The following is a 57,671-nucleotide window of genomic DNA, read 5'->3' as shown; positions in this document are numbered from 1 at the left end:
AACGAGCATCTGATCGTTTGGAAATAGCTGCTGAACACCAGCACTATAACTAGAAATACTGCCGCATTTTACATCGTTACAGGGGGTACAGCGGATATCGTAGCTGATGTTTTCAACAATTTCGTCATGCGCAGCCAAAGCAATGGTCGTCGCATGTAACGTTGACTCATCAACTTGAGCTAAAAAAACATAAGAGGCACCAAGTACTTCAGACAAGGAAAGGCATATTGCATTATAAAAGTTTTCACTTTTAAGATTAGATATACTTTCAACAATACGTTTTAAGTCGTATGTACCCACGCGATGCCACCCTACCGATTCAATGCACTAAGTGATTGACTTCACTTATACTTAGACCACAAATTGTATTATAAGATTGTTCTAAACACCATCGGACACTAGTCTAAAATGGTGACATTGCGAGCAAAAAAGCACACATTTTTCGGGGTTATTTAATAATTAAGCATAGTTCGAACTTGACCGCTTATAAATAGAACAAAAGTTGCTTTAATAGTGGCTGAATGGATACTTTATAACGAATTGCAAGCACTAGACAAAGTTCCCCGAAGGAATAGCTTTAGCCTTGATTGTTTTGTGTATGGTTAGGTATTGCTTGGTTAGGCACAAAAGTACCTTTTCGAACTGGATTGCTGAAGATAGCTTGCCCCACATGGCGCTCAAGTCCGCTAACTACTTTTCAGGCATAAAAAAACCCCAGCAAAACTGCTGGGGTCATAAAAGTGGTACCAGTAGGCGGACTTTTACTTACTCCAGTGCCACGCCCCGCGTGGCGCTCAAGTCCGATAAAGACTTTTTCAGGCATAAAAAAACCCTAACCAATTGGCTAGGGTTAAAAAGTGGTACCAGTAGGCGGACTTGAACCGCCACGCCCGAAGGCAACGGATTTTGAATCCGTCATGTCTACCAATTCCATCATACTGGCTTCATTTTTCTTTAACCTTCTAAACACGAGAAGATAAAGAAAAACCACTTTAGAGCAAAAACTTTTTAAACTGCTTTTGTCTCTATGCCAAGCATTATACAAAGAATGGGTAAGGCAGCAAGCCTTTTGTGCGCAGCGGCTACTCAACCGAACAATTATTAAACAAGTTGTTAACTTTAGAGTTTTGGCATCATTCTCGAAACAATCGCCTGACAATCAATATCACAACTAAGGCAACCATATTGACTAAACCCCACACCGGTTAAACGGCTTTTCACAAACGCATCTGCTATAAGCGGTTCGCCAAATTGCAATAGCGTCGCTGCTTGCCAAAGCTGTGCCAGCCTTTCAATTATGCGCCGAGCATGCATTTCGAAGTTTGCGGTATCTGTGAGCATTTCTTTAAGTTCATCGAGTTTTATCGCAAAATCAGGGTGCAAACTGCGTGCTTTTTCTAGCTCATTGATAAGCACCTCAAGTGATTCAGGTTCACGGCTAAACACGCGCAAAAGATCAAGGCACTGCACATTACCAGAGCCTTCCCAAATTGAGTTAACCGGTGCTTCTTTATAAAGTCGGCTGGTAATGTTGTCTTGAACATAACCCACACCACCAATACATTCCATAGCCTCATAAGTGTGCTGCACTGCCCGCTTACAAATCCAATATTTACCGATTGCCGTGGCACTGCGTATCAATGCCACTTCATTGCTATCATCTTGATTATCAAGGGCATGGGCAATACGCATTGAAATGGCAAGTGCAGCTTCTGCTTCAATAGCTAAATCAGCCAGCACATTGAGCATCAGTGGCTGTTGATGCAGATTTTTCCCAAATACACTGCGCCCAGATGTATGCCATATTGCTTCTTTTACTGCTTGTAACATCAATGAACTTGAGCCTAGCATGCAGTCGTAACGAGTTAGAGCAACCATTTGAATAATTGTAGCAATACCTCTTCCTGGTTCTCCGAGTAACCAGCCATGCGCACCTCTAAATTCAATTTCAGAACTCGCATTTGATTGATTACCTAACTTATTTTTTAAGCGCTGAATATACATGGCATTTTTCTCGCCAGTTTCGAGCCAGCGTGGCACTAAAAAGCAAGATAATTGCTTGTCATCGGTATTAGCGAGTACTAAAAATGCATCACTCATGGGCGCTGAGCAAAACCATTTGTGGCCGGTTAAAGCATATAATTGCCCTGCACCACTCTCATTGATGGCGTCGGCTTTGGTGGTGTTAGCTCTAACATCAGAGCCACCTTGTTTTTCGGTCATCGCCATACCTATGGTGACACCCTTTTTTTCGTACCAAGGTTTATTATCTGAATCGTAATGATTTGCCAGTATTTTAGGTAGCCACATAGCCGCTACATTTTTTTGACTGGCTATTGCAGGCACACTGGCAAAGGTCATGGTTAATGGGCAGCCGGAGCCCGGATCAGCATGGTTGTGGAGCACCGCCATCGCTGCTCTTACAACATGACTACCAGCCTTTTTTTGTTGCCAAGGCAATGCGCAGTGCCCTTGCTCTATGGCATGCTGCATCAGCTGATGGTAACTTGGATGATAATCAACTTGGTCTATGCGCTCACCAAAGCGGCTATGTGTATTTAGTTCTGGCAAGTGTTTATTTGCTAAGAACCCAGCACGCAATAATGTGCCGCCCACTTGCTCTCCAAACGCCGTTAAATGTGCAGCCCCCCATTGCCCTGCAAAACGGTTTTGCCAATACTGAAGCACGCTGTCAGCCTCATAGGCGTTGTAATTTTCAAGCGGTTTAGGTTGATTAAATACCTGATGGGTTTCACTTTGAGAAACAGCCATAGTTGTGTACTCATTTTTATTATTTTCTTTACTATAGCAGGTCAGACCTGTTTGTCGACGCGCTAAAGCTTCGCTAAGTATTTCTTGTTTGCTAAGTACTTTGCTAAACTACTGCGCAATTTAATTGGATGAGATAGTTTATGTCAGCTGAGTTTCCACGTGCCGGTTTCTGGCGCCGTTTTGCCTCTTTAATTTACGATACCTTAGTTGTAATTGCTTTTGCGATGCTGACAACTGTACTGTATTTATTAGCTGTTCAAGGGCTAATTTCATTAGACGTACTTAGCATTGGCAACGCTGAGGATGTATCTGCTTTCATTCAAAATTCGCCATTACTGTATGGGATTCGTAGTGCGTTATTGGTAGTGGTGAGTATTAGTTTCTTTAGCTATTTTTGGGCTAAAAGTGGCCAAACTATTGGTATGCGTGCATGGCGTTTGAAGGTGCAAACCCTCGATGGTCGCTTAATTAGTTGGCATCAAGGTGCAATCAGAGCGATTACTGCGCTATTAGGTTTAGGGAATCTAGTGGTGTTGGTTGATTTTAAAAATAAGCGCGCTTTGCAAGATTACATCGCAAAAACAGAAGTTATCACCTTAACCAAAGAAGAAAATAAACGTATTTATCGCTCACTTGATTAAGCAACAAATCAAGCACAAAAAAAGCGTGGCTCAAAACCACGCTTTTTTTGTGTCTTAAAACGAGCATTACACCCGTTTATTCAATAAGTAAGTAGCAAAGCCAATAAATAAAACACTTGGCAATACAGCCCCTACCACGGCTGGAATTTGATACACCATAACCACAGGACCAAAAATCTCATTGGTTAGGTGAAAAGTGATACCTGTGATCACGCCCATAATGATGCGTGCGCCCATTGTCACGGTACGAAGTGGTCCAAATATGAATGATAATGCCACTAATAACATCACGGCTATCGATATAGGCTGCATAATCTTACGCCACAATGCTAATTCATAGGTGCTCGTATCTTGCTCATTCTGTTTCAAATAGCTTAAGTAAGACCATAATCCAGTGAACGATAAAGCCTCAGGTTTTACAGATACAACCCCTAGCTTTTCGGCGGTAAGTTGGGAGCTGTAAAACTCTTCACCTTGTTGCTCGGTAGTGATCTGTTCAGGTGTAATCATTACCTTATTAACATCGCGAAGTAACCAGCCATCCTTGCGATTAAGTGCTTCTTCAGCTTTCGTAATTTGTGTTAATTGCAGTGACTTATCAAAATGATACATGTGTACACCGCGAAGTATGCCTTGTTGATCAACATCTTCGATATTTATAAAGTTGTTACCATCTTTTGCCCACACCCCTTGTTTGGCATTAAAAACATCCCCGCCATAAATCGCTTGGTTACGGATATCTTTTGCCTTGAGCTGTGCTTCTGGTGCACCCCACTCACCTAGTGCCATCATACAAATAGCCATAAACATAGCGGTTTTCATTACTGAAACAATAATTTGCAGCCGTGACATCCCCGCCGCTTGCATGACTACCAGCTCACTATTTGAGGCCAGCGCACCAAGTCCCGTTAAGCCACCAATTAACGCAGCCATAGGAAAGAAAATAACTAAATCGCCTGGCATACTATACAGTGTGTAAATGAGGGCTGTTGCAATATCATAGCTACCACGACCAACCGATTTTAACTGCTCAATAAACTTTATTAGGGTGCTAATACCCACCAATACCATTAAGGCAAAACCGGTTGTTTGAATTATGCTGCGACCTAAATACCAGTCGAGTGTTTTCATCATGCGCTTAACTCCCGCTTAGTCACTACTGCTTTTAACCACGCACCGAGCGGACGACCTTTAATAATCAAGAACCCACCAATAAACAAGGCTGATAAATGGATCCACCACAAGCCAATTGAAGGCGGAATTTTGCCATCTTCAACAGCAAACTTAGCGGCATTCAGTAATATGAAATACCCTAAATATAAGCTGATTGCAGGCACTAATTTAGCAAATTTACCTTGGCGCGGATTTACCACACTTAAAGGCACTGCTAATAAAGTTAATAATGGAATTGAAAGCGGAATAGCTAAACGCCATTGCCACTGCGCAATTGCTTCAGTGGTTTTCATTTTAAACAGATCAAATGTTGGTACAGCTTCTAATTTACGGCGCTGATGCTCAATTTCTTGATCTTGGATTTGCACACTATAGCCATCGAATTCGGTTAAGTTAAGGGCTGCTGTTTCGCCATCGGTTTCGTAACGTTTACCGTCGTTTAAAACAAGTTGTTGCTCACCATTTTCTTGTTCAATCACCACCCCACGCTCAGCATATACTAAACGGGCTAAGTCACCTTTCTCTCGGTCTGGCAACTGGGCAACAAATACTTTGTGAAGCTCTTTGCCGCCATTTTCAATATTGTGAATAAACACAACCGCTTTTTCGTTCCCGGTTTGCTGAAAACGTCCGGCACGTAAAGCCGACAAGCCAGCGTCAGCTTTAGCTTGCTCTTTTAATTGATATTCTTGCTCACTGGCCCATGGCGCGATATAGAGTGTAAGCGCCCCTGCTAATACGGCCATCGCAGTGCTTGAAATAAGCGTCACTCGAACCACGTACCACTCACTCACACCACACGCTCTGAAAACTGTCATTTCGCTGTCAGCATAAATGCGACTGTACGCCAAGATAATACCCAAGAAGATACTTAAAGGCAGAATAAGTGAAGCAAGTTGAGGTAGTTTTAGTGCAATCATCGAAAGCACAAGCTTAGCAGGAAGCCCCCCTTCAGAGGCGTCTCCTAAAATAACAACAAACTTTTGAGACACGAAAATAGTCATCAAAGTTAAAAATACGGCGACCTGCGACTTTAAGACTTCAGTGGTCAAATAACGAAAAATTAGCAATGCTCGCCCCTGTTAAACATCGAGTTTCACTGGAATAGTAAGGAATTTTGAGTAAACTAGTTATTTTACTCACTTTATTATATGCCATCAAAGTTAAATATCATACCTAGCAAGAACATATAATCTTGCTTAAATGGTACAGATGGCCTCTATTATGTGATATTGATATTCACATTAAGATAAAGTTCAAAAACACATAAATAGAGTCACAGTTTATGTACTAACATTAGTGCTTATAAACTAAAAAATGTAAGAAACAGCTCAAAATGAATTTCTTACCCTTATTTTACGAAGGTATTTAGACTCAACATCAGGAGTAACAATGGAATTTAGCGTAAAAAGTGGTAGTCCAGAAAAACAACGTAGCGCATGTATTGTAGTTGGCGTTTATGAGCCACGTCGTTTATCGCCCATTGGTGAACAGCTAGATAAAATAAGTGACGGTTATATCTCAAACTTACTTCGCCGCGGTGATCTTGAAGGAAAACCTGGTCAAGTATTGTTATTACACCACGTTCCCAATGTACTGAGCGAGCGCGTACTGTTAGTTGGTTGTGGTAAAGAGCGTGAGCTTGATGACAAACAATACAAACAAATCATCTCAAAAACGATTAACACGCTAAACGAAACTGGTTCGATGGAAGCTGTGTGCTTTTTAACTGAGCAACATGTTAAAAGTCGTGACACCTACTGGAAAGTCCGCCAAGCAGTCGAAACGACACAAGACTGTTTATACACATTTAATCAGCTTAAAAGCAAAAAGAGCGATCCACGTCGCCCGCTTCGTAAAATTGTTTTCAACGTACCAACACGTCGCGAGCTAACGATTGGCGAAAGTGCAATTGAGCATGGTTTAGCCATCGCTGCGGGTAGCAAGTTATGTAAAGATGTTGCCAATATGCCACCAAACATCTGTAACCCTGCTTACTTAGGTGAGCAAGCAAAGGAGCTTGCAGAAAACTTTGATAACGTAACTGTTGAAATTATTGGCGAAGAAAAAATGGCAGAGCTGGGCATGAATTCATACCTAGCGGTTGGCCGTGGTAGTGCTAATGAGTCAGTAATGTCTGTGATCAACTATCAAGGTGGCGACAAAGATCAAGCGCCAATCGTCTTGGTTGGTAAAGGTTTGACCTTTGACTCAGGCGGTATTTCAATCAAGCCAGGCGAAGCCATGGATGAAATGAAGTACGACATGGGTGGTGCTGCAGGTGTTATTGGTGCTATGCGCGCCTTGGTACAAATGCAGTTACCTATTAATGTGGTTGGTGTACTTGCCGGATGTGAAAATATGCCTGGCTCAAACGCTTATCGCCCGGGTGATATTTTAACAACCATGTCAGGTCAAACTGTTGAAGTGTTAAATACCGATGCAGAAGGCCGGTTAGTATTGTGTGATGCATTAACGTATGTTGAGCGTTTTGAACCAGATACTGTTGTCGACGTAGCGACACTAACTGGTGCGTGTATCATTGCGCTGGGCTCTCATGCTACGGGTTTACTATCAAACCATAACCCACTTGCTCATGATTTACTTAAAGCGTCTGAACAAAGTGGTGACCGCGCATGGCAATTGCCACTGTGGGATGACTACCAAGAGCAACTTGAAAGCCCGTTTGCTGATTTCACCAACTTAGGTGGCCGTGCAGCAGGTACGATTACTGCAGCGTGCTTCTTATCTAAATTTACCAAAAAATATAATTGGGCTCATTTAGATATTGCAGGCACAGCGTGGCGTAGTGGCGGTAAAAACAAAGGTGCTACAGGCCGTCCGGTCCCAATGCTGACACAATATTTACTTAACCGTGCAGGCGTAAACGAAGCCAATCACGACTAACAAGCTAAACATAGCTAAATAAGGCGCCAAATGGCGCCTTATTAATTGAAGCAATACTCGTTCTATGTCAAAATCCCTGTTTTGATCTGTGTATCTGTGGGGACACCCGTCACAATGAGTATGAACGCACAATTTTACGTTCTAAAACAAGATGATAATGCCCAGCAATCAACTGACGCACGTTTCGATCTCGCGGCAAAAATTGCTGCTGATCAGTATCGTCTTGGTCATCGCGTATTTATTTACGCCGATAACACTGACATGGCCCACACAATCGACGACATCATTTGGTCATTTGAACCAGATAGTTTTGTACCACACAACCTACAAGGTGAAGGCCCTAAAGGTGGCGCACCGGTTGAAATTGGTATGACTCCGCCCGTCGGCAACAGAAAAATATTAATCAACTTAGCTGAACACCTGCCGGATTTTATTCGCCGTTTTCAGCAAGTTTTTGACTTTGTACCCATTGAGCCAAACGCTAAGCAAGCCGCCCGTGAGCGGTTTAAAAAGCTTCGCCAACTGGGCGCCCATATTGCAACGCAAGAAATTGACATTTAAGCATTTATTTAAGGTTCTGTGTAATGGATAAAACCTATAATCCGCAAGATATTGAACAGTCTTTATACCAAGACTGGGAAGAAAATGGCTACTTTAAACCGTCTGGCCAAGGTGACGCATATTCAATTATGATCCCGCCACCAAACGTCACGGGTAGCTTACACATGGGCCACGCGTTCCAAGATACCATCATGGATACGCTAACGCGTTTAAAGCGTATGCAAGGCAATAATACATTATGGCAAGTAGGTACTGACCACGCGGGTATCGCAACACAAATGCTTGTTGAACGTAAGCTTGCTGCTGAAGAAGGTAAAACACGCCACGATCTAGGCCGTGATGCATTTATCGAAAAAATCTGGGAGTGGAAAAATCACTCTGGCGGCACTATCACTAAACAATTACGTCGTTTAGGTGCTTCTGTAGATTGGGATCGTGAGCGTTTCACTATGGACGAAGGTCTTTCTGAGGCGGTTAAAGAAGTATTCGTACGTCTTCACAAAGAAGATCTAATCTACCGTGGTAAGCGCCTGGTAAACTGGGACCCTAAACTACACACCGCTATTTCTGATCTTGAAGTTGAGAACAAAGACAAACAAGGTCACATGTGGAACTTACGTTACCCACTTGCTGATGGCGTAACAACACAAGATGGTAAAGACTATATCGTTGTTGCCACAACGCGTCCTGAAACAATGCTAGGTGATTCAGGTGTTGCGGTTAACCCTGACGATGAGCGTTACCAAGATCTGATCGGTAAAGAAATTTTACTACCTATCGTAAACCGTCGTATTCCAATTGTTGCCGATGAGCATGCAGACATGGAAAAAGGCACTGGTTGTGTAAAAATCACCCCTGCCCACGATTTTAACGATAACGAAGTGGGTAAACGTCACCAGCTTCCTATGATCAACATCTTCAATAAAGATGCTGCGATATTAAGCGAAGGCGAAAGCTACACATTCGACGGTAAAGAGCTTGAATTAGATGCGCCAATTCCTGAGCGCCTACATGGCCTTGACCGCTTTGATGCACGTAAAGCGATTGTGAGCGAATTTGAAGAGCTTGGCCTATTAGAAAAAATTGAAGATCACAGCTTAACAGTCCCTTACGGTGATCGTTCTGGCGTAGTGATTGAGCCACTTCTTACTGACCAGTGGTACGTGCGCGTAGCACCTCTTGCAGAGCCTGCAAAAGAAGCGGTTAAAAATGGCGACATTAAATTTGTACCTCAGCAATACGAGAACATGTACTTCTCGTGGATGAACGACGTACAAGATTGGTGTATTTCACGTCAGCTTTGGTGGGGTCACCGCATCCCTGCTTGGTACGACAACGAAGGTAACGTATATGTTGGTCGTGACGAAGCTGAAGTACGCCGCGATAACAACCTTGCTGATGATGTTGCACTTAAGCAAGACGAAGACGTTTTAGATACTTGGTTCTCATCTGCGCTTTGGACTTTCTCAACGCAAGGCTGGCCTGCAAACACTGATGATTTAAAAACTTTCCACCCGTCTGACGTATTGGTAACAGGTTTCGACATCATCTTCTTCTGGGTTGCTCGTATGATCATGATGACCATGCACTTCATCAAAGATGAAGACGGCAAGCCACAAGTACCATTTAAAACCGTTTACGTAACAGGCCTTATCCGTGATGAAAACGGCGATAAGATGTCTAAATCGAAAGGTAACGTTCTTGATCCTATCGACATGATTGACGGTATCGACCTTGAAAGCCTAGTTGAAAAGCGCACTGGCAACATGATGCAACCACAACTAGCGAAGAAGATTGAGAAAAATACTCGCAAAACATTCGAAAACGGTATCGAAGCACACGGTACAGACGCGCTACGTTTCACCCTTGCAGCAATGGCTTCAACGGGCCGTGATATCAACTGGGATATGAACCGCCTAGAAGGTTACCGTAACTTCTGTAACAAACTATGGAACGCGAGCCGTTACGTATTAATGAATACAGAAGAGCAAGATTGTGGCTTCGCTACAGATGCTGAAAAACAGTACTCACTTGCTGATCGTTGGATTTTAGGCCAATTTGAAGCAACCGTTAAAACCTATACTGAGCATCTAGAAAACTACCGTTTTGACTTAGCAGCAAACACCATTTATGAGTTCACTTGGAACCAATTCTGTGACTGGTACCTAGAACTGACTAAACCAGTATTGTTTAAAGGTAACGAAGCACAGCAACGTGGTACTTGTCATACTTTGATCACGGTATTAGAAAGCCTACTACGCTTAATGCACCCGTTAATGCCTTACATCACAGAAACGATTTGGCAACGCGTGGCACCACTTGCAGGCATTGAAACTGCGGGCACTAGCATCATGGTTCAAGGTTTCCCTGTTTACAATGAAGCTAATGTTGATAGCCAAGCAATGGCTGACCTTGAGTGGGTTAAACAATTCATTCTTGCTATTCGTAACATCCGTGGTGAAATGGATATCAGCCCAAGCAAACCATTATCGGTATTGCTTGCTAATGCGTCTGACGAAGACAAGCGCCGCTTAACGGATAACGAAGCATTCTTAGCGTCTCTTGCTAAGCTTGAAGAGTTCACGCTTCTTGATAACAAAGACGATGCACCTGCATGTGCAACATCATATGTTGGCAACCTTGAGATCATGATCCCAATGGCTGGCCTAATCGATGTTGAAGCTGAATTAGCCCGTATCGCGAAGCAGCTTGAAAAAGCAGAAAAAGGCTTAGCACAGGTTCAAAACAAGTTAGCTAACGAGAAGTTCGTAAATAATGCACCTGAAGCTGTGCTTGCTAAAGAGCATGCTAAACTGGCTGAATTTACAGATGCGAAAGACAAACTATTAGCGCAAAAAGCGAAAATCGAAAGTCTATAACAGCATATATAAAGCGCGATTTATTCGCGCTTACAAAAAAGCCGCGCTATAACATTGTTATAGCGCGGCTTTTTAATGCTCTGTAGCGCAACTTTACGTCGCGCCAGTATTAAAACGTGTAGTTATACTGAGCACCAACTAGTACTGCGTGACCTTTTGATTCATATTCCCATGAAACATTTTGGCCTAAAGAAGCTGCTAGGCTGTCTTTTTCAGAGAAGTTTTGTGTTTTACCACGAAGGATACTTACACCTAAGTCAACATTTGAGTTTTCGCTGAATGCGTAGTTACCACCAAACGAGAACCAGAAACGATCTGTATCAGGGATAGAGATTGATAAGTGTGATTTATCAGCTGGTGATTCGTCGTATGCAATACCTGCACGAAGTAATAATGCATCGCTGTACTGGTAGTCAGTACCGATAGAGTAACGCATTGAATCAGAGAAGTTCTCTTCTTTAGAGAATACAGGCGTTTCAAGGCTTGGTGTATATGCTTCTAATTTTTGGAAGCTGTCCCAACCTGTCCATAAAATGCTGTAGTGTACGCCTAGCTTCTTATCAACTTGATGTGAACCAGAAAACTCAGCAATTGCTGGTAGTGTTAGTTTTAACTCACCAGGTACTACAGTGCCCGCTAAACCGCCAACAGCAGCTGGAAGTTGGTTTGAGTACTCACCTTCAAAATCGATATCTGTTTCGCTGCGGTAGTTAAAACCTAAACGGCTATTCTCATCTAGTTGATACATTACACCAACGTTCCAACCAAAGCCGTAGTCGTCGCCTTCAAGGTGAGCGATTTGCGTGCTAGCTGGTAAACCAAATGGGTTAGTACCTGCATTACGAACAACTTTAGCATCAGCATAAACATAGTTTAAACCAAGACCTAGGCTGAACTGTTCGTTGATTTTATATGAAGCGCTTGCATTCATATTTACAGTAACGATTTCAGTTTCACCTGCAATAGAGCCCGCAGCGTAGTCATCGTTAAATTCAGTAGAAAGACCAAAGTTTGAGAAAGCACCAAAGCCTAGTGATACTTTGTCGTTTAATGGCATTGTGAAGTAGCCAGCAGGAATAAATGCAGATGGTGCGATGCTATCATCATCAATAACATTCTCATCTAAACCATATGCCGCACCTTCTCCATTTAGACTTACGTCAGGAATTACAGCAATGCCTGCAACTGAAATTTGCTTGTCTTTGAATAAAGACATAAGTGCAGGGTTGCGAGCAACAACAGAGGCATCATCAGCTACGGCTGCTTCACCAGCGTATGCACGACCTAAACCTGATACGTTTTGCTCTGCTAATTGGAAGGCTGCAGCAAAGCTGTCAGCAGAAACAACAGCAAGTGATGCTGCAATTAGTGTTTTAGTGAACTTCATAAATCTGTGTCCTCTTGCAAACTTGTGCGTTAGCTAATCCAACATCGAGGGCAACCCATTAGTTAAGCATAAAAGATTAGCACTGTATGTTGGTATTAGATGTTTTATTCTAATGATTACAAACTTTCGAACATTACCTTAATTAAGATCAAAAAACTGTAATTTTTCGTTAGAAATAGGTAAAAAACCCGCATTTTAACAACAAGATAACAACTTATTAAAACTCATCAGATCTCTGGTTACAAACCTTACAAACAACAATAGTTATCATTTGCATTGACATGTATTTGTTGTCCCTTTAGACTTAAATAAAGGTTTTTCAGTTAGGATCGGACCATGGAAATCGCACTTATTGTTGTTGCGCTGATGTTATGCGGTGTGAGTGTTCATTATTTTTGTAAAGCTAACTACTGTGCGTGTACTAAAGCAGGTGATTGCGATAACCCTGTGAATCACTTTTGGTTAAAAGCGATGTTTAGTGCGGTATTGTCACTCATGTTATGCTGCATCGCCTTGCATGTCGAAAAAGGGACGTTGTTGTGGTTGGTTTTAATGACTAGTTGTTTTAGTGGTGCATTTATATCAGCAAAACGCAGCGCTAGAAAACGCTGCGTTAAGTCTAAACAAGCAGATGCTCTTTTAACAAACGAGCCAAATTAAGCTGATAATCTAGCGGTTTTATACTTGCAACAATCTTAAGATCTTGCTCTTCATTCAAATTAACATCTTTCGCAGTAATGTGGTGCTTGTGTTTCGCGTTATAAAATATTTTAACTTTAGGCTTGATTGGATTTTGATGATTTCCTTCCATTACCAGCGCCAAACGCTCATTGTTTAACTTCACAATCGTGCCAACAGGATGTACACCTAAGCATTTAATAAAGCGTTGCACCAACTCTGAATCAAACATCTGTTTGTTAGCAAGTAAATAGCGCAGTGCCGAGATGGGTTCTTCACCCATTTGGTGAGGTCTGTCCGCCGTCATTGCATCATACACATCAACAATAGCCATAATGCGCGCTGGTCGGCTTAACTTTTCTCCGGTGATGCCCCGAGGATAACCGCTGCCATCTAAACGTTCATGATGATTAACTATCATCTCTAACATTAAGGGCGTAATGCCTTTTTCACCTTTCACTAAACCTAAACTTTGTGCCACATGTTTTTTTACTACCTGCATTTCATTATTATTTAATGCGCTTGGCTTAGAAAGAACCCCCTGTGGCATCTTGGCTTGCCCAATATCATGCAGCAATGCACCCATTGCTAATTCTTTAATGGTTTTTTCTTTATAGCCTAAGTACTTGGCAAACACACTAACCAAAATGGCGGTGTTGATCATATGTCGCCAATTATAAATATGTTTATCTCTGAGCCGTGTTAAGATAGTCAACGCATTGTGATTACGAAATACCGAGCTGACTATATCAACGGCGATATCATCAAGTACCGACACATTCATTTTTAAACCCGAGGTAATATCAGAGTAGAAGCCTTGCAGTTTTCGACTATGTTGTTCGTAATGCACACTGGCTTTTAGAAACTCTTGTTGAACGGTGATCCCTTGAGGTACTTCGTTAGCCGCAGGCTTTTGTTCTACTTTGGCTTTAGTAGTCTCAGGTTTTGGTTGATATTTTTTAGGAAGTGCAACATCACTTTGGGTGAAGTCGATAAGAAGCTCTTCAACACCTTCAGATATTAAGCGCTGAATAATGGTTTTATCGCGGACCAGGCCACGCGTCTTAATTTTTATGCTATTTACGTGCTCTTGCTGCTTACTGACACTGTCAACAAACATCCCTGGTACTAGTTCGGCAATGGGTAAAGTTATAAGCATAAACGCGCTTGGTGTATAAAAAGATTGAGTTTTTAATTATCACCAATTAATCAAAAATGTCTATATATTATTCTTAGAATACGAAATAGGTATGGGTTAGAAAGTTGAAAAGGGGAAAATTAAAAAAGGGAAAGTTAGAAAGTAGCAACTCGCTAACTTTACTCTTTCCCCTAGAAGCTCACAAACTATTAAGTTTCAATCTGAGAGCTGAAAGCTGATAGCTGTTTACTCCTGAAAGTAAGTGCCCCAGCCGTCGTATTCAACATCAGTTTGCTGAGCAAGCGCTTCTAGCTTGTCTACGTCTTCCATAATCGCTTCTACGTCAAGTTCACACTCAACAACCACATCAAAGCTCCACACTTTCTCGCCGTCTTCTAGCTCAAGTTCAGCAGGTTCTTCAACATCATAACCTAGTTTAAAAGCGGCTAAAGCTGCTTGCTCTAACTTTTCAAAATTTTCGCTAACAAAGTGGTGTTCCACTTCATAAAGTACTTCAGGATCTGAGCCATCTTCAAGTAATGAAGTTACGATGTCTTCAGTAATTTCGCGCCAATTTTCCATTATTTATTTCTCACTTGAGCATCTAATTCAGTTATTTTAGCAGCCATAACCTGATGAACATGGGATGCATGATCACGAGCAGATACGTCTTTATCAAGATAGATTGGCGCTAACATTTCGAGATAAATTGTACCATTATCCCAGCGATTTAGCTTAATAGTTTTATGTGTTGTACTCATACAAACAGGCACTACTGGCACATCGGCACTCATAGCAGTATGAAAAGCACCGGTTTTAAAAGGTAATAAACCTCGGCCATAGCTACGTGTACCCTCAGGGAACATCCATACCGATAACCCTTTACGCTTAATTTTTTCGGCTGATTTAGAAATTGTACCAGCTGCTTTTGAGCGATTAGCTCGGTCAATTAATATATTGCCTGATAGCCAATAAAGCTGGCCAAAAAATGGGATCCACTTAAGACTTTTTTTACCAAGGCTTACACAGTTCTCAGGCACCATCGCTGGCAAAGTAAATAAATCATAATTATTTTGATGGTTAGCTACATACACTGCAGGACCAATATTTTTAGGATCTTCGTGGTACTTAAGCTCAAGCTTTACACCCAATACTTTAGCAACTTTGCAAAACCACCCAGAGATAATGTGAACGTTATTGGCATGAAACGGCTTCACAATACATAAAAGCAAACCAACAAGGCAGCTAAAAACTATAAATAAAGCCATGAAAATAATGCGAAAAACAGCTAACAAACGAATTCTCCTCGTACTAATCAGCGCGCATTATACCGTGATTAATTGCATTTCCATAGTATTAAGCGAACACATGTAAGCTAAAAATTATTACAAAATCGCTTACCGGCATTACCATTACGGCTATCTGAAATAGCCAATTGCTAACCGTGTTCAGAGTTTTCTCTTGTTCATTTATGAAGCATCTTAAAAGGTGCTAGGCCTATGAATGATAGTATTTTCGATAGCTTTATTCCTACTTATGACGCAATTGGTTGAACGTTTATGAAAAACACATCTTTATCTCTAGCTGTACTGTGCGCATTAACGCTAAGTAACTACAGTGTGGCAAATAACACAGAAACTCACTACTTTAACCAAAATGCCCTTAATAGTGATACCGAAGGAAACTTTCCTGCAACCGTACTTTTTGCTCAAAATTCAATAACGCCTTCTATAAATAAGATCGAAGAGGATATTCAACCTCATTTAGTAGCGCAAAGAAAAACCATGTTGATGTTCAAGCCACATCAAGAATTAGCAAATGACTCTCAAATTATCTTAAGTGTGCTTGATAGCAACGATACCCTCGTGTATCAAACGTTTATGCGCTCACCTGATGCCTTTACTAAACCCTTTGGTTATGATGATAATTCTGTTAACTATTCTGATAACACTTTTTCGAGCATTCTGCCGGCATCAGTTATTCAGCCGAACATTCACTTTGCGTTTGAGCTAGGCGATAAGTCAAGTAAACTAAATAACGTCAAAGTTGGTGCAAGCACAAGTCTTATAATTAATACTATTGATGTAGGCTTGCTTACTCCTTATCGAGACAAGTTCACTTTTCAACACGATGCTGATTTACATCGCCAGTACTTTCAGCAAGTCCCTATTACTAAGCTATCTGTAAATAATTTTGAACCGCTGCATTTAACCGAAGTGATGATGCCTGACGGCCGCCTGTTGACTGACTCAGATCCAAGTAAAGGGGGAATTTACTCTGGCGATATGCGCCATTTAATTGCTAAAAACCTGCTGTCGCATGGTATCAATAATGCTAATTATGGTATCAATGCGTCTGGTATCGGTGGTCCGACAGCACACCCGTATAGTGCAGCACAAGTAACCGCCCATAATGCTATTGGTAAGTACGATAATGGTATCTTTGTTCACGGTTTATCAGGTGGTGCGGGCATGGTGACACTGTATAAATCTGTTGGTAATGAATTTAGTCACGAGTTAGGACATAACTTCGGTTTAGGCCATTATCCTGGCGGCGAAAATGGAGTATTAAATCGCCCCGCCGATGAACGTAATTCAACTTGGGTTGGGATGGCGACTTAGATAAATTTATACCAAACTTTTCACCTAAGTTATCGTATAAAGACCGCTGTTATAAACAGACCTGTATTGCTGCATTTAATGGTCATCAATATGGCACAGGCTCTATGTCTGGTGGTGGGCCAATGTACAGCGAGTACAACAAATACACGCTACATACTCCATACGAGTTGCAACATATACAACGCTTTTTAGAAAACAAAGCACATTTTGATAGCAGCAGCAAAACTGGGTTTAGTAAATGGGATCCGCTGACTCAATCAATGCAACCTTGGAACAATACAGTCTTAGATACCAATACACTGCGCTTGGTTAATCGCATTCCTTATAAGCAAGATGTTCCAATCACAACTATTATCGGTTTTTATGATCCTGAACAACAGCTACAAAGCTTTATTTACCCTGCTCTTCACGGTGCTTCAGGCGCCGTCTATAAAGACAGCTTCTCTTCATCAAGCTGTAAGTTAATTGTCAAAACCCAAAAAGCAGGGAATAAAACCTTCAACCTACCTGCAACACGATTAACAACAGGTAAAATGAATAAGCTCCACATTAATCTAGAGGCAGCTTCAGTACCAACTAGCGCTTCTGTGTACTGCGACTCAAACCTACTGGTATGGCAAGAGCTAGAACCTGCAAAACAAAACTTACCAGCCTCAGTTATCACTACTCAAGAGAAGCCAAAAGCCTGTATTGTAAACATAGAAACAAACGAAGAGTTTTGTCTACAGGATGGACAAAAAGCAAGCTCTCTTCCCGCTTTTGTAAGTCGAAAGCCTGTTTATGTGAGAGCACCACAAGGTTTACAGGTTATGTTATCTGACTATGGAAACTTATCTTATAACCGCATTGCGACTTTTAATGGCACCGTTGAAAATAACAAACTGAAAAATGTTTTAGCAAAAAATGGACAATATTTAGATTTCTCTAAGCCGCGCTCTATGCGCGTATTTAGCTCTGAGGAGCCTTTAGGTTGCATTGTAAGCTTGCTAGATCAAAGTGAATACTGCTTAAAAGCAAATGAACGCTCAAACTACAGGCTACCTGCTTATATCAATAAACATCCTGTATACGTTAAAGCAGCGCCAGGAGTAGCAGTGACTCTTTCTGATTGGCCGAATCTATCTTATCGCCATACAGCTACGTTTACTGAAAATACCAGCCATCAAGATTTGCAAAATGTAAAAGCCGATAACGGTCAATACCTTAACTTTTCTAGGCCGGCTTCAATGAGAGTCGTTGCAAACTAAAGCAACAAAAAGGCCTGCAATTGCAGGCCTTGTATTTTACTATATTACTTCACTTGACGACTCATCACTATCATCAGTCTGAGTCATCTCAACAACAGCTTCATCAACCCGCTGCAGACCGCGTGGTAATTTGTTACCTCGTCTACCCCGTTCACCATGATAATGCTCAAGATCAGACGGTTTCAGTGTAAGTTTTCGTTTACCTGCATGCAGGGTTACGCTACTGCCCTCTGGCACCACAGCAAGTACTTTTACAAACTCTTCACGAGCTTGTACTTTCGCACTTGGAATAGAAATAATCTTATTCCCTTTACCTTTACTTAACTTAGGCAAGTCACGCAGAGGGAATAACAGCATTCGGCCTTCGTTCGAAATTGCCATACAGTAGTCTGTCGCTACATCAGTCACTCTAATTGGCGCGAGTAATTCACCGCCTTTAGGAACACTAACCAGCGCTTTACCGTTTTTGTTCTTACTCACTAAATCTTTAAAGTCGCTAATAAAGCCATAACCTGCATCTGAAGCCATTAACAACACTTGGTTGTCTTCAGCCATCACCACATGCTCAAAGTTGGCACCAGAACTTAGGTTAAAGCGCCCTGTCATTGGTTCACCTTGACTACGAGCTGAAGGTAAACTGTGCGCATCGGTAGCAAAAGCGCGACCACTTGAGTCTAAGAACACTGCAGGCTGATTACTCTTACCTCGCGCCGAGGCTTTATAGCTGTCGCCAGACTTATAACTTAGCCCTTCAACATCTAAATCATGGCCTTTACCAACGCGTGCCCAGCCTTTTTCAGATAGCACAACTGTAACTGACTCAGAAGGAATAAGATCTTTTTCGCTTAGTGCTTTTGCTTCTACACGTTCAACGACTGGTGAGCGGCGATCATCACCGTACATTTCAGCGGCTTCTTGGATTTCTTTTTTCATCAACGTCGACATACGACGCTCAGAACCCAGAATTTGCTCTAACTTGTCACGTTCAAGCGCAAGCTCATCTTGCTCACCTTTAATCTTAAATTCTTCAAGTTTTGCTAAATGACGTAGCTTTAATTCTAAAATTGCTTCGGCTTGAATATCGGTAATACCAAAGCGCTCCATTAATACGGGCTTTGGTTTATCTTCAGTACGAATAATTTCGATGACTTCGTCGATATTTAAAAAGGCAGTTAATAAACCTTCTAAAATATGCAAGCGTGCTAACACTTTATCTAAGCGGTATTGTAAACGGCGACGAACTGTTTCACGGCGGAACGTTAACCACTCAGTTAAGATACTACGTAAGTCTTTAACTTGCGGACGACCATCAAGGCCAAGCATGTTTAAGTTTACGCGGTAGTTCTTTTCTAAATCGGTGGTTGCAAACAGGTGTGCCATTAGTGGCTCAGCCTTGATGCGGTTCGAACGCGGTACAATCACAATACGGGTTGGATTTTCGTGATCTGATTCGTCACGTAAATCGGCAACCATCGGTAACTTTTTAGCGTTCATTTGTGCAGCAATTTGCTCAAGTACTTTTGCACCTGAACACTGATGAGGTAGCGCTGTAATTACAATATCACCGTGCTCTTCAGTGTAAATTGCACGCATCTTGATAGAGCCACGTCCGGTTTGATAAATCTTACGAATATCATCTTTCGGAGTGATTATCTCAGCTTCTGTTGGATAGTCAGGGGCATGCACTAACTCAAGCAGCTCTTCGATTTCAGCTTTTGGTTTATCAAGCAGTAAACAACAGGCACTGGCAACTTCTCGCACGTTGTGTGGTGGAATATCCGTTGCCATACCTACCGCGATACCAGTCACACCATTGAGCAAAATGTGCGGTAAGCGCGCTGGCAATACCATTGGCTCATCGAGTGTGCCATCAAAGTTTGCGGTCCAATCAACAGTACCTTGGCCGAGCTCTTTTAATAAAACTTCAGAGAACTTAGATAAACGCGCTTCGGTATAACGCATCGCCGCAAATGACTTAGGATCGTCCGCGGCACCCCAGTTACCTTGGCCGTCCACCAGCGGGTAACGATAAGAAAACGGCTGAGCCATCAACACCATGGCTTCATAACAAGCACTATCACCATGGGGATGGTATTTACCAAGTACATCACCAACAGTACGCGCAGATTTTTTATACTTAGCTTGCGCCGATAACCCAAGCTCGCTCATTGCATAAATGATACGACGCTGTACAGGCTTTAGACCATCACCCACATGCGGTAAGGCGCGGTCCATAATGACGTACATTGAGTAGTTTAAGTAGGCGTCTTCAGTAAAACGCCCCATTGTTTGTTGTTCTATGCCCTGCATCAGCAAGGTATCAGTATCACTCATTAACGCTTACCTATTTTTTCTTTGCGCTAACACGATAAATCACGTTAGCAAAGTCGTCTGAGATCAATAAGCTGCCATCTGCAAGTTCTGCAAAGGCAACTGGGCGACCAAATGTTTCTTCATTTTGCATAAACCCTGTAACGAACGGAGTGTATTGAGTAATACGACCTTGTTCAACGTTCGCTAACATCACTCTGTAACCCGATTTTTTACTGCGGTTCCAAGAGCCATGCTCAGCAACAAATAGTTGCTCTTTGTATTTCGCAGGGAACTGTTTGCCGTTATAAAAATGAATACCAAGAGGTGCCACGTGCGCACCAAGTGCAAGCGCAGGTGACTTGTAATCAGCAATGCTCTTACCTTGACCAAACTCAGGATCTAAAATGGCGCCTGCATGTACATAAGGGAAACCATAATGTGCCCCTTCTTCACCTTCACCTACACGGTTGATTTCGCAAGGAGGCATATCATCGCCCATCATGTCACGGCCATTATCACTAAACCAAAATGCATTGGTAGTTGGGTGATAATCAAAACCAACTGAGTTACGAACGCCTTTGGCGATTGTTTTAATTTCTTTTGTATCTACATCTAACGAAAAGATACGACCATATTTGTCGTCTTCCGCACAAATGTTACATGGCACACCCACAGGCACAATTAGCTCACCGGTTGGCGCAAAGCTAATGAACTTCCAGCCATGATGACGATCGGTTGGGAATTTATCGTAAACGACTTCAAATTTAGGGTCTTTTAGGTTTTTATCGATATCTTTAAAACGGATGATACGCGACACTTCTGCCACATATAAATCACCATCTTTAACAGCTAATCCCGAAGGCATTTCAAGGCCTGTGGCGATAACCATTTTTCTATCGGCAACGCCATCACTATTATGGTCTATTAATGCATATACATTGCCCGCTTTTCGTGAACCAGCATACACAATGCCTCTTTTTGACACGGCAATCTGACGCGCATTTTCAACGTCATCAGCAAACAAGCTGATAGTAAATCCATCAGCTACAGTGAGTTTATCAAGAATATCTTTGGCCATTACCGGCGCTGACAACAAGCTCAGCGATAATAATGAGGTCAGTATTTTTTTCATTTTTCTTGCCCTTTCATTCGTTCAACTACCTTAACTAAACTTGTGCGCGGTTACCGTGATCTTCCAACCACTGGCGACGGTCTGATGAACGTTTCTTTGCAAGTAACATGTCCATCATCTCCATCGTTTGCTCCTCTTCGTCCAGCGTTAATTGCACTAGACGACGCGTATTTGGATCCATAGTGGTTTCACGTAATTGTAGTGGGTTCATTTCACCCAACCCTTTAAAGCGTTGAACATTGACCTTACCACGTTTCTTCTCGGCCTCAATGCGCGCTAAAATGCCGTTCTTTTCATCTTCATCAAGGGCATAGTACACCTCTTTACCAATGTCGATACGGAATAATGGCGGCATTGCTACATACACGTGACCTTCTTTAATAAGTGCAGGGAAATGACGCACGAACAAAGCACACAATAGAGTCGCAATGTGTAATCCATCCGAGTCAGCATCGGCCAAGATACAAATTTTGTTATAACGCAAACCAGATAAATCACTCGAATCTGGGTCTATACCTAGTGCCACAGAGATATCATGCACCTCTTGCGACGCTAAAATCTGACCCGACTCCACTTCCCAGGTATTTAAGATTTTACCGCGCAGCGGCATGATTGCTTGGAATTCACGGTCACGCGCTTGTTTTGCTGAACCACCCGCAGAGTCACCCTCTACTAAAAACAGTTCAGTGCGGTCATTATCTTGCGCGCTACAATCGGTTAATTTACCTGGTAATGCAGGGCCAGAAGTAATGCGCTTACGCACAACTTTTTTGGCGGCACGTAAACGGCGCTGTGCATTTGAGATACATAGCTCAGCTAATAATTCTGCCGTTTCTGTGTGCTCGTTTAGCCATAAGCTAAATGAATCTTTTACTACACCAGAAACAAATGCTGCACATGAACGTGAAGATAGCTTTTCTTTGGTTTGACCAGCGAACTGTGGGTCTTGCATTTTTACCGACAACACATAGCTACAGCGCTCCCAGATATCATCTGGCGTTAGCTTTACGCCACGCGGTAATAGGTTTCTGAATTCACAGAATTCACGCATTGCTTCAAGTAAGCCTTGGCGTAAGCCATTGACGTGTGTACCGCCTTGGGCTGTAGGGATTAAGTTTACATAACTTTCAGCGATTGACTCACCGCCTTCAGGTAACCAAACCACAGCCCAATCAGCGCCTTCTGTAGAGCTAGAAAATTCACCTATAAATGGGTCTTTTGGCAGTACTTCAAAACCTTTAACAGCTTCATTTAAGTAATCTTTTAAACCTGTTTCGTAATACCACTCTTGGCTTTCTTTGGTTTGCTTATTGGTAAACTTAATACGCAGGCCTGGGCATAATACTGCTTTGGCTTTTAGCAAATGATTAAGCTTAGTAATAGAGAAGTTAGCTGAGTCAAAATAGCTGGCATCAGGCCAAAAACGCACAGTTGTACCTGTATTACGCTTACCCACAGTACCAATGACGTTAAGGTCTTCAACCTTGTCACCGTTCTCAAAAGCCATACGAAATTGCTGTGCATCACGGCGCACGGTTACTTCAACACGAGTCGATAGCGCATTTACAACCGAAATACCTACCCCGTGTAAACCACCCGAAAACTGATAGTTTTTATTTGAGAACTTACCACCGGCATGTAGCTTGGTAAAAATAAGTTCCACACCCGGAATACCTTCTTCTGGGTGAATATCAATTGGCATACCACGACCATCATCAATAACTTCAAGTGAGTTATCTTCATGAAGAATAACATCAATTTTTGTTGCATGACCTGCCATTGCTTCGTCGACACTGTTATCGATAACCTCTTGACCTAAGTGGTTAGGACGAACCGTGTCGGTATACATACCTGGGCGGCGTTTTACGGGCTCTAACCCGTTTAAGACTTCAATTGCTTCGGCGTTATAATTTTGCTGACTCATAGTTTTTATATCTTTTATGCGCTTAGCTATGTTTTACGTGATTTTAAGAAAATCTACAATACTTGCAAAGGTTTGTTCGAAGCCGATAAAACTATGATCGCCTCCAAATTCAACGTGTTGCTTACACTGAGAATAATAGTTAACCGCCTGCTGAAAAGGCAGTACTTCATCGCCCGTTTGCTGTAGCAAATAAAGCAATGAAGGAGTGTCTAATTGCGGCAAATATAAACTGCGCAATGCATCCATGTGACGAGTACCAAGTTCGTAATGACTATCTTGATACGGGTTATAATTTGGCCCTAAATAGTTATCGAGTAACTCAAATGGGCGAACCGCAGGGTTAATCACCACCGCAGGTATCGAATAACGTTGCGACAGATAGGTCGCATAAAAACCGCCTAATGAACTACCTAGTAATACAGTATCATCATTTAGCAATTGTTCTAATTGTATAATTGCATGTAATGGCTCATGGGTTAATCGCGGCACCTGATAATCAACATCAAATTGCGCCATATGTTCACCAAAGCGCACGGCTTTGTAAGATTGCTCAGAACTATTAAAGCCATGAATATAAATTACCCGTTTAGCCATACTACATCCGTGCTTAACTGCAATTTTTGTTGTGCATCAACATTTAAGTTAATGACACGAAATGCGGGGCCTAAATCGTCTTGCTGCCATGCCATCGTGTGCTTGGTAAATTGTATCGAGCTGGCTGGTGTAGCAAACACGCTAAGATCACGGTAGGTTTGCGTGTATTCATGATGCACATGACCATGAAACACACCAATACACTGTTCACTGTTTACACACATGTTTAAAAACTGTGGACCATTTTCTAGCATATGTTTATCTAAATAAGCTTGAATTGGCAACGGATTATGATGACAAAACACCACGCTTGGAACTTGCCCTATTGCTTGGCTTAATTCATTCAAATGCGTGTGTGTTACCCAACCTGCTGGCGTCGGACCTTTTGAGTTTGCTAAAAGCAGTTGCCCACCTAAAAACGTAATGCGTTTACTGTTTAAAATTTGCGGGCTTGTAAGCTTTTCATATTCAGCGAGTTCATCATGATTGCCAGGCAACCAAAATACCGGGCAGCTGAGCGCTGAATCTGTAATTAATTTAGCAAAAAGTTGATAAGACTCGCTGCTGTGATCTTGTGTTAAGTCGCCACCAAACACCACACAATCAGCATCTAGCTCAGCAATGGCATGTAAACAGCGCGCAAAATACGCAGCCGTATTCACGTTAAAGTATTCACCCGTTGTGTCTTTTGATAAGTGGCAATCAGTGATATGGGCAACTTTCAGTGCTTTTTTATCAAAATGATAGCGGTCACTAAACCAAGCCATTATTTACATCCCAATTTAAAACTGCTCGGCCATTTTCAACACAGGCAACCAACCAGTCATACAAAAAGGCATTAAGCTGATACTTTTCATCTTTTTGGTGCATACTCGGATTCGGGTACGCGTATGAGGGCTTGATACGTTGATGAAAATCATGATGGATGATTTCAGCCACTTTCGCATCATGATACATACGGACCGTTAGATATAGAGGCTGTAATGAGCTCAATTGTCCAGTTTCTTGATTAATAGAGATATCGGTGGTGTATTTAGCCGTATCGTCCACTTTTATCACAAAAGTGCTCTGACCTAACTGAACTTTTCGCTCCTGCCCTACCAAACGCTCACGTGGCAATAATTTTAGTGCACGCGCATAGTTGTGTTCACACAATGTTAAGTACTTGGGTAAACTTTGAATATAGCGCTGTTCGGCAGTGACGTAGGCCAAAATAATCCCCTATTTATTGTTCCAATCAGACAGTATACGTTGCTTATTAAGTGCTAACCACTGTAATGAGATCACAGTTGCAGCGTTATCAATTTCGCCTTGCTCTAAACGTAGCATGGCCTCTTGATATGACATTACATGGGTTTTGATATCTTCATCTTCATTATCTAGACCAAAAAGGCCACCTTGATACCCAGATAAGTCAGTGCGCGCCAAATATAAGTACAAACGCTCAGTCGTACCACCAGGGCTTGAAAGATACGACATCATAAATTCGAGCTCATTAAGTTCAATGCCCGCTTCTTCAAACGCTTCTCGCTTGGCAACTTCTTCGTAGTCAGTACTACCATCAGCCATGCCAGCGATACACTCAAGTAACCAAGGGGACTGCTTTGATGCCATTGCACCAATCCTGATTTGCTCAATAAGCAACACTTGATCAGTAACAGGGTCATAAGGAAGTACAGCTACAGCATGGCCACGCTCTAAAATTTCACGCTTAATCTCCACCGATTTACCACCAGCAAACAGCGCATGATGAAAGCGATACACATTAATTTTAAAAAAACCATCATAAACTCGCTCAATTGGCTTTAACTCTATGTCGTCATGGCTAAATTGTGAGATTGCTGATATTTTCATTCACTATTTCCTGTAAGTATTACGTAAAATTTATCGTCAATTATATTCTGTTACACTTGGACATGTAGATTTACGTAATTTTTTTTTGGTTATTCATTAAAAAAGAGTACCATGTTGGCAGTACGAAATTGTCTAAGGACTGAACAAAAAATGAAAAAAACATTACTCGCTGCGCTGATTGGTTTTTCTAGCGCATTGACTGCAACAGCAAGTAACGCTGAAGACCTACTTCAAGTTTACGAGATCGCAACCGCGAACGATCCTACCGTACTTAAAGCAAAAGCCCAAGCAGATGCGCAAGCCTATGAGAGCGATCGCGCGTTAAGTGCACTATTACCACAAATTGGCTTAAGCCTTGGCTATGAAAAAACCAAGTCGGACCTATACGATGGTAATGATGCTACAGGCTATGCTGGTTATGATTATGACCCTGACGTTTTCAGTCGTGGCCTTAGCTTAAGTCAAACATTGTTCGATTTAGGTGCATGGAACTCACTTGGTATTGCAGAAAAACAAGCATTACAAGCAACTGCACAGTATGACTTTGCACGCCAAGACCTAATCGTTCGTGTTGCTGAAGGTTATTTCAATGTTTTAAGCGCCATTGATAACCTTGAGTTCGTACAAGCAGAAAAACGTGCTATCGAACGTCAGTTACAACAAACTAAAGAGCGTTATGCGGTAGGTTTAACTGCGATCACTGACGTTCATGAAGCACAAGCTCAGTTCGATAACTCAGTAGCACAAGAAATTGTGGCTAAAAATAGTGTTGAAACAGCACGTGAGCAACTTCGTGAAATCACAGGTAAATACCACGCTAAGTTAGATGTATTAAATACAGAAACCTTTTCGACGGTTGCACCTAATAAACAATCAACTGACTTTATAAAAATTGCCGAAGACAACAACTTAAATCTGCAAGTGTCTAAAGTAACGGTTGATATTGCAAAAGACCAAATCGATTTAGCAAAAGCAGGTCACTATCCTAAGCTAACTTTGAACGCGTCTTATGGTGACAGCCTGACAGATTTAAACAGTAATTCACATCAACCACGTGAAGACAGTGCAAAAGTGGGTGTTAACTTCAGCTTACCTATTTATTCAGGTGGAGCAACGACAGCAGCAACAGATCAAGCTCGCGCTTACTATGTTGCAGCAAGCGAAGACTTAGAAGCAAGCCTACGTGCAGTAACACGCTCAGTGATCACGTCATATAATCAAGTGGTCTCTGACATCGCAACTTACAAAGCACTTCAACAAGCTGTTGTTTCTGCAGAAAGTGCGCTTAAAGCAACTGAAGCAGGCTTTGAAGTTGGTACACGTACTATCGTTGACGTATTGATCAGCACACAAAACCTGTATAACGCAAAAAGTAACTTAGCGAATGTTCGTTACCGTTATGTTGTTTCTACACTACGCTTGAAACAAGCTGCCGGTACCCTAACTAGCGAAGACCTTATTGCAATTAATCAGGGTTTAAAAGAAATCTAATCATTTCTTCTAATTGAGTCCTTAAATAAAAGCCAGCCTAGCGCTGGCTTTTTGTATTTTTAAAGACATACAGTTAAACTAGCTTTTTTATTTTTAGAGATTTTTTTGTGGTTAGTTCATCTCCGTTTAAAGCGTCTTTTTTAGGCCCACGTTACTGGTTAACTTGGATTGGCGTGTTCTTTTTATATCTTATCTCTTGGTTACCACACAAATTACAACTTGCACTAGGTAAACTACTTGGCCGTTTAGTGCATCGCTTTATGAAACGCCGTCGCCATATCGCTGAGGTCAACATTCGTTTATGTTTTCCTGATATGCCAGAACATGAACAGCGCGAATTAGTTCGTAAAAATATGGAAAACACCGGTATTGCCATGATGGAAACTGGCATGGCTTGGTGGTGGCCCGAGTGGCGTGTAAAAAAAGTATATGGCTCCATTAAGGGCCTAGAATACTTTGAGCAAATCCAGCAATCAGGAAAAGGGGTATTGTTACTTGTACCGCATATTCTTCATTTAGAAATGGCAAGCCGTGTCATGGGTTTAAAACACCAAGGCATTGGTTTTTATCGCCCTCATAATAATCCTTTGATGGAATACTTTACGACTAATGGGCGCTTACGCTCAAACGAATACTTAATTGGCAAGCGAGATGTAAAGGGTTTACTAAAAGCACTTAAAAATAAAAAAGTGTGCTATTACCTTCCTGATCAAGATTATGGCCGTAATCGCTGTGAGTTTGCGCCTTTTTATGCAGTAAAAGAGACAGCAACAACAACAGGGACTTTGCTTTTCGCTAATAGCAAAAACTGCGAAACTGTCAGCCTAACCAGCCGACGTGATGAACAAGGTCGCTACCATTTAGAAGTACTGCCTATTTTGCACGATTTCCCAAGTGGCGATGATCTAAAAGATGTAACACGTGTCAATCAACGAATGGAACAAGCCATAGATAATGCCCCAGAGCAATACATGTGGTTACATCGACGTTTTAAAACGCGCCCTGATAAGAACGCACCTTCTTATTACAAGTAGAGTGACAATTTTTAATTAGTATGTTTTTATTAAGGTAATAAACAACAAGAGTATTAGAAATGTGGTTCTGGGTTAAGCATTTATCATTAGCTTTTATTTTAATTGCTGCTGCAATCTACTTTTTATTCGGTAGCGGTCCGGTATTTGATATGAAAGAAACAAAAAATGCCGCTGCTCAGGGGTTGTCTCGCTTTTATTCTGCGTTACGTAACCAAGTAAACAGCAAAGATAATGAACGTGATAAATACGTTCTCAAGTTACCAACACCTGAAACAAGTTTAGATGTTGCACTATTTGAGCGCGAAAAAGTGGTTGAACCATCGTCACCAAACTGGACCGGCGATATTCAACCGCGCCGCTTTGAAAATGGTAATACTTTAAAAGACGTGCTCTCTGATTATGCCCGTAATGAAGACATTGTACTTTATTGGTATTTAAGTAAAGACTATGTCGTTAAAGATCATTTTCGTGTTGATAGTAATTTTGTTTCAACACTGTATCAGGTTGGCCGTGCAATCAATGACGACTTCGAAAATGAGGTTTATACCTTCTTTTGTTTTAAGCAAAGAGCAGCTGTTATCACTGAGCTCCCCTCTGCTTATGTGCGCGAGAACTGCCGCCGCTTAAAAAGCTAACGGCACTTCTAATACCATTTCGTTTAAGTATTATTGCTGTTTGCTATAAATACTTGCTGCCACGCGTTACTAACCAATGCTATGTGCTGAGTTAGCTCAGCACGTGGCGCACAACGACCTTGCTGATCTAAACTCATTACATGATAGCGTGAGCGATAGGTAATATATGCAGCCACTAACTCTTGCTGCATTTGCTCTGTGATACAACCTAAACGTGCAGCATCAGCTAAAATGCGCACGTTATCAGACCAAGTGGTTAGCTCTGGATGCTGCATCGCATTATTCAGCACCAGATATTGAGTGATAAACTCAATATCTGTGATACCACCTCTATCTTGTTTTAAATCAAACAGTTCATCATTCCCTTTCGCTAGGTGAGTGCGCATTTTTTCGCGCATCTCGATGACCTCTTTTTTCAGCTTTTCTGTATTACGTGCTTGGCACAACACATCTTTACGGATCGCAGTAAAGCGCTCGTGTAATGAAACTTGCCCATAAATCATGCGTGAACGGACTAAAGCTTGGTGTTCCCACGTCCATGCTTGAGTTTGCTGATAGTGATAATAACTTTCTAAATTAATAGCCAGTAAGCCCGATGCCCCTTCGGGACGTAAACGGGTATCAAGTTCATACAAAATGCCAGACGCAGTTCGCGTGTTGAATAAGTGCATTAGTCGCTGCGCGAGCTTTAAATAAAACTGACGTGAATCAATTGATTTATCACCGTCGGTATAACTACTGCCATCGTGATTATGCACAAATACCAGATCAAGATCTGAATCGTAGCCAACTTCAAAGCCGCCCGTTTTACCATATGCAATAACTGCAAAGCCCTTTTCTTGATCAGAAGTATTGGCTGGCCGACCAAAGCGCTCAACACAAGCATGCCAGGCAATATTGACCGCTTGCTCTACAATAGCCTCAGCAAGCGCAGTAAGGTGATCGCTAACCTTCATCACACTAAGCACACCGGTTGCATCAGCGGCAGCAATGCGTAACTGATGCGTTTGTTTAAACTGACGAAGTGCTTCCATTTGCAGCTCTAAATCGCCATGTTCTATACGCAAGAAATACTGCCTAATTTCATCTTTATAAGCAGATAAAGGCGTCGGTTTATAGAGCACCTGAGGATCAATCAGCTCATCAAGTAAGATTGGGTAACGCGAAATATGTTCACCAATCCATTTACTATGACAGCAAAGTGCAACCAGTTGATTTAATGCACCTGGATTTTCATATAACAGCTCAAGGTAAGCGGTTCGAGAAATAATTTTATTCAGCACTTGGCTTATCATGTTAAATGCTTCGCCACTTGCCTTGGCAACAGTAAGCTGTTTAAGCAACAGTGGCATTAATTTGTCGAGAATATCTCTGCCGCGCGTGCCTATTTTCGCCTTCGTTAAACGCGCTTTAAAGTCTTCAAGCGCCCCTTGCCAGTCAAGGTTAGGCTCGCACATCAAACTAACATCTGTCATCTCCCACGCGCTAATATACTCACTTTCACAGGGATCTGCGCTCTCACTTTCAAAGCCAATGACTTGCTCAAACTCATTATGTACTTCAGCCATCACCTGCTCGATTGCAGCTAGGCAATGGCTAAAATCAGCCTTATTAAGTAAATAACAAAGGCGCTGCTGATTAAGCTCATCATCAGGTAGTGTCTGAGTTTGTTTATCAGCAAAAATTTGTAAATACTGCTCTACACGGCGTAATTCTAGGTAATTCTGTTTTAACAATTGCGCTTCCGTGGATGTCATAACTTGATTATTAACCAGCTCTTTTAGAGCCAACAGTAATGACTGCGTTTGCAAGTTTGCTTCTCGACCACCACGCACCATTTGCAGAGCTTGCACTACAAACTCCACTTCACGAATACCACCTGCACCGAGTTTTATGTTATTGGTTAAACGTTTACGACGTACTTCTTGAGCAATCATATGCTTCATTTTTCTAAGTGACTCAATCACTGAAAAATCAATATAACGCCTGTAAACAAACGGCCTTAACAGTTCGTAAAACTCACTCCAATAGCGATTCTCAGTACCAATTAAACGCCCTTTGAGCATGGCATAGCGTTCCCACTCTCGACCTTGTTCTTGATAATAATCTTCCATAGCATGGAAACTCATCACCAATGGACCACTTTCGCCAAAAGGCCGCAAACGCATATCTACTCGAAAAACCTGGCCGTTCACTGTTGTCTGGTTAAGCGCCATAATTAACTTTTGCGCTACCTTGGTATAAAAAACTTGAGCTTCAACTGAACGACGACCACCTTGTGTTGCAACATCTCGAGGATAAGAAAAAATAAGATCGATATCCGATGAGTAGTTAAGCTCTCTTCCTCCTAACTTTCCCATACCAAGAACCAACATAGGGATGGCATTTCCGTCAGCATCGACTGGAGTGCCGCTTACTTTAGCAACTTGCGCAAAAGCCCATTGATTTGCGCTGTCAATAAGCTGGTTTGCCAGCTCAGAGATATAAGCAATGCTGTCAGCAATTGGGTTTGCACAACACAAATCTAGATACGCAACTTTCAACCAATATTTTTCACGATATAAACGCAATTTTGCCATTGCTGCTGAATCGTCAAGTTCACTTAGGTCACTGTTACTTAATGGCGACTCTACCACGCGGTTAGCACATTCTGTTTCATCAAGTAACCATGTTCTCAAAGCCGGCTGTGATTGTAAGCAGTGCCAAGCAAAATCACTTAATGATAATAACTTAGCGATATTTTCGTCGACATCTTGATCAGGGTATAAGCTAGTAAAGCGGGTTTGGCCTAACTGTTGAACTGACGTTGGAAGCGGATACGAATTACTCATTAAATACTCTCTTTTAACTTGCCAATAACCGTACTAGAATGATTATCAAAGATTTATTTAGCAGGGATCTGCATGTCATATTTATCATTATCTAACACTAGTTTAGTCGCGATTGCTATTAGTTTTGCGGTTATTTGTATCACCATAGTACTGCTGCGTATCCTAACGCAAATAAAGGCAAAACAAGCCCTTAAAGAAGAACTGGCGCAACATGATAATTTTGCTATGGGAATTAGCTTTGCCAGTGAGATCTTAGTTGTCATTGCTACCATTGCTTACATCTTTGATGAAATAAGTCTAAGCGCGGCTCAATCAAACCCTTTGAAAGTATTGATACTCATTTTTTTATTATTTTCTTTCATTAAGATTGGTCATTTAATACACCGAAAATGGATTTTATATCGCTTTAACGAAGAAGCGGCTATTTTAAAACAGAATGTCTGCGCAGCACTGGTTGATTCAGGTATGCTGATAGCTAACTGTATCATTTGTCTTGGTTTATACAATTGGTCGCATACACAAGGCTTTAGTAGTTTACTTATTGCTACCGTTAGCTTTTTTGTCATACAAGGCATGTTTGCTCTTGATACTAAGATCCGCGAGTACCGCTTTGCAAAAGCCAACCAAGGGGCATCGCTGCAAAGTAATTTCAATTTAGAAAACACATCTATCGGCATACGTTATGCCGGGAAATCGATCGGTCTAGCACTTTCTGGTTACGCTGGTCTTTCCAGTGCATCCTTTATTAGTGGTAAGATGGTAGAAAATTTATTCACTTTAGTATCACATTGTGGTGCTATGTGGGTGTTATTGTATGTTTTGAGCTACATTATTAAATATATTTCCTTACCCAATATTGATACATCTCTGGAAGTTGATCACCAAGATAATATTGGAATTGCGTGTATCGAATTTGCCGTTTTTGGTGCTATAGGCTATTTACTAATTAGTATGTTTTCAATTTGATCAGAAGTGTTTGAATCGTGGGGCTTTATGCCAAATAAAATTAATAATTTTTTATTAGTCGATATCGACAATGAGTTTAGTCGAGCATTCGCTGAGCATTATTTTGCTAAAGCTGAAAGCTCTACACTTGTTGTGGCTGGTGCTAATAGCCGACAAATGGTCAAGCTGATGTTCGATGAACTAATTAAAGATTATTGCTACTGCGATTTTAGCAATGAAATAAGCGTTTCTGAGCTAGCCAGCTATTTGCACGAGCATCACACTATACAGGGAGTACTCATTAATCTTACTGATTACCAACTGGCTGATGATGCACAAAAGTTTATTTATAATTCATTACACAAGATAAGGTACTTAGTTCAACAAGACGAGCAAGGTTTTAGCTTTACCCCCTGCCCTGATGCTGCTCATATTAACCACCTTTCTTGCCAATCTGAGATTGCCGAAACCACCGCTCACGTATTAAGTGCAAAAGACGACCTTAAATAACAAATAAATAATTGCACCTAAACCGCTGTATACTTACCATATTGCTAAAATTATTGATAAGTGACAGCCATGCGAGTACCTCATATTTACCAACCTTCAGCGATTTCTTTAAACACTCCTGTAGCACTTGATGATGATGCAGCAGGTCATGTTGGCCGAGTGTTACGTATGCAAGTCGGAGATAAAGTATCTATTTTTAATGGCGAAGGTGGTGAATACCTCAGCGAAATCATCGAGGTTAGTAAAAAAACAGTTGTTGTTGAGCCGCAAGAGTTTATCGATCACGACGTTGAATCACCACTTAAAATTCACTTGGGCCAAGGCATCTCTCGTGGCGATAAAATGGATTTCACCATTCAAAAATCGGTGGAATTAGGTATCACTGAAATCACCCCTATTTTTAGTCAACGCTGTGGTGTAAAACTGAGTGGCGACAGACTGCAGAAAAAACACCAACAATGGCAAAAAATTGCAATTGCTGCAGCTGAGCAATCTGGCCGTAACTTCGTGCCTGTTGTGCATCCACCTATCGATATAAAAGAGTGGTTAGAACAAGCTAGCGACGCAATTAAACTTACCCTACACCCTCGCGCTGAGCATAGTATTAAAACCATTCAAGTGCCCAGCGAAGGTGTGCGCTTTTTAGTTGGCCCTGAAGGCGGTTTTACTGATGAAGAAATTAACATTGCAAAGCAACAAGCCTTCGTTGATATTCGCTTAGGCCCACGCGTACTTCGAACAGAAACAGCCGCACTGACTGTTTTAAGCGCATTGCAATTACAGTTTGGCGACTTAGCCAATTGAAAATGGTAAAAATACCCATATATCAAAGTTACTAAATACAGTATGGCACTTCGATTCTAAGGCAAAAATATGGCAATTAAGTTAGGCATAATCTCTGATCCAATTAGTGGCTTTAACATTAAAAAAGACACTGGCTTCGCAATGATGATGGAAGCACAAAAACGTGGCTACGAACTTTATTACATGGAAATGGACGACCTGTCACTGCGTCAAGGTCAAGGCTATGCAACAGCTGCCAAAGCCCGTGTATTTGACGATGTAAATCATTGGTACGAATTAGAAGAAAAAGTCACCGTTGCCCTTGCTGATTTAGACGTGATCTTAATGCGTAAAGATCCACCTTTTGATACTGAATATATTTACGCAACCTATATTTTAGAGCGCGCAGAACAAGCTGGCACATTAGTTATTAACAAACCGCAAAGTTTGCGTGATGCAAATGAAAAACTGTTCACCGCTTGGTTCAGTGAACATACGCCAGATACATTAGTAACGCGAAGCCAAGCAGATATTCGCGCATTTTTAGCTGAGCATAAAGACATCATACTAAAACCACTTGATGGTATGGGTGGTGCCTCTATCTTCCGTGTTAAAGAAGATGATGCCAATATTGGTGTAATTTGCGAAACATTAACCGAGCACGGTAGCCGTTTTGCAATGGCACAAAACTATATTCCTGAAATCAAACAAGGCGATAAACGTGTCCTTGTCGTTGACGGTGAAGTTATGCCTTACTGCCTAGCTCGAATTCCACAAAATGGCGAAACGCGCGGTAATCTAGCAGCAGGTGGCCGTGGTGAAGCTCGCCCTATTAGCGAATCAGATCGCAAAATCGCCGAAGCAGTCGCACCAACGTTAAAAGAAAAAGGCCTTATTTTTGTGGGCTTAGACATCATTGGTGACCGCTTAACTGAAATCAACGTCACTGCGCCGACTTGTGTAAAAGAAATTGAAGCCGCGTACGACATTTCTATCACTGGTAAGTTATTTGATGCCATTGAGAGCAAACTGAGCCATACTTAATCTAAACAACAAAAGGGGCGACCTATGCAGTCATTAGAGAATCATTTCTTAATCGCGATGCCAAGCATGCAAGACCCTTTTTTTAAACGTGCTGTCACTTATATTTGTGAGCACAATCAAGAGGGTGCTATGGGGCTGGTTATTAATCAGCCTATTAATATCACTGTGGGTGAATTACTCGATAAAATCGAGATTGATAACGACAAAAATAAGCAAGCCGCAGGCCTTGCTGTTTATGCTGGCGGCCCCGTAAAAACAGACCGCGGCTTTGTGTTACATTCTCCTAAGCATGGCTATTCATCAAGCCAAAAGCTTAGCAGTGATATTATGATCACCACTTCAAAAGATGTGCTGGCAAGCTTAACCACTAATGAAGCACCTGAACAATTTATTATTACTTTAGGTTATGCAGGTTGGGAGCAGGGTCAACTTGAGCAAGAGCTGCTAGAAAATTCATGGCTTATCATAAAAGCAGATCCAGATATCATCTTCAACACCCCTGTTGAAAAGCGCTGGGAAAAAGCGGTATCCATGTTGGGGTTTGATGTAAGTCAGCTAAGCTCTGAAGCCGGCCATGCCTAACATAAATGAATTATTGAAACTATGACAAAAAGAACATTTAAGCCCGTAGGTGAGCGCACCGTTATGGGCTTTGATTTTGGCACCAAAAGTATTGGTATCGCCATAGGCCAAGAGCTAACCGGCACAGCCTCAAGCCTTCAAGCAGTGAAAGCCAAAGACGGTATTCCTGATTGGCAGCAAATAAAAAAGCAAGTAGATGACTGGCAACCAGATCTAATGGTAGTTGGTTTACCGCTTAATATGGATGGCAGCAATCAAGAAGTCACTTTTAAAGCCAAGAAGTTTGCAAACCGTTTGCATAATCACTTTGCTATCCCGGTTGAAACTCAAGACGAACGACTAACAACCGCAGATGCCAAAGCGCGTTTATTCGAACAAGGTGGTTACCGTAACCTTGGTAAAGGTAACGTTGATAATATGTCTGCGGTGATCATCTTAGAAAGTTTTTTTGAGCAATCTTATGGCGACTAACGCGCTTTGTTAATCACGGTATAGTCGTTTAAATCTGGAATAAAGCCTGCCTCTCGGTAGGCTTTTTCAATAGCGCTGCTATTACGAAGCTGCTGTAAGCCTTTTTGAATTGCTGCAAAGGCGGCTTTTCCGTCTGGATGCTTTTTCGAAATAATAAAGTGACGGCTATCATTTAATTGCAATACCACGTTAGGTACTGCAACCAGTTCAATATTTTCCAAACTGTAACGATTATTGAGACTTGGCATTAAAGGCATCATCATAAAATCAACCCACTGCATCGATACCGTGCGGACTTGCCCAAGCCACTCATCTTCTCTGAGCAGCTCTTTGAGCGGTAGAGCCGATAACGTTTGCCAGTCAGTTTGCCAACGAGGTGTTGAAACCGCAGTTAATTGCTTAAAGTCAGCAAACTGCTTTAATTGCAGTGCTTTTTTATTGTTTGGGGACGTGAATATACCAGCAAAATATTCACCATTACGGATCACGGGATCTGAAATATACACAGACTCAGCAAGCTGCTTTGCATCTACTGACCACACACTATCAAAGCTAAGTAATAACTGGCCATCTTCTAACAGCTTGGTGTTACGGTAATTAGCATTACCTTTGTGATAGCGAAATGATTTATTGAAACCACCTAAGCTCAACGCTTGTTGAGCAATGATCATATCAACTACATCACGGCGGATGTAAGCTCCACTAAAGTCTTTTACTTCAATAGGTTTACGACCATTTAAGAAGCGACTGTAATCGTCATAAACATCATCGCGGATAAAAATAACAACATCTTCAACAACATTACTAGACGCCTCAAAGGCAGTTACCAGCAGTATAAAGGCAGCTATAATTATCCGCGAAAACATTATATATCGCTCTTCTCGTCAAGGCCGTCGATGGTAACACCTTGTAAGAAACCAGCACCTTTTTGCTCATTATTTTGCAACTTGATCATCAAGCGTAAGTCGTTTGGTGAGTCGGCATGATGAAGCGCATCAGCGTAATTAATTCGACGCTGTTTATAAAGCTCAAATAACGCTTGGTCAAAGGTTTGCATGCCCATTTCTTTCGATTTCGCCATGGTTTCTTTGATAGAGCCAATATCACCACGTTTGATAAGCTCTGCCACCATCGGTGAGTTAAGCAGAATTTCGATAGCTGCAACACGGCCTTCACCATCGGCTGTAGGTATCAACTGCTGGGCAACAATGGCACGTAAGTTTAGTGCTAAGTCGTACTTTAATTTATCGTGCTTCTCTTTTGGTACTAAGTGCATGATACGGTCAATGGCTTGGTTGGCGTTGTTGGCGTGCAGTGTTGCTACACACAAATGACCGGTTTCGGCAAAGCTTAGGGCATATTCCATGGTTTCTTGGGAGCGTATCTCACCAATCAAGATAACATCGGGTGCTTGACGCAGTGAACTTTTCAAAGCGGATTCAAAGCTTTCTGTATCTAAACCAACTTCACGTTGGGTGATAATACTTTTACGATGTTCATGAACAAATTCAATCGGGTCTTCAATCGTTAAAATATGACCTCGCTGATTGCGGTTACGATAACCCAGAAGCGCTGCTAATGATGTTGATTTACCGGTACCTGTACCACCCACAAACAATACTAAACCACGCTTTGCCATGATCACATCGGTCAGTGTTGACGGCAGACCAAGCTCATTAACGTCCGGTATTTTCGTCACGATACGACGAATAACCATACCGGCACGATCTCGCTGCCAAAAAGCAGAAACACGGAAACGCCCTTCATCTGTCGCTATAGCAAAATTACACTCTTTAGTGTCATGAAATTCTTGGCGCTGCTTATCGCTCATCGCAGACTCAACTAAAGCCAGAGAGCTTTCATCTGTGAGCTTCTCATCAGTAAGATGCACAAGCTCACCATTGATTTTTGCACTCACTGGTAATTGGCTCGAAACAAATAAGTCAGACGCTTTTTTATCGATCATAACTTGTAAAAAGTGATTTAAAGGTAAAGACATCTTAAGTAACTCCGTTAGCCACCAAATTGAGTTTTATCTTGCGCTTTCGCACGTGCATCATTGGTTGTAATGATACCGAAGTTAACTAAGCTTGCTAAACATTGATCCATCGTTTGCATACCATGCGAAGCACCTGTCTGAATCGATGAGTACATTTGCGCAATCTTGTCTTCACGGATCAAGTTACGAATTGCAGGAATACCGATCATAATCTCATGAGCAGCAACTCGACCACCACCGACTTTTTTAAGTAATGTTTGCGAGATTACGGCACGTAATGATTCAGATAGCATTGATCGCACCATGTCTTTTTCTTCACCTGGGAATACGTCGATGATACGGTCGATAGTTTTTGGTGCAGAGGTAGTATGCAAAGTACCAAACACTAAGTGACCGGTTTCTGCTGCAGTCATCGCGAGGCGAATTGTTTCAAGGTCACGCAGCTCACCAACTAAGATAACATCAGGGTCTTCGCGCAACGCACTTCTAAGCGCATTCGAAAAGCTATGCGTATCACGATGAACTTCACGCTGGTTAATCAAGCTCAATTTATTCTCATGTACGAATTCGATTGGATCTTCAATCGTCAAAATATGATGGTGCTTGTTCTGATTGATGTAATCGACCATTGCTGCCAGTGTCGTTGATTTACCGGAGCCGGTAGGCCCTGTCACCAACACGAGACCACGAGGGTTATCTGCAATGGTTTTAAAAATATCCGGTGCACCTAAATCATCTAAAGTCAGTACATCACTAGGGATAGTACGAAACACCGCAGCCGGGCCACGGTTTGAGTTGAATGCATTAACACGAAAACGCGCAAGATTAGGTACTTCGAAAGAAAAATCCACTTCGAGATTTTGTTCGTAGTCCTTACGCTGATTATCGTTCATAATATCGTATACCAGACTATTTACATCTTTTTGTTCTAATGCTGGAATATTAATACGACGTACATCGCCATCAACGCGTATCATAGGTGATACGCCTGATGATAAGTGTAAATCCGAGGCTTTGTGTTGCACACTAAAGGCCAATAATTCGGTAATATCCATTTATGACTCCACAACCAACTGATAATTATATGGTTACAATAGCAGAACGACTTACATCCGCCTATGCCAGAATTGCGCAAGCTGCAAAAAATAATCAACGTAATGAGCAATCAATAAACCTATTGGCTGTCTCAAAAACCAAACCAACCGACGATATCATTGCTGCTTATGAACAAGGCCAACGATTGTTTGGCGAATCTTACGTGCAAGAAGCAGTAACAAAAGTGGCTGCCCTTGCTGAATACAAAGATATTGTTTGGCATTTTATTGGCCCTATTCAATCAAATAAAAGTGCACTTGTTGCCAGCCATTTCGACTGGGTGCAAAGTGTTGACCGTATAAAAATAGCCAAACGTCTGAACGAACAACGTCCCTCGGATAAATCACCGCTGAATGTATTAATTCAAGTAAATATTAGTTTAGAAGAGGCTAAGTCAGGCTGCCACCCCGACGAGGTAATGACATTGGCAGAATTTATCAGTCAATGTGATAATTTATGTCTCAGAGGTGTAATGGCTATTCCCGCCAAAACGGACGATACGGCGCAACAATTACAATATTTTGAGCAATTAAGCGCTTGCTTTGATAAACTAAAGGCCCAATATCCCCAAGTAGACACCTTGTCGATGGGTATGAGTAATGATGTTGAAGCGGCAATTGCAGCGGGTTCAACCATGGTACGCATTGGCACGGATATATTTGGCCAACGAAATTAAAAGGTGATAACAGACATATGTCAGACAAAAAAATCGCATTTATAGGCACGGGTAACATGAGCTACGCCATTATCGGTGGCATGGTAAAGAACGGTTTTGCAGCTAAAAATATTATTGCAACCAATCGCAACCAAGAAAAATTAGCTAAGGTTGCTGCTGATTTCGGGGTGCAAACTACCGCGGATAACAACGCGGCACTTCGCGATGCAGATGTGATTGTCTTGTCTGTTAAACCACAAATGATGGGTGATCTTTGCCAATCATTCCAAGACTCTGGTGTTGATTTTAGCGACAAGCTATTTATTTCAGTGGCAGCAGGTCTTACCGTAAAACGTTTACGTGAAATGCTAGGTCAAGATGTGAAAATGGTGCGTTGTATGCCAAATACACCATCATTGCTTGGTCGTGGCGTATCTGGATTATTCGGCGCAGATGAAACCGCTGAAGAACATGAGTTTGTTCAACAGGTATTCGAGTGTACAGGTATTGTTAAATGGGTAGAACACGAGTCTCAAATTAACGATATTATCGCTGTGACAGGTTCATCACCTGCTTACTTTTTCTTATTTATGGAAGCCATTGAAGAAAAAGCAAAAGCCCTTGGTTTTAGTGATGAAGATGCACGCCGCTTAGTACAGCAAACGGCGCTTGGCGCAGCTGAAATGGCACTTTCACAACCAGATATCAGCATTACTCAGTTACGAGCAAATGTTACATCGAAAGGCGGTACAACTCATGAAGCGGTAGAGCACCTTAAATCACAAGGTTTAGTCGCTACAGTTGCTGATGCAATGGACGCCTGTATCGCTCGCGCTCAGGCAATGGAAAAAGAACTTTAAGCTTACTTTTTGAAGGTAAAACTATGCAAGCCATGCAATTTTTAGTTGGGATTGTTTTCGATCTCTTTTTAATGGTGGTCCTTTTACGCTTTTGGTTACAAACGGCAAAAGCGGACTTTTATAATCCAATTAGCCAATTTGTAGTAAAGGCAACATCATTTGCAGTAAATCCTCTTCGTAAAATTATTCCGGGATTGGGTGGCTTTGATATGGCATCGTTAGTCCTTGCATATCTTGTAGCCGTAGCCAAAATTAGTGTGATTTTACTGATGTTTTACGGTACCTGGTCTCCAGCACCTGTATTTGTATCTGCTTTAATGACTGTAATAAAAGAAGGCTTAAATCTGTTATTTTGGGTCTTAATAATTCGTGCATTATTGAGCTGGGTAAGCCAAGGTTACAATCCTATTGAGGCCGTTTTTCATCAGCTGACTGAACCTATGCTTCGCCCTATTCGTAAAATCATTCCACCACTTGGCGGTCTTGATTTATCGATTTTAGTACTGATCATTGGTCTACAGTTTTTACAAATCTTATTGATGGATTTTATAGGCTAAGTAATAACAACTACATCAAGAGGCCGAAAGGCCTCTTTTGTTAAGTGAGATATAGCATGAAGCAAGTTATTTATTTTTCTTTGATTTTATTGAGTTTATTTACAACTCTTGCCCAGGCAGATGAACAAGCAGGCGCTCAGTATAAGGTACTTGGCCCTTGGGAAGTTCACTACATTGCATTTCCATCGACCTTTATTCAGCCTAGCATCGCCAAAAACTACGATTTAGACCGCAGCCCTAACAAAGGGATAATCAATATTTCGGTATTAAAAAACAGCGATAAATCAGCGCAGACTGCAACTTTAACAGGCACAGCGCGCAACCTGCTTGGCAATAAAAAGCAGCTTGAATTTAAAGAGGTGGTTGAAGGCGATGCAATTTATTACCTCGCGCAAATCGATTACAGCAACGAAGAAATTTACCGTTTTGATATCGAAATTAATCAAAATGGCAAAGTACAAACGCTGAAGTTTCAGCAAAAATTTTACGTAGATTAATAGACCCTATGAACAACACCTTGGTTTTAGCCACGGGTAATCCTGGCAAAGTAAAAGAGCTGGCAAGTATGCTCAGCCCACTTAATATTAACGTGGTTCCACAAAGTGATTTTCAAGTACCTGACGTACCAGAGACAGGCACCACATTTGTTGAAAACGCCATTATTAAAGCGCGTCATGCGGCAAAGATCACGGGCATGCCTGCGATTGCCGATGACTCAGGTCTGGAAGTAGACGGCCTAAATGGTGCGCCGGGTGTGTACTCTGCACGCTTTGCCGGAGCGGGTGCGAGTGATCAAGATAATATCGACAAGCTATTAAAAGAGCTTGCTGATAACCCTGTTCGTAGTGCGCGTTTTTGGTGTGTTTTAGTATTAATGCGCCACGCCGACGACCCGACACCACTTATTTGTAGTGCCAGTTGGGAAGGCGAAATCACCCATAGCCAAGATGGTCAAGGTGGGTTTGGTTATGATCCGGTGTTTTATGTACCGTCTGAACAATGCACTAGCGCTCAGCTTACTAAAGAGCAAAAAAATGCTCTTAGTCATCGCGGCCAAGCTTTAAAACAACTACTTGCGCAATTGCAGCAAAAAGGCGGCCTGTGAGTTTACCGCCTTTAAGTTTATATGTGCACGTACCTTGGTGCGTGCAAAAGTGCCCATACTGTGACTTTAATAGCCATGGCCAAAAAGGCACAATCCCCGAGAAAGAATACGTTCAGCATCTTATTGATGATCTTAAGGCCGATTTGCACCTAGTACAAGGGCGTAAAATCCACAGTATTTTTATTGGTGGCGGGACTCCAAGCTTATTAACCGGTGACGCTTATACTCGCCTGCTTGGTGAAGTTGACAGGTTAATTGGCCTAAGCGATGACTGTGAAATTACCCTAGAGGCTAACCCAGGTACTGTTGAAACCGGTCGCTTTAAAGAGTATGTTGCCGCTGGCATTAATCGTATTTCGATTGGTGTGCAAAGCATGCAAAACGACAAGCTAAAAGCTCTTGGCCGTATTCATGGTGCTGATGAAGCAAGCTATGCGGCTAAACAGGCGCACCAAGCGGGGCTAAACAGCTTTAACCTCGATTTAATGCATGGCTTACCCGGACAATCTGTTGAAGATGCCTTGGGCGACCTTGAAAAAATCATCGCCCTTAATCCTCCCCATATTTCTTGGTATCAGCTAACCATTGAGCCAAACACTCAGTTTGCGTCAAAGCCACCGACCTTGCCTCATGATGACATCCTTTGGGATATTCAAGAGCAAGGACAAGCCTTACTAGCAGCAGCAGGTTATGAGCAATATGAGATCTCAGGTTACGCAAAGCCCGGTTACCAATGCCGTCATAACCTGAATTATTGGCGATTTGGCGATTATCTCGGTATCGGCTGTGGCGCTCATGGTAAAATTACTGATGAAAATAAAGTCATCACCCGTACGGTAAAAGTTAAACACCCGCGCGGTTATATGGATCTAGCTAAACCGTATTTATATGAGCAATGGCAAGTAACCAAAGACGACTTAGCCTTTGAATTCTTTATGAATCGTTTTCGCTTAGTTGAACCGTGTCCGAAAGCTGATTTACCTTTGCTTACAAGTTTGTCACTGCAAAGTCAGGAACAAGCCTTGACTGAAGCGATTGCAAAAGGCCTACTAATTGATGATAAAGATAACTGGCAGGTAAGCCCTAAAGGCCAACGTTTTTTGAATGACCTGCTAGAATTATTCGTTTAAGAATTATAATTAAATTTCTAACAACTACAAAGGAACGATAATGCGTAAACTGACCTTCATCGCTGCGGCGGTAAGTGTTGCATTACTTGGCGGCTGCCAACAAATGCAAGAGCAACCAACGCCTGCACCAAGTGTACAAAGCCAACCTGTACAAAGTGAAATCGATAAAGCTAATGCCTTCTTCGAAGATACTTTTAACCGTGACGTAATGAAAAGCCCTATTTATCAAACATACATGGGCATCAAAAAAGATTACGACAAATGGGACGATGGCAGTGAAGAGCGCGTTTTAGAAGACTTTGAACAAACTAAAGCTGACCTAGTTGCGCTTAACGCAATTAACCGCGACCTATTAGATGACGCAACAAAAGTAAGTTACGACCTTAAAAAGCAAGATCTTGAAAACGAAATTGCTGATTTCAAATGGCGTCATTACAACTACCCGGTGAACCAAATGTTTGGTGTTCACTCAATGATCCCTGCGTTTTTAATCAACCAACATCAAATTGCCGATGTCTCTGATGCAAAAGCGTATATCTCACGTTTAAATGGTGTTACAACGGTTATTGATCAACTAATCAAAGACCTTGAAGTACGTGCAGATAAAGGCATTATCGCGCCTAAGTTTGTTTTCCCACACGTGATTGATTCAAGCCAAAATATCTTACGCGGCGCACCATTCCACGACGGTGAAGACTCAACATTACTTGCTGACTTTAAACGTAAAGTTAACGCATTAGAGATTGCCGATAGCGAAAAATCAGCACTTATCAGCGATGCTGAAAAAGCCTTAAAAGCAGCAGTAAAACCTTCTTATACTAAGTTAATTAATTTCTTAGCTCAGTTAGAAAAACGCGCTGATGACCGTGATGGTGCTTGGAAATTCCCTGACGGCGAAGCGTTCTACAATAATGCCTTAGCACGTACCACAACCACTGATTTAACTGCGAAAGAAATTCACACAATCGGTCTAGCTGAAGTCGCGCGTATTCACGACGAAATGCGTGCAATCAAAGACAAAGTAGGCTTTGAAGGTGACCTTAAAGCATTCATGCAATTCATGAAAACTGATAAGCAGTTCTACTACCCTAACACAGCAGAAGGTAAACAACGTTACCTTGATGAAGCAACGGCGCTTATCGATAACATGAAATCTCGTTTAGACGAGCTATTCATTGTTAAGCCAAAAGCTGACCTTAAAGTTAAAGCTGTAGAAGCATTCCGTGAAAAAGCAGCAGGTAAAGCGTTCTACCAACAACCTGCGCCAGATGGTTCACGCCCAGGTATTTATTACGCAAACCTTTACGACATGGAAGCAATGCCAACATACCAAATGGAAGCACTTGCATACCACGAAGGTATTCCAGGCCACCACATGCAAATTGCTATCGCGCAAGAGCTTGAAGATGTGCCTAAGTTCCGTAAGTTTGGCGGCTACACAGCGTATGTTGAAGGTTGGGGTTTATACTCTGAGCTAGTACCAAAGGAAATGGGCTTATATGAAGACCCATATTCAGATTTTGGTCGTCTTGCTATGGAACTATGGCGTGCATGTCGACTAGTAGTAGATACAGGTATCCATGCTATGAAGTGGACACGTCAAGAAGGTATCGACTACTACGTAAATAACACACCAAATGCGACCTCTGATGGCGTTAAAATGGTTGAACGTCACATTGTAATGCCTTCACAAGCAACGGCATACAAAGTGGGCATGCTGAAAATTTTAGAGCTTCGTGAAGGGGCTAAAGAAAAACTTGGCGATAAATTCGATATTCGTGAATTCCACGATGTAGTACTTAAAAATGGTGCAGTACCATTAAATGTACTAGAGAAGTTTGTTGACCAATGGGTTGCTAAGAAACAAGCAGCTTAAGCAATAAAAACTTGAAAAAGGCCGCTCAGCGGCCTTTTTTATTTATTTAAACAAGTAGTTGAGCTATAAATGTATAAATAATAAAAAACGGGTAATTCCATGCAAAGCGCGATAGAGCAACTGAACAGCCGACTTCAACATCATCAGTTAAAAGAACTTATTGCCGATTATCAAAGCTTGTCGGGGGTTTTACAAGCGGCACAGTTACAGCACATCTATCAATTAGCTTGCAGTAGTGAAGTTAAATACCTGTTTTTACAAAATGTTGCTGCGCATTTACTTGAAGCAAGCCCACTGCCAAGCGAAGCTGTTGCCTTGATTGATGATATTGATAAACTGAGCTTTTTCACACCTGGCCTTAAGTTTCAAAATGCCTTTTGTGTTACAGACAACCAAGGTAACACCCTACTACATCATTTATTTACGCTGTGTCAGGCAGATAAACTCCCCTTTAACTATTTACGCTCGTTAATGTTATTTGAAAGCAACGAAAGCTTAGGCGTTGCTTTAAAAACATTGAATAAACAGCAGCTCACTCCTATTGGTTGCTTTATAGCGCAAAACAGTACGACTCAAATGCCAGCAAAACATGAGTTCTCCGCATTATTAGCCATGATGGAAGTCGACCAAAGCCACAGCCCTAGCGCAGTCAGTGCCTTAATAAACACCCTTAAACAATTTTATGGTGCCAATCAACCAACGAGTGCCGACAGTAAAGTTTTACTGTGTGCGGCCTATTTGCAAGTGCCAACGGCGCAGTTATTAAACGCCCTTAATCAATAACTTCATGAATAAGGATGTTGTTAAAGCGTTTTTATCGCTCAGCAGTTTTACCGCCCTTAACCATGGTAGCCGTATTGTTCTTACCTTGTGCCTTGCAAGGTTATTAAGTAATGATGAGTTTGGCACTTTCGCCGCGTTACTCGCACTGTGTGAAATTCTTTTGTTACCAGCGAGCATGGGCTTTGCATCGTCGTTAATGCGTATTAGCTATCCGCTCTACAAAGCTCAACAACATGATTTACTGCGTGGCTTAAAGCATGTTTATTTAGCTGCATCTTGTTTATTCGGGGTGATTTTTGTTGCAGCTGTGGTGATCAGCTTTCAGGCCATTTCACCGCATCAAAGCGCCAAAGAACATGTAATTTATTTACTTTTACTAGTGCCGATTGGCGCCATTATGCAAAGCCAATCCGCTTTTTTAGTGGCTTTGAATAAACCTAAAATTGGCCTAATAACACAGCAGTGTATTTTTGAATTGCTAACCGCGGGGTTTTGTTTTTTCGTGTACTTGATACGTGGCGACTTATCTTTAGTCGAGATTTGTATCTTGTTGTTTTGTAGCATGTTGTGCGTAGTCAGTTATCAATATTGGTTAATCAAAAAAATGATCGTCGCAAGTACTGCCCGCTACCAAACCAAGCAATGGTGTAAAGACTCATTGATCATGCTCGCCAGTGGTGCAGGCACTGTATTAGTCGCAAAACTCGATGTATTACTGGTGCATCACTGGTTTGGTGCACAAGGCGTAAGTATCTTCTTTCCTGCGGTGGTGATTGCCGGCTTACTGACAATTTTAGGCAATGCCGCCAACCAATATTTAAAACCCATTTTAATGGCCGATGAGACAACCGTTCAGCAACTTAGTGAGTTAATGAAAGTGCTGTGGCGCTTTAACTTTGCCGCTATCTTGCTACTTGCCCTGCTCGCAAAACCGCTACTTAATTTATATGGTGAAAGCCAATTAGAAGAAGGGTTTTGGATTTTAATGCTGCTGTTACTCGGGCAATTGTTACTACCAGCAAGAATTTTAGCCAGTAGTATGATCAAGTTAAAAGGGAATCCGCTGATCAACTTGTATGTATTACTGGGTGCAACCAGTGTCACGGTTTTGATGGCGATGCTGTTAAAAGATCAGTTTGGCTTATTGGGGGTGGCTGTGGCGTTTAGTGGTGGTTTTATGCTTGGTGCGCTTTGCCGCATGGTGATTGTATGTACACGCATGCGGCTGCCTTTATCAGTGGTATTGGGTTTAGTCAGATAAATAATATTCTACACTGGTAACAACACGCACTTTTTTCAGCTGAGGCGTGTTTGAATCTCTATCAGAAATTGAAAACTGGCCTTGGTGGGCGGTTTTAATTTTACCCAACTTAGACTGAGAATCTTTGGCAAATTTCATTGCCACTTCACGGGCTTTTTCGGTTGCCTCTTGAATCATATTAGGCTTGATTTCATTTAAGCCATTAAATAAATATTGAATACGCGTTTCGTAATTGTCTTGTACTATCGCAATGCCTTGCTTAGCTAATTGGCTTACTTCGCCTAGCGCATGCTGTACTTTTTCAATATCATTTGAATAAACAATAACATTATTACGGGCAATATAACGAAACTGCTGATTTTCGCCACCATATTCACGAGCTTGTTTATCAATAATTGATTGGCTACCGAGGCTTATTTCTTCATCGCTAAAACCATGTAGCTTTAAAAAAGCCACAACCGCATCGCTTTTCTCTTCAACCCGACCAACTAGTTTTTCGAGGTTGTTATCGGCATCAGAAAACTGCAATGGCCAAATAACGGTGTCGGCTGGCACTTCCATTTCCGCTAAACCTTTAACGTGGACGGTGCGCTCCATGCCTTTTACATCAAGGGCTGCACTTTTCAATATAAAACCAAATCCAAGCAAACCAACCGCCAATGCGCACGCTGCAATAACGATATTAAATGGTTGCGTCTTATTCATGCTTTTCTCCTTGATGTAGGTCACTGTTTTTGACTCGAAAAGTAGTTATAAACAGGTTATCTTATGAGTATAACTATTAATACTTTAGAAGCGTGTCGGTTCTAGTTTGGGTGTATTAAACTTAACAGACCCTGAAGTTTTAACAAACAGCGCAAGCAAAGGAAACAGCATGAGCGTTAAACGTATTAGCCAATTTTTTAACCCTAAATCGGTCGCTGTAATTGGCGCCTCTAACTCTCCAAATCGTGCTGGCTTTGTGGTGATGCGCAATCTGCTGCAAGGGGGTTTTAAAGGCCCTATCATGCCTGTTAGTTTAAATCACAGCGCTGTACATGGTGTATTAGCTTATCCAAGTATAGCAGCGTTACCAAAAGTACCCGACCTTGCGGTTATTTGTACTAACAAGAATACCTTAATTAACATCATTAATGAGCTTGGTGAGCTTGGCTGCAAACATGCAGTGGTAATTGCTGCGGGATTAAACGTAGAACAAAAACAAGCACTGAAAGAAGCTGCCCTTGCAGCTAATGTATCTTTGCTTGGGCCAAATTGTTTGGGCTTACTCATTCCTCATATTGGCTTAAATGCCAGTTTTTCACATACAGTTGCAAGCCCTGGAAAGCTCGCCTTTGTATCACAATCAGCAGCTGTTTGCTCAACCATTCTTGATTGGGCGAAAAACAAAGAGATAGGCTTTTCATATTTTGTGTCTGTGGGTGATTGCCTAGATATCGACTTTGATGAGTTACTCGACTTTTTAGGCCGAGATGCTAAAACCAAGGCCATCTTGTTGTATATCGATAATATTGAAGATATTCGCAGCTTTATTTCTGCAGCGCGAGCCGCTGCGTTTAGTAAACCCGTAATTGCTATTAAAACCGGTAAAACCAGTGCTGGAGCGCTTGCAGCAGAGATCCATACCGGTGGCAAACAAAGCTCAGATGCGGTCTATGATGCGCTATTCCAACGAGCGGGTATGTTAAGAGTAAACGACCTACGAGAGCTTTTTGCTGCTACACAAACGCTAGCAATGCACCCCAAATTACTTAAAGTCGAACAACTGACTATTTTAACCAATGGCGGCGGCCCAGGTGTCATGGCCGTTGATACGCTATTACAAAGCTCAGGTAAGCTGGCTGAGCTCAGCGACGAGACCAGAGCTGCTCTTAATAAGGTTATCCCGCAATCGGAGATGACCTCAAATCCGGTGGATATTTTTGGCGACTCAGCGCCAAGACGCTATCAACAAGCGTTAGAAATCTTATTGCAAGCTAAAGAAGTTAAAAACCTGCTGATCATTCATACCCCATCAGCGCTTGCACCGAGTGAAGATTATGCTGAGATCATTGTCGAAACCTTAGAGAAAATCCCGAAGATGGCTCGCCCTTATGTTATGACTAATTTTATGGGTGAAGATGCCGCGTATGCTGCGCGAAAGGTCTGCGCTAATAATGCCATTCCGACCTACCGTACACCTGAAGGTGCAGTTGGTGCCTTTATGCACTTAGTAAGTTATCGTCGTAACCAAAAGCATTTAACGCAAACGCCAGAGTCAAACACAGATGATGCAAAAATAAATAAAGACGCAGCTAGGTCTGTAGTGAATGAGTTTTTAGCCGAAGAGCAAAGCTATTTATCAACCCATGAAGCAAGCCAAATTCTCACTCATTATGGTATTGATTGTATTCAAACTGAGGTTGCTTACACGCCAACAGAAGCCAAAGAACAAGCCATAGAGCTAGGTTTTCCGGTAGCGTTGAAACTTATTAGCCCAAGTATTCCTTCTAAATCAGAAGTCGGTGGTGTGGTACTTAATTTAAATGATGCGCAAGAAGTTGAGCAAACAGCCTTTGCCATGCTGCTACGAATCAAAAACACCTACCCTGATGCGCATATTGAAGGCTTTTCATTACAAAAAATGGCGCCGCGAGCAGGTGCTAATGAGCTACGAATCGCTATTAAAACAGAGCCGAACTTTGGCCCGGTGATCTTACTGGGTGAAGCAGGCACCGGACTTGAGTTCGCTCAAGCCGCAGTGGCATTACCACCACTAAATATGAACTTGGCAAAATACCTGATTGCTGCGGCGCACGATAAAGGGGTTCTTAAAGACCGCGTGCTACCAGAAAAAGTCGATAAATACCGTTTATGCGCCCTACTTACTCGTATCTCACAGCTTGTTATCGACCAACCTGATATTACCAGTGTTGAGCTAAATCCTATTTTAGCCAGCAACGGGCAGTTTTTGGTACTTGATGCGACCATTGGCCTTAGCCGTTATAAAGCAAAAGCGAACCGTAAACGCTTGTGCATTCGCCCCTACCCGATTGAATTAGTTAAAGAAGTTACGCTAAAAAACAATACCCAAGCACAGCTAAGGCCTATTAAACCGGAAGATGAGCAAGCACACTTAGAGTTTGATCAATCATTAAGTAAAGAAGACAGATATAAGCGTTTCTTCGGTGAATTACCGCAATTTAATCATGATCAACTCGCAAAAATGACGCAAATCGATTACGACCGAGAAATGGCGTTTATTGTTAGCCAAGAACAAAATGGTTCAGCCTGCACGCTAGGTGTATCTCGTGTATTGATGGATCCTGACAAGCTCGATGCTGAGTTTGCAATTGTGGTGCGCTCTGATTGCCAAGGTTTAGGGCTTGGTACAATATTAATGAATGCGGCGATTGAGCATTGTAAAAACCAAGGCGTTAAACAAATTGCAGGCATCACTTTGCCGGAAAACACCGGCATGATTGAACTGGCACGAAAGCTCGGGTTTAAGATCACCCGCGACTTTGAAGAAGGCAGCATTAATATGGTGCTAAAACTAAACTAAAACTGGATCATTATTTTGCATCGTTTAAGAAATTACACTGCACGGGTTTTTGAAGGTAATGGCAAATACCGGCGTATAGGACGCGCACTTGACGTGTTTTTGATGTCGTTGATTATGGTCAATGTGATTGCGATTGTGTTGGAGTCGGTTGCTCCTTTAGCAAAGCAATATCATCATGAATTTTTAATGATTGAGCTGGTTTCTGTCGGTATCTTCACCTTAGAATATGTGCTCAGGCTTTGGTCTTGTGTAGATAAAAGCGTGCATAAAGAAAGCACGCTGACAAACTCAAAGATTCGCATTCGATATTTCTTTTCGCCGTTGGCGCTGATTGACCTTATCGCAATTTTACCCACCATTCTGATGGTCTTTGTGAGTGTTGATTTACGCTTCTTACGGGTGCTTAGATTAATGCGTATCTTTAAGCTCACACGCTATTCAAGGGCGATGCAACTACTCTTAAACTCATTCAAAGAAGAAAGTAGTTCACTACTTGCGGCGTTTTTTATTATGGCCGTGGTGCTAATAATTGCCTCATGCGGTATTTATTTAATTGAACACGATGTACAGCCAGATAAGTTTGGCTCCATCCCTGCTGCAATGTGGTGGGCAATGGTGACACTAACAACCGTTGGTTATGGCGATGTCGTGCCTGTGACTCCCCTAGGTCGCTTATTTGGTGGTGCCATTACATTAGTGAGTATGGGCATGGTGGCTATTCCAACCGGTTTGCTAGCTTCAAGCTTTTCTGAGCAGTTACGTAAACGTAGACAAGTATTTACCGATGCAGTACACGAAGCCGTTGAAGATGGGCACTTATCGCCTGTTGAAGAAGAACACTTAGAAAACCTACGTTATAAGCTGGGTTTAAGTCAGCAAGAGGCAAATAAAGCGATTCATAACGAACTTAAAAACCGCAATCGCAACCTGTATTGCCGTCACTGCGGTAAACGCCAAGATTAATAATTAAAGGGATAAAGTCAGTAACTTTATCCCTGAAACTCTTGATGCCAACTCTTATCTAAAAGCGGCCCTATTGCATCACCAGGTACCGGTTTACTAAATAAATAACCTTGAAAATACTCACAGTCTTTTGCCTGTAAAAAACGCAGCTGTTGGATAGTTTCTACGCCCTCTGCGACGCACTCTTTTCCTAAACTTTTTGCCAAGGTTAGAGTTGAGTTGATAATTGCCTCATCACCTTTATCAACACCAATATCATTAACGAAACTTTTATCAATTTTCAGCACATCAACCGGGAAACGCTTTAAATAGGTTAACGAGGCATAACCTGTACCAAAGTCATCCATATAAATACGACAGCCTAGCTGCTTTAATTTCTCCATGCTTTGTTGAGCTTTTTCTGAATCTCGCATCATCACCGACTCGGTAATTTCAAACACGACAGCACTGGCCGGTACTTTTATGGCATTGAGAGTGTGTTCAATGTTGGCAACTAAGTTCACACTTTCAAAATCAAGGGCCGATAAATTAATTGAGATATACAGTTCAGGATGAGTTATGTGCCACTGACGCAACTCAATAAGAGCTCGCGATAACGTTTGCAACATTATTTTTGTGATCAGTCCTGAACTTTCTGCCGCATTAGCAAAATCTTCAGGGCTATATACATCGTTACTAGGCCAGCGAAGTAACACTTCTAAACCAGCGACTTGATGGGTTTTTGCACTGACTATTGGTTGGTAATAATTGCAAAACTCATGCTCTAGGTAAGCTTTACTCAATTGCGATTCAAGATGCAATGTACGCTGAACCTGTAAATTCATCTCTTGTTTATAAAATTGATAACACCCCTCTACATGACGCTTAGCATGATATAAAGCAACGTTTGCCGCTTTTAACAACGCTTTAGTCCCGCTTGCATCATCTGGGTATACGGCCACCCCAACGCTCAGATTAACCTTAACGGCTTGCTGACTTAGCTCTATGTGTTTTTCTACTGAGTCCATCACCTTGGCACACAGTAACAATAACTCATCTATTTGTTTGTAATCTTCAGCTAGAATCACAAACTCATCGCCATCAAATCGCGCAATACTATCTTGAGGTCGAAGCACATTTTTTAACCGCTGAGCTACTCGTTTAATTAATTCATCAGATTCTTCGCGCCCAAGTGAGTCATTAAAGTATTTAAAACGCTTGATATTAACATTCAACAAGGCAACTTTGGTTTTATGATAATCAGCTTGCTCAATCGCGTGATTCACACGGTCATTAAATAATGTTTTATTTGGTAAACCAGTAAGCGCATCATAGTTTGCTAAAATATGTAGTTCACTTTCTGCTAGTTTTTGTGCACTGATGTCAGTAACAATGATCACATAACTATCGAGCTGACGATTGCTGCCTGCTACAGCACTAATTTTAATCAATACTTGTCGTTTCTCACCGTTTGCCACAACCACGACATCTTCGGCGGAATAATGCTCACCCGATTGTAGGTTTTGCATAACTCGTAAGTAATTGATCCGAGCTGATACAGGTAATCCCAGCGTTAAAGAGCGGCTTGAGCGCGGCTCTGCGGGAAAATCAAAGGCGTCTTGAAGTGATTTATTTGTGGCGCGGATACGCAGGTTTTTATCTATGATAAATACCCAGTCTCTCGTTTGTTCAAAGGCTGCACCAAAGAGACGAGCATTCTCTTCAAACACTAACTCACGCGTCATATTCGTGTAAGTGCCCGCTACTTTTTCAGGAGCTGTGCCTTGCCATTCGACCACTTTGCCAAAGTCTTTGTACCATCGCCATTGACCATCGGCATGACGTAATCGGTAAGTACAATTAAAGTAACCTTTTTGAGTGGATAAAAACTCCAGCCATTCCAATCGGAAAGTTTGCTTATCATGCGGATGAATTTTTGCTAAATAGTCATCTAAATTAACACTGTCGGTATCATAGCCCAACTCGTTCCTAAGACGAGGTTGATAAATAATAGGGCTTTGTGACGACCAATCCCACACCCCTGAATGACTTCCCTCTAAAGCAAGCTTTAACCGCGCTTCACTTTCTTGGCTTTCTTTATGAGCGGCCAGCAAAATTTTCTGCATGCGATTACGTCTAAATACCCATGCAGCAATAATTAAAACTATCAAAATTAAATACAATACTATGACATGTGGGGCTCGCCATGGTGGGTACTTTACTTCGATATTTAAAATAGCAGGTGGAGTCAGGTCCCCCGTAACTGGATCTTTTGCCCATACCTTAAGATGGTACTTTCCTGCACTTAGTTTTGGAAAAAGAACGCGATTGTTATTGCGCGTATATGTTTTTTGCCCATCACCCAGTTGGTACTCGTAAATGATACGTTCTTGATAATTAAATGCCATCGCCGAAAAAGCCACCTCAAGACCAATATCATCATGCTCAAGGACAACACTGTCGATAGGCTGTTTTAACTCAGCAGGCAAATCGCGAGACATTAGATCAAGGTTAGTAATATTGACATGATCAATCAGCGCTTGCTGGTAGTGGTTATCCATCGGATAAAAATAGGTAAACCCTTTTAAAGTACCATAAACTATCTGCCCAGATTTTAGCTTGGTAAATGCGCCACTATTAAACTCTGTTGAGAACAACCCTTCTGCACCGGTAAACTGCTGAAAATGCAAGTTTTCTGGATTTAATCGCCATAACCCTTTGTGACTACTCATCCAGATCATACCGGCCTCATCAAGCACCATGTCGTAGAGCAATGTACCCAGTTTGTTTTTTTCTAGGTCAATCGTGTAAATATGCTCATAAGTATCAGCATCTAAGCCAATCAAACCGAAATTAGATAACGACAACCACAGTACATTGTTGTTATCTATGATGTACGACATCACATTGACAGCAACATTCTCATGTTGTTCTGGAACTGTATAAATAGTGGTTAGCTCGTATGTATCAGGATCAACTTGATACAAAATGCCGGCATTATAAAATAGTGGCGAATCAGGCTTACTTGTTAAAGCAGGTAAGAATCCATAGGCTAGGAAAGGCTCAAATTCATCAAACTGCCCTGCCAAACGGGTAATTACTTGAGTTTCAATATTATAAACAAACATGCCGTAGTCAGGGTGAACGTAAAATAGCTCCCCAGATGGCATCAATAATACACCGTGAACCCAATCGTTTATTAATTTTTGTTGCTCTGGATCTGCGGTTTTCACCGGGGTCGCTTGGCCTGTTTTTGGATCAAAACTCATGATCCCACGATTACTGTGTAACCACAGCTTATCTTTGTAAGGCATCACCTGATAGATGGTAAACTCTGTGGTGATAAGATCCACTTGGTAATCTTTTAAAAACACCTCGCTTTCGTAGGTATCCAAATTAATGGCTGTTAAACCATTATGGGTAGCAAGCCAAACTCTGTCCTGAAACTCAGTAATTCCCCATATAGAATGATGAGATAACCCATCTCCCTTTATTGAGTTTGCTACTACATTGCTAAAATTATAATTATCATAAGGTAAGTAAAAGGCTCCATCATTTTTAGTCGCCAACCACATACCGCCTGATTTGTCCTCAACTAAATCAATAATACTCGTATCAGCGAGTGTGTATCCGCTATCTTTTAAACGCGTACTTTTTACAAGCTCATTATTCGATGGAGTAAATTCGAATAACCCTTTATCAGTGCCTAAAGTTATTGATGTTTCCTTCGGAGTTATCGTCCAAATATTTAAATCATCAATTAAGGTTTTACTGCTAAAAGCAAGCTCGGGAGAAGCAAACATTTCATCTAAATGACTTATATCAATCTGATACAAGCCCCTAACAGCACCAACCAATAATGTTTGCTCGTCAACAACTGCGAATGACTTTACATAGTTTTGATAAATATGGGTTGGTTCTTGTTGGAGATGGTCAAGTTTTCGATATTTACCTGACGCAATTTCATACACAAACGCCCCATTGCTGGTACCTATAAAAATGAAGCCTTTGTACGGGTACAAATCGCGAATGACACTACTTCTAACTCGATCTGGTATTTCAAAAATTGTTGTTACTTGTTTAGTTTCTAAGTCTAGTTTTGCAAAATCCCAACCACGTCCAAGCCAAAGCGTCTTATCATCAAGAGCGACCATGCTAAACACAGATTCGCTGAAAATCTGTTCTTCGGTAGTTGGTTTTGCAATAAATTGTTGATAACTATCGGTGTTAGGATCGTAACGAAATAAACCCGCTTGCAATGATGCAATCCAAATATAACCCTGGGGATCTTGGTAGATGCGGTCAATAATAGCGTCTTCTAGCTCGCCATTAGGGCCTTTAATATGCACAACTTGATAGCCATCGTAACGGTTTAGACCACCTTCGGTCGATAGCCATAGGTAACCACTATCATCGATCAGCATAGTATTGACATAGCTTTGCGATAAGCCTTCGCTGGTAGATAAACGCTTTACCTGTGCAAATGCTGGCTGACTAAACAAGCCACAGATAAAAAATACAAACAGCACGATGATGGAAAAGAACTGTGTCATTGACGTTCCAAATTGCTAACTTGGCACTGTGTGTCGTGTACAGTGCATCGCAACTATATTTCGATGCGCATATAACTCAAACAACGATTGCAAAGAATTGGGTAATGTTAACGTACAGTTAAACCCATTTTGTACATAAAAATCAATCAGATTTTGGTATGCAAAAGTAAATATAGGCGCGTTTTGTGCTGTAATTAACGTCGTAAGTAATTGAGAAGCAATCTTTTGACCTCGCCATGCATCATCAACATAAAGTGTTGATAAAAACAAAGACCCCGATTGATTTTGTATTCGACATGCTGCAATAATCTCAAGACCAGAATAGCAAACCCATACTTGGTCTGCTTTGCAGGCTCGCCCTCGAGCACCATGTTTATAATAAAACTTATTAACTAACGGTGTTTTTATTGGTTCAAGAAGACAAAACTTTAGCGCAGTCATATCAGCTCATAAGTGCAAGATAATGCTCAAACTGCTGCTTCAAAAATGCTTGTTCTGACATTGGGCGACTGTTAATTGTTGTATATACCCCCTCCCGCGTATTTTTACCTCGCTTTATTTGGTAAGCCCAAAAAGAGGCTTCATAGTCCAGTTGTATTTGATACTTTTGCTCTCGTGGCAACTTACATAAATTAAAACTCATATATTCACAACAACTAAAAAATAATACTGGCAAGTATAGCATTTTTTATTGGTCTGTTTAGCCTAATGCCATACGATTAACCTTGATTTTGGTAGCACATACCAGTAAATTAACGGCGATTTTTTAAACACGCAAGGAATGCACATTGTCAAAATATCTGCTTCTCAGATTTGCGCTAGTCTTATTGCTTTTTTGCCTTCCTGCTAGTGCTAGCTCGAACCTATTAATTTTCAATCGACCAGCGGATACCCCACAAGCACGTTATGTTATTGATTTACTTAAAATGGCCTACAAAGAAATAGGTTATGAAGTACATATCATTGATTTTAATCACCAAAGTGCCCTAATAGCAGCCAATAATGGTATTTTAGATGGTCAACTAGGCCGTATTGCAGATGTAAAAGATGACTACCCAAACCTACTAAAAGTTGATTTCCCGCTTTTTGATTTTAATCTTGTGCTATTAAAAAATTGCCAACACTGTCGCTATAAAGAGTTAAAATCATTAGCAATTCAATCAA

General features: G+C 41.6%; 50 protein-coding genes, 1 tRNA gene and 1 pseudogene (2 of these 52 cut by a window edge). 28 read left to right on the top strand and 24 right to left on the bottom strand.

Going from position 1 to position 57,671, the window contains the following annotated elements:
- From L1267_RS00800 to L1267_RS00790, 3 genes are all read right to left on the bottom strand, one after another.
- Window positions 1-300, bottom strand: the start of a protein-coding gene (locus L1267_RS00800; protein WP_135923639.1) for a putative bifunctional diguanylate cyclase/phosphodiesterase. 1,872 nt of this gene lie to the left of the window's left edge; only the first 300 of its 2,172 coding nucleotides appear in the window; it begins with the start codon at window positions 298-300; its stop codon lies off the left edge, out of view.
- A gap of 558 nt (window positions 301-858) precedes the next feature.
- Window positions 859-943 (bottom strand) — tRNA-Leu (locus L1267_RS00795).
- 176 nt (window positions 944-1,119) lie between these two features.
- Window positions 1,120-2,772 carry an acyl-CoA dehydrogenase family protein gene (locus L1267_RS00790; RefSeq protein WP_235381798.1) on the bottom strand — a complete coding sequence of 551 codons (1,653 nt, stop codon included), beginning with the start codon at window positions 2,770-2,772 and terminating at the stop codon, window positions 1,120-1,122.
- Between the two features lie 140 nt (window positions 2,773-2,912).
- Here L1267_RS00790 and L1267_RS00785 point away from each other — a divergent pair, with 140 nt between their 5' ends.
- Complete coding sequence (locus L1267_RS00785) at window positions 2,913-3,413, top strand: RDD family protein (RefSeq protein ID WP_199526116.1); 501 nt, start codon at window positions 2,913-2,915, stop codon at window positions 3,411-3,413.
- A 66-nt stretch (window positions 3,414-3,479) separates the two neighbouring features.
- Here L1267_RS00785 and lptG read toward each other — a convergent pair whose 3' ends face one another.
- Together lptG and lptF are read right to left on the bottom strand one after the other, a co-directional pair.
- Window positions 3,480-4,547, bottom strand: coding sequence for an LPS export ABC transporter permease LptG (gene lptG / locus L1267_RS00780; RefSeq protein WP_135923636.1), 1,068 nt, complete (start codon window positions 4,545-4,547; stop codon window positions 3,480-3,482).
- Window positions 4,544-5,656, bottom strand: coding sequence for an LPS export ABC transporter permease LptF (gene lptF, locus L1267_RS00775; protein WP_135923635.1), 1,113 nt, complete (start codon window positions 5,654-5,656; stop codon window positions 4,544-4,546). Before lptF ends, lptG begins: the two co-directional genes overlap by 4 nt.
- A gap of 322 nt (window positions 5,657-5,978) precedes the next feature.
- Here lptF and pepA point away from each other — a divergent pair, with 322 nt between their 5' ends.
- From pepA to L1267_RS00760, 3 genes are all read left to right on the top strand, one after another.
- On the top strand, window positions 5,979-7,493 hold the full coding sequence (gene pepA / locus L1267_RS00770; RefSeq protein ID WP_135923634.1) for a leucyl aminopeptidase: 1,515 nt from the start codon (window positions 5,979-5,981) through the stop codon (window positions 7,491-7,493).
- Window positions 7,494-7,607: 114 nt separating this feature from the next.
- Window positions 7,608-8,054 carry a DNA polymerase III subunit chi gene (locus tag L1267_RS00765; protein WP_199526111.1) on the top strand — a complete coding sequence of 149 codons (447 nt, stop codon included), beginning with the start codon at window positions 7,608-7,610 and terminating at the stop codon, window positions 8,052-8,054.
- Window positions 8,055-8,077: 23 nt separating this feature from the next.
- Window positions 8,078-10,933 (top strand): valine--tRNA ligase, encoded by a 2,856-nt coding sequence (locus L1267_RS00760; RefSeq protein ID WP_235381797.1) that lies wholly within the window; start codon window positions 8,078-8,080, stop codon window positions 10,931-10,933.
- Between the two features lie 109 nt (window positions 10,934-11,042).
- Here L1267_RS00760 and L1267_RS00755 read toward each other — a convergent pair whose 3' ends face one another.
- Window positions 11,043-12,320 (bottom strand): outer membrane protein transport protein, encoded by a 1,278-nt coding sequence (locus L1267_RS00755; RefSeq protein ID WP_235381796.1) that lies wholly within the window; start codon window positions 12,318-12,320, stop codon window positions 11,043-11,045.
- A 336-nt stretch (window positions 12,321-12,656) separates the two neighbouring features.
- Here L1267_RS00755 and L1267_RS00750 point away from each other — a divergent pair, with 336 nt between their 5' ends.
- On the top strand, window positions 12,657-12,980 hold the full coding sequence (locus L1267_RS00750) for a hypothetical protein (protein WP_135923630.1): 324 nt from the start codon (window positions 12,657-12,659) through the stop codon (window positions 12,978-12,980).
- Here L1267_RS00750 and L1267_RS00745 read toward each other — a convergent pair.
- From L1267_RS00745 to L1267_RS00735, 3 genes are all read right to left on the bottom strand, one after another.
- Window positions 12,940-14,157, bottom strand: coding sequence for an HD-GYP domain-containing protein (locus L1267_RS00745; RefSeq protein ID WP_235381795.1), 1,218 nt, complete (start codon window positions 14,155-14,157; stop codon window positions 12,940-12,942). The genes L1267_RS00750 and L1267_RS00745 overlap by 41 nt on opposite strands.
- A gap of 225 nt (window positions 14,158-14,382) precedes the next feature.
- Window positions 14,383-14,718 (bottom strand): ribonuclease E inhibitor RraB, encoded by a 336-nt coding sequence (rraB, locus tag L1267_RS00740; protein ID WP_054552644.1) that lies wholly within the window; start codon window positions 14,716-14,718, stop codon window positions 14,383-14,385.
- Entirely contained in the window at window positions 14,718-15,431 is a 714-nt protein-coding gene (locus tag L1267_RS00735; RefSeq protein WP_171040399.1) for a 1-acylglycerol-3-phosphate O-acyltransferase, read from the bottom strand. Before L1267_RS00735 ends, rraB begins: the two co-directional genes overlap by 1 nt.
- A gap of 264 nt (window positions 15,432-15,695) precedes the next feature.
- Here L1267_RS00735 and L1267_RS00730 point away from each other — a divergent pair.
- Window positions 15,696-16,900, top strand: a pseudogene (locus L1267_RS00730) (M66 family metalloprotease); the annotation flags it as partial.
- The gene (locus tag L1267_RS00725; RefSeq protein WP_442960546.1) at window positions 16,880-18,004 is read left to right on the top strand and encodes a TagA domain-containing protein; all 1,125 of its coding nucleotides are present in this window, start codon (window positions 16,880-16,882) and stop codon (window positions 18,002-18,004) included. The pseudogene L1267_RS00730 and the gene L1267_RS00725, both read left to right, overlap by 21 nt.
- A 39-nt stretch (window positions 18,005-18,043) precedes the next feature.
- On the opposite strand, the gene parC is transcribed toward L1267_RS00725, so the two are convergent.
- From parC to L1267_RS00690, 7 genes are read right to left on the bottom strand one after another with little or no spacing between them, the layout of a single operon-like run.
- Window positions 18,044-20,338, bottom strand: a complete 2,295-nt coding sequence (gene parC, locus L1267_RS00720; RefSeq protein ID WP_235381790.1) for a DNA topoisomerase IV subunit A — start codon at window positions 20,336-20,338, stop codon at window positions 18,044-18,046.
- Between the two features lie 10 nt (window positions 20,339-20,348).
- Window positions 20,349-21,449, bottom strand: a complete 1,101-nt coding sequence (locus tag L1267_RS00715; protein WP_199526099.1) for a PQQ-dependent sugar dehydrogenase — start codon at window positions 21,447-21,449, stop codon at window positions 20,349-20,351.
- A gap of 34 nt (window positions 21,450-21,483) precedes the next feature.
- Window positions 21,484-23,373, bottom strand: coding sequence for a DNA topoisomerase IV subunit B (gene parE / locus L1267_RS00710; protein WP_135923625.1), 1,890 nt, complete (start codon window positions 23,371-23,373; stop codon window positions 21,484-21,486).
- 33 nt (window positions 23,374-23,406) lie between these two features.
- Entirely contained in the window at window positions 23,407-23,967 is a 561-nt protein-coding gene (locus tag L1267_RS00705; protein ID WP_138557186.1) for a YqiA/YcfP family alpha/beta fold hydrolase, read from the bottom strand.
- On the bottom strand, window positions 23,952-24,734 hold the full coding sequence (locus L1267_RS00700; protein ID WP_235381789.1) for a metallophosphoesterase: 783 nt from the start codon (window positions 24,732-24,734) through the stop codon (window positions 23,952-23,954). The genes L1267_RS00705 and L1267_RS00700 overlap by 16 nt, the downstream gene beginning before the upstream one ends.
- Window positions 24,721-25,179: a DUF1249 domain-containing protein gene (locus L1267_RS00695; RefSeq protein ID WP_135923622.1), complete on the bottom strand. Its 459-nt coding sequence runs from the start codon at window positions 25,177-25,179 to the stop codon at window positions 24,721-24,723. Before L1267_RS00695 ends, L1267_RS00700 begins: the two co-directional genes overlap by 14 nt.
- 9 nt (window positions 25,180-25,188) lie before the next feature.
- Window positions 25,189-25,821: an NUDIX domain-containing protein gene (locus L1267_RS00690; RefSeq protein WP_135923621.1), complete on the bottom strand. Its 633-nt coding sequence runs from the start codon at window positions 25,819-25,821 to the stop codon at window positions 25,189-25,191.
- A 150-nt stretch (window positions 25,822-25,971) separates the two neighbouring features.
- On the opposite strand from L1267_RS00690, the gene tolC reads away from it, so the two are divergent.
- From tolC to L1267_RS00675, 3 genes are all read left to right on the top strand, one after another.
- Window positions 25,972-27,312 (top strand): outer membrane channel protein TolC, encoded by a 1,341-nt coding sequence (gene tolC / locus L1267_RS00685; protein ID WP_135923620.1) that lies wholly within the window; start codon window positions 25,972-25,974, stop codon window positions 27,310-27,312.
- A gap of 107 nt (window positions 27,313-27,419) precedes the next feature.
- Window positions 27,420-28,346 carry an LpxL/LpxP family Kdo(2)-lipid IV(A) lauroyl/palmitoleoyl acyltransferase gene (lpxL, locus tag L1267_RS00680; RefSeq protein WP_135923619.1) on the top strand — a complete coding sequence of 309 codons (927 nt, stop codon included), beginning with the start codon at window positions 27,420-27,422 and terminating at the stop codon, window positions 28,344-28,346.
- A gap of 59 nt (window positions 28,347-28,405) precedes the next feature.
- Window positions 28,406-28,981, top strand: coding sequence for a TcpQ domain-containing protein (locus tag L1267_RS00675; RefSeq protein WP_199526094.1), 576 nt, complete (start codon window positions 28,406-28,408; stop codon window positions 28,979-28,981).
- Between the two features lie 23 nt (window positions 28,982-29,004).
- On the opposite strand, the gene glnE is transcribed toward L1267_RS00675, so the two are convergent.
- Window positions 29,005-31,812: a bifunctional [glutamate--ammonia ligase]-adenylyl-L-tyrosine phosphorylase/[glutamate--ammonia-ligase] adenylyltransferase gene (gene glnE / locus L1267_RS00670; protein WP_235381788.1), complete on the bottom strand. Its 2,808-nt coding sequence runs from the start codon at window positions 31,810-31,812 to the stop codon at window positions 29,005-29,007.
- A gap of 72 nt (window positions 31,813-31,884) precedes the next feature.
- Between glnE and L1267_RS00665 the strand changes: the two genes are divergently transcribed.
- The 6 genes from L1267_RS00665 (at window position 31,885) to ruvX (ending at window position 36,147) form a co-directional block, all read left to right on the top strand.
- Window positions 31,885-32,778, top strand: a complete 894-nt coding sequence (locus L1267_RS00665; RefSeq protein WP_135923616.1) for a DUF350 domain-containing protein — start codon at window positions 31,885-31,887, stop codon at window positions 32,776-32,778.
- Between the two features lie 27 nt (window positions 32,779-32,805).
- Window positions 32,806-33,267, top strand: a complete 462-nt coding sequence (locus tag L1267_RS00660) for a hypothetical protein (RefSeq protein ID WP_135923615.1) — start codon at window positions 32,806-32,808, stop codon at window positions 33,265-33,267.
- Window positions 33,268-33,336: 69 nt separating this feature from the next.
- Window positions 33,337-34,071: a 16S rRNA (uracil(1498)-N(3))-methyltransferase gene (gene rsmE / locus L1267_RS00655; RefSeq protein ID WP_138557182.1), complete on the top strand. Its 735-nt coding sequence runs from the start codon at window positions 33,337-33,339 to the stop codon at window positions 34,069-34,071.
- A 69-nt stretch (window positions 34,072-34,140) separates the two neighbouring features.
- On the top strand, window positions 34,141-35,094 hold the full coding sequence (gene gshB / locus L1267_RS00650; RefSeq protein ID WP_138557181.1) for a glutathione synthase: 954 nt from the start codon (window positions 34,141-34,143) through the stop codon (window positions 35,092-35,094).
- Window positions 35,095-35,118: 24 nt separating this feature from the next.
- Window positions 35,119-35,676, top strand: coding sequence for a YqgE/AlgH family protein (locus L1267_RS00645; protein ID WP_135923612.1), 558 nt, complete (start codon window positions 35,119-35,121; stop codon window positions 35,674-35,676).
- 21 nt (window positions 35,677-35,697) lie between these two features.
- Window positions 35,698-36,147: a Holliday junction resolvase RuvX gene (ruvX, locus tag L1267_RS00640; RefSeq protein ID WP_135923611.1), complete on the top strand. Its 450-nt coding sequence runs from the start codon at window positions 35,698-35,700 to the stop codon at window positions 36,145-36,147.
- Here ruvX and L1267_RS00635 read toward each other — a convergent pair.
- From L1267_RS00635 to L1267_RS00625, 3 genes are read right to left on the bottom strand one after another with little or no spacing between them, the layout of a single operon-like run.
- Window positions 36,144-37,013: a hypothetical protein gene (locus L1267_RS00635; protein ID WP_235381787.1), complete on the bottom strand. Its 870-nt coding sequence runs from the start codon at window positions 37,011-37,013 to the stop codon at window positions 36,144-36,146. The genes ruvX and L1267_RS00635 overlap by 4 nt on opposite strands.
- Window positions 37,013-38,146 (bottom strand): PilT/PilU family type 4a pilus ATPase, encoded by a 1,134-nt coding sequence (locus L1267_RS00630; protein WP_235381785.1) that lies wholly within the window; start codon window positions 38,144-38,146, stop codon window positions 37,013-37,015. The genes L1267_RS00635 and L1267_RS00630 overlap by 1 nt, the downstream gene beginning before the upstream one ends.
- 14 nt (window positions 38,147-38,160) lie before the next feature.
- On the bottom strand, window positions 38,161-39,201 hold the full coding sequence (locus L1267_RS00625) for a type IV pilus twitching motility protein PilT (RefSeq protein ID WP_135923609.1): 1,041 nt from the start codon (window positions 39,199-39,201) through the stop codon (window positions 38,161-38,163).
- Between the two features lie 2 nt (window positions 39,202-39,203).
- Here L1267_RS00625 and L1267_RS00620 point away from each other — a divergent pair, with 2 nt between their 5' ends.
- The 9 genes from L1267_RS00620 to L1267_RS00580 all read left to right on the top strand — a co-directional run bounded on the left by L1267_RS00620 (window position 39,204) and on the right by L1267_RS00580 (window position 47,468).
- On the top strand, window positions 39,204-39,917 hold the full coding sequence (locus L1267_RS00620; protein WP_135923608.1) for a YggS family pyridoxal phosphate-dependent enzyme: 714 nt from the start codon (window positions 39,204-39,206) through the stop codon (window positions 39,915-39,917).
- 17 nt (window positions 39,918-39,934) lie between these two features.
- The gene (gene proC, locus L1267_RS00615) at window positions 39,935-40,756 is read left to right on the top strand and encodes a pyrroline-5-carboxylate reductase (protein ID WP_138557180.1); all 822 of its coding nucleotides are present in this window, start codon (window positions 39,935-39,937) and stop codon (window positions 40,754-40,756) included.
- A 23-nt stretch (window positions 40,757-40,779) separates the two neighbouring features.
- Window positions 40,780-41,313, top strand: a complete 534-nt coding sequence (locus tag L1267_RS00610; protein ID WP_135923606.1) for a YggT family protein — start codon at window positions 40,780-40,782, stop codon at window positions 41,311-41,313.
- Window positions 41,314-41,369: 56 nt separating this feature from the next.
- Window positions 41,370-41,810, top strand: coding sequence for a DUF4426 domain-containing protein (locus L1267_RS00605; protein ID WP_235381781.1), 441 nt, complete (start codon window positions 41,370-41,372; stop codon window positions 41,808-41,810).
- 8 nt (window positions 41,811-41,818) lie between these two features.
- The gene (locus L1267_RS00600) at window positions 41,819-42,418 is read left to right on the top strand and encodes an XTP/dITP diphosphatase (RefSeq protein WP_058586594.1); all 600 of its coding nucleotides are present in this window, start codon (window positions 41,819-41,821) and stop codon (window positions 42,416-42,418) included.
- The gene (hemW, locus tag L1267_RS00595) at window positions 42,415-43,548 is read left to right on the top strand and encodes a radical SAM family heme chaperone HemW (RefSeq protein WP_235381779.1); all 1,134 of its coding nucleotides are present in this window, start codon (window positions 42,415-42,417) and stop codon (window positions 43,546-43,548) included. Before L1267_RS00600 ends, hemW begins: the two co-directional genes overlap by 4 nt.
- A gap of 40 nt (window positions 43,549-43,588) precedes the next feature.
- On the top strand, window positions 43,589-45,424 hold the full coding sequence (locus L1267_RS00590) for a DUF885 domain-containing protein (protein WP_135923603.1): 1,836 nt from the start codon (window positions 43,589-43,591) through the stop codon (window positions 45,422-45,424).
- Between the two features lie 99 nt (window positions 45,425-45,523).
- Window positions 45,524-46,207: a hypothetical protein gene (locus L1267_RS00585; RefSeq protein WP_235381777.1), complete on the top strand. Its 684-nt coding sequence runs from the start codon at window positions 45,524-45,526 to the stop codon at window positions 46,205-46,207.
- 4 nt (window positions 46,208-46,211) lie between these two features.
- Window positions 46,212-47,468, top strand: coding sequence for a lipopolysaccharide biosynthesis protein (locus L1267_RS00580; protein WP_235381776.1), 1,257 nt, complete (start codon window positions 46,212-46,214; stop codon window positions 47,466-47,468).
- Here the strand turns inward: L1267_RS00580 and L1267_RS00575 are convergent.
- Complete coding sequence (locus L1267_RS00575; protein WP_235381774.1) at window positions 47,457-48,173, bottom strand: SIMPL domain-containing protein; 717 nt, start codon at window positions 48,171-48,173, stop codon at window positions 47,457-47,459. The two genes, L1267_RS00580 and L1267_RS00575, sit on opposite strands and share 12 nt — an antisense overlap.
- A 169-nt stretch (window positions 48,174-48,342) precedes the next feature.
- Here L1267_RS00575 and L1267_RS00570 point away from each other — a divergent pair, with 169 nt between their 5' ends.
- Together L1267_RS00570 and L1267_RS00565 are read left to right on the top strand one after the other, a co-directional pair.
- Window positions 48,343-51,012 (top strand): bifunctional acetate--CoA ligase family protein/GNAT family N-acetyltransferase, encoded by a 2,670-nt coding sequence (locus L1267_RS00570; RefSeq protein ID WP_235381773.1) that lies wholly within the window; start codon window positions 48,343-48,345, stop codon window positions 51,010-51,012.
- A gap of 9 nt (window positions 51,013-51,021) precedes the next feature.
- Window positions 51,022-51,975, top strand: coding sequence for an ion transporter (locus L1267_RS00565; protein WP_138557175.1), 954 nt, complete (start codon window positions 51,022-51,024; stop codon window positions 51,973-51,975).
- Window positions 51,976-52,001: 26 nt separating this feature from the next.
- Here the strand turns inward: L1267_RS00565 and L1267_RS00560 are convergent, their stop codons facing one another.
- Genes L1267_RS00560 through L1267_RS00550 form a run of 3 tightly spaced genes read right to left on the bottom strand, consistent with a single transcriptional unit; the run spans window position 52,002 to window position 57,150 of the window.
- Window positions 52,002-56,507 carry an EAL domain-containing protein gene (locus L1267_RS00560; RefSeq protein ID WP_135923597.1) on the bottom strand — a complete coding sequence of 1,502 codons (4,506 nt, stop codon included), beginning with the start codon at window positions 56,505-56,507 and terminating at the stop codon, window positions 52,002-52,004.
- A gap of 15 nt (window positions 56,508-56,522) precedes the next feature.
- Complete coding sequence (locus tag L1267_RS00555) at window positions 56,523-56,948, bottom strand: GNAT family N-acetyltransferase (protein WP_235381772.1); 426 nt, start codon at window positions 56,946-56,948, stop codon at window positions 56,523-56,525.
- A 1-nt stretch (window position 56,949) separates the two neighbouring features.
- Window positions 56,950-57,150, bottom strand: a complete 201-nt coding sequence (locus L1267_RS00550; RefSeq protein WP_135923595.1) for a DUF3283 family protein — start codon at window positions 57,148-57,150, stop codon at window positions 56,950-56,952.
- 145 nt (window positions 57,151-57,295) lie between these two features.
- On the opposite strand from L1267_RS00550, the gene L1267_RS00545 reads away from it, so the two are divergent.
- Window positions 57,296-57,671, top strand: partial view of a transporter substrate-binding domain-containing protein gene (locus L1267_RS00545; protein WP_235381770.1) — the 5' portion only. Its footprint extends 326 nt past the window's final position; 376 of the gene's 702 nt are visible here — the first part of the coding sequence; it begins with the start codon at window positions 57,296-57,298; the stop codon falls past the right edge of the window.

The organism is Pseudoalteromonas sp. OFAV1 (genome assembly GCF_021532595.1).
GTDB classification, from domain to species: Bacteria; Pseudomonadota; Gammaproteobacteria; order Enterobacterales; family Alteromonadaceae; genus Pseudoalteromonas; species Pseudoalteromonas lipolytica_C.
Note: the sequence above shows the minus strand (reverse complement) of the source record. Positions and strands in the feature narration are given on the sequence as shown.

What these genes read in the sequence shown, in the direction of transcription:
- L1267_RS00590 (WP_135923603.1), top strand. Translation starts at nt 43,589, where the DNA reads ATGCGTAAACTGACCTTCATCGCTGCGGCGGTAAGTGTTGCATTACTT.
- L1267_RS00665 (WP_135923616.1), top strand. Translation starts at nt 31,885, where the DNA reads ATGTCATATTTATCATTATCTAACACTAGTTTAGTCGCGATTGCTATT.
- L1267_RS00750 (WP_135923630.1), top strand. Translation starts at nt 12,657, where the DNA reads ATGGAAATCGCACTTATTGTTGTTGCGCTGATGTTATGCGGTGTGAGT.
- L1267_RS00645 (WP_135923612.1), top strand. Translation starts at nt 35,119, where the DNA reads ATGCAGTCATTAGAGAATCATTTCTTAATCGCGATGCCAAGCATGCAA.
- L1267_RS00700 (WP_235381789.1), bottom strand. Translation starts at nt 24,734, where the DNA reads ATGGCTTGGTTTAGTGACCGCTATCATTTTGATAAAAAAGCACTGAAA.
- L1267_RS00620 (WP_135923608.1), top strand. Translation starts at nt 39,204, where the DNA reads ATGACTCCACAACCAACTGATAATTATATGGTTACAATAGCAGAACGA.
- L1267_RS00660 (WP_135923615.1), top strand. Translation starts at nt 32,806, where the DNA reads ATGCCAAATAAAATTAATAATTTTTTATTAGTCGATATCGACAATGAG.
- L1267_RS00610 (WP_135923606.1), top strand. Translation starts at nt 40,780, where the DNA reads ATGCAAGCCATGCAATTTTTAGTTGGGATTGTTTTCGATCTCTTTTTA.
- L1267_RS00550 (WP_135923595.1), bottom strand. Translation starts at nt 57,150, where the DNA reads ATGAGTTTTAATTTATGTAAGTTGCCACGAGAGCAAAAGTATCAAATA.
- tolC (WP_135923620.1), top strand. Translation starts at nt 25,972, where the DNA reads ATGAAAAAAACATTACTCGCTGCGCTGATTGGTTTTTCTAGCGCATTG.
- L1267_RS00745 (WP_235381795.1), bottom strand. Translation starts at nt 14,157, where the DNA reads ATGCTTATAACTTTACCCATTGCCGAACTAGTACCAGGGATGTTTGTT.
- L1267_RS00585 (WP_235381777.1), top strand. Translation starts at nt 45,524, where the DNA reads ATGCAAAGCGCGATAGAGCAACTGAACAGCCGACTTCAACATCATCAG.
- L1267_RS00635 (WP_235381787.1), bottom strand. Translation starts at nt 37,013, where the DNA reads ATGTTTTCGCGGATAATTATAGCTGCCTTTATACTGCTGGTAACTGCC.
- L1267_RS00705 (WP_138557186.1), bottom strand. Translation starts at nt 23,967, where the DNA reads ATGGCTAAACGGGTAATTTATATTCATGGCTTTAATAGTTCTGAGCAA.
- L1267_RS00765 (WP_199526111.1), top strand. Translation starts at nt 7,608, where the DNA reads ATGAGTATGAACGCACAATTTTACGTTCTAAAACAAGATGATAATGCC.
- rsmE (WP_138557182.1), top strand. Translation starts at nt 33,337, where the DNA reads ATGCGAGTACCTCATATTTACCAACCTTCAGCGATTTCTTTAAACACT.
- L1267_RS00690 (WP_135923621.1), bottom strand. Translation starts at nt 25,821, where the DNA reads ATGAAAATATCAGCAATCTCACAATTTAGCCATGACGACATAGAGTTA.
- L1267_RS00560 (WP_135923597.1), bottom strand. Translation starts at nt 56,507, where the DNA reads ATGACACAGTTCTTTTCCATCATCGTGCTGTTTGTATTTTTTATCTGT.
- L1267_RS00675 (WP_199526094.1), top strand. Translation starts at nt 28,406, where the DNA reads ATGTGGTTCTGGGTTAAGCATTTATCATTAGCTTTTATTTTAATTGCT.
- rraB (WP_054552644.1), bottom strand. Translation starts at nt 14,718, where the DNA reads ATGGAAAATTGGCGCGAAATTACTGAAGACATCGTAACTTCATTACTT.
- L1267_RS00575 (WP_235381774.1), bottom strand. Translation starts at nt 48,173, where the DNA reads ATGAATAAGACGCAACCATTTAATATCGTTATTGCAGCGTGCGCATTG.
- L1267_RS00630 (WP_235381785.1), bottom strand. Translation starts at nt 38,146, where the DNA reads ATGTCTTTACCTTTAAATCACTTTTTACAAGTTATGATCGATAAAAAA.
- L1267_RS00725 (WP_442960546.1), top strand. Translation starts at nt 16,880, where the DNA reads ATGTACAGCGAGTACAACAAATACACGCTACATACTCCATACGAGTTG.
- glnE (WP_235381788.1), bottom strand. Translation starts at nt 31,812, where the DNA reads ATGAGTAATTCGTATCCGCTTCCAACGTCAGTTCAACAGTTAGGCCAA.
- pepA (WP_135923634.1), top strand. Translation starts at nt 5,979, where the DNA reads ATGGAATTTAGCGTAAAAAGTGGTAGTCCAGAAAAACAACGTAGCGCA.
- gshB (WP_138557181.1), top strand. Translation starts at nt 34,141, where the DNA reads ATGGCAATTAAGTTAGGCATAATCTCTGATCCAATTAGTGGCTTTAAC.
- parC (WP_235381790.1), bottom strand. Translation starts at nt 20,338, where the DNA reads ATGAGTGATACTGATACCTTGCTGATGCAGGGCATAGAACAACAAACA.
- lptG (WP_135923636.1), bottom strand. Translation starts at nt 4,547, where the DNA reads ATGATGAAAACACTCGACTGGTATTTAGGTCGCAGCATAATTCAAACA.
- L1267_RS00760 (WP_235381797.1), top strand. Translation starts at nt 8,078, where the DNA reads ATGGATAAAACCTATAATCCGCAAGATATTGAACAGTCTTTATACCAA.
- proC (WP_138557180.1), top strand. Translation starts at nt 39,935, where the DNA reads ATGTCAGACAAAAAAATCGCATTTATAGGCACGGGTAACATGAGCTAC.
- L1267_RS00555 (WP_235381772.1), bottom strand. Translation starts at nt 56,948, where the DNA reads ATGACTGCGCTAAAGTTTTGTCTTCTTGAACCAATAAAAACACCGTTA.
- ruvX (WP_135923611.1), top strand. Translation starts at nt 35,698, where the DNA reads ATGACAAAAAGAACATTTAAGCCCGTAGGTGAGCGCACCGTTATGGGC.
- L1267_RS00625 (WP_135923609.1), bottom strand. Translation starts at nt 39,201, where the DNA reads ATGGATATTACCGAATTATTGGCCTTTAGTGTGCAACACAAAGCCTCG.
- L1267_RS00755 (WP_235381796.1), bottom strand. Translation starts at nt 12,320, where the DNA reads ATGAAGTTCACTAAAACACTAATTGCAGCATCACTTGCTGTTGTTTCT.
- parE (WP_135923625.1), bottom strand. Translation starts at nt 23,373, where the DNA reads ATGAGTCAGCAAAATTATAACGCCGAAGCAATTGAAGTCTTAAACGGG.
- L1267_RS00790 (WP_235381798.1), bottom strand. Translation starts at nt 2,772, where the DNA reads ATGGCTGTTTCTCAAAGTGAAACCCATCAGGTATTTAATCAACCTAAA.
- L1267_RS00570 (WP_235381773.1), top strand. Translation starts at nt 48,343, where the DNA reads ATGAGCGTTAAACGTATTAGCCAATTTTTTAACCCTAAATCGGTCGCT.
- L1267_RS00785 (WP_199526116.1), top strand. Translation starts at nt 2,913, where the DNA reads ATGTCAGCTGAGTTTCCACGTGCCGGTTTCTGGCGCCGTTTTGCCTCT.
- L1267_RS00580 (WP_235381776.1), top strand. Translation starts at nt 46,212, where the DNA reads ATGAATAAGGATGTTGTTAAAGCGTTTTTATCGCTCAGCAGTTTTACC.
- L1267_RS00600 (WP_058586594.1), top strand. Translation starts at nt 41,819, where the DNA reads ATGAACAACACCTTGGTTTTAGCCACGGGTAATCCTGGCAAAGTAAAA.
- L1267_RS00605 (WP_235381781.1), top strand. Translation starts at nt 41,370, where the DNA reads ATGAAGCAAGTTATTTATTTTTCTTTGATTTTATTGAGTTTATTTACA.
- L1267_RS00715 (WP_199526099.1), bottom strand. Translation starts at nt 21,449, where the DNA reads ATGAAAAAAATACTGACCTCATTATTATCGCTGAGCTTGTTGTCAGCG.